This is a genomic window from Roseibium limicola (assembly GCF_017313085.1).
Taxonomy (GTDB): domain Bacteria; phylum Pseudomonadota; class Alphaproteobacteria; order Rhizobiales; family Stappiaceae; genus Roseibium; species Roseibium limicola.
This window is the reverse complement of sequence record NZ_JAFLNF010000004.1, coordinates 343,299-400,969: the sequence shown is the minus strand read 5'-3', so window position 1 is coordinate 400,969 and position 57,671 is coordinate 343,299. Positions and strand designations below refer to the sequence as shown.

The window sequence follows — 57,671 nt, the reverse complement described above, 5'->3', positions numbered from 1 at the left end:
GTCTCTCGCAGACCAGCATACCCGAAAGCGGGGGAGCGGGAACCCCGAACGCAGGGAGAAGCACGATTTCGACAGCGCAAATGGCGCAGCAGGATCACCGAAGCGTAAACAGCGTCAGGTCAATGGGGACATGACGCCCTTGCGATAGGCTTCCCGATCACACAAGTGCTGATACCAGGTTGCCAGATGCGGCAGGTCGGGGCGCTCGATCTCCATCGCAAACCAGGCATAGGCCAGACTTCCGAGGGGAATATCGCCAATTCCCAAAGCCTCGCCCGAGAGATACGGCTGCTTTGCCAGAACCGCATCGGCAACCGCGAACTGAGCGGCGCAATGCTTCAGACCGGCTTCCAGCGCTGCATGATCCCGAGCATCAGGAGTTGTGCGAACCATGTTCCAGAACAGATCCTTGAAGGGGTCGCCAAAGGAGAAGGTCGTCCAATCCATCCAGCGATCTGCCGAAGCCCATTGTTCCAGACTGTCGGGCAGAATGTCGCCAGACCCGTATTTGCGCACCAGATAGCGCACGATCGTATTGGATTCCCAAAGGACGAAGTCACCATCCTGCAGACAGGGAATGCGCCCGTTGGGGTTGAGCGCACGAAATTCCGGGGTGTCGACCAACCCGAAGGCGCCGCCCGCGTCGATCTGCTGATAGGCGAGCCCCAGCTCCTCCGCGCACCACAGAACTTTGCGCACATTCGAAGAATTGATACGTCCCCAGATCTTCAAGTTAAGCCCCTCAGAAGGTCCACAGCCAAATCGCCGATCGCTCTCTCATGCCCGGCTGCTGCCTCGGGCGCAAGCAGACAAGGTAATTTTACATAACTCCCGCGCACTTGCCGTTGATCAGGCAATTATTTCGACATATCGTGAATTATCGAAAAGTTTATGACATTTGTGTAACCGCACGAGGTTCAGATGACCGACAAGGCTTACAATGTGCTGTTTTTATGCACACAAAATTCCGCCCGATCACAAATGGCCGAAGCCATCCTGAACCGTGAGGGTCAGGGACGCTTCAAGGCCTTTTCAGCAGGGTCCCAGAAGGCAGACCAGGTCCATCCCCGGGCGTTGGATCTTTTGAACAAGTCAAACCACCCGACCGCAGGGTTGCGCACGAAGAGCTGGGATGAGTTCGCCGTGGAAGGCGCTCCGAAGCTCGACTTCGTCTTCACGGTTTGCGATCAGGCTGCGGCCGAAGCCTGCCCAGTCTGGCCCGGCCAGCCCATGAGCGCCCATTGGGGCCTGCCCGACCCTGCCGCAGCTGAAGGCAATGAGATCGAGCAACAGCTGGCCTTCGCCGAAACCTACCGGATGCTGGTCAACCGGATTTCCATCTTCGTCAGCTTGCCGATTGCGTCCCTGGACAAGTTGTCCCTGCAGAAGCGCCTGACAGATATCGGAAAATCAACTGTGAACGCAGAGGCTGACTAAGTGTTTTGAAAGAAGGCTGCCCGCTTTTAGATCGAAACTTGGGCAGCCTGTCCGCAGCAAAACCTAGCAAAAAGATCGCTAATCGATGCTTAAGATCTCACGGAAAGATTGGATAACCAACCCGCTGCCAATACAGAACGCAATAAAAGAAAGGACTAACGCTCCGACGCCCAAACGCCGCCACCAAGCGGCTGCAGATCGATTGAAGTCTGCAATACGTTCAGGAATTTCAACTTCACCAGAAAGGAAATTTTCGATTTCCGAGTTGCTTGGATGATTCTTCAGATACTCCCGCTGGTTGAAATATGATGAAATCATCGCGAAAGCGACCAAAGCTACTCCAGCAGTAAAAGAGGCGGCGGCGTTTAAAAGCGGCACGAGATCAAGCGGACGGACGATATCCAGTTCCAAGAGTTTAGGAAAAATCGTCGTAATTATCGCGATTGCCCCCCGTGAATCAGAAATAAAGTTCTCGCGACACCCTGAATGAAAGACACAACACTGGCACGAACATGGCGTTCATTTGCGAAGTATTCTTCCAGAAGACGGAGTAAATACTTCTCGCGATTTCCATTTTCTGCCATTGCCTAATGCCTCGCGTGATCAGACCGCAGTGCCGCCCACCGTCAGGCCGTTGATGCGCAGGGAGGGCTGGCCGACGCCGACAGGAACACCCTGGCCCTGCTTGCCGCAGGTGCCCATGCCGGTGTCCAGCGCCATGTCGTTGCCGATCATCGAAATGCGGGTCAGCGCGTCCGGACCATTGCCGATCAACATCGCGCCCTTCACCGGCTCGCCGATCTTGCCGTCGCGCACCCGGTAACCTTCAGTGCAGGAGAAGACGAACTTGCCGGAGGTGATGTCGACCTGGCCACCGCCGAAGGACACCATGTAGAGGCCGTCCTTAACCGACGAGAGGATCTCATCCGGCGTATGGTTGCCATTCAGCATCAGCGTGTTGGTCATGCGCGGCATCGGAATATGGGCAAAGGACTGACGCCGGCCGTTGCCGGTGGGCTGCATGCCCATCAGCCGGGCGTTCTGCCGGTCCTGCATGTAGCCGGTGAGAATGCCGTCCTCGATCAACACGGTGCGGCCGGAAGGTGTCCCCTCGTCGTCCACCGTGATCGAGCCGCGGCGGTCCGGCAACGTGCCGTCATCGACCACGGTGACGCCCTTGGAGGCCACCTGCTGGCCCATCAGCCCGGCGAAAGCGGAGGTTTTCTTGCGGTTGAAGTCGCCTTCCAGCCCATGGCCGACCGCTTCATGCAACAGGATACCCGGCCAGCCCGGCCCCAGCACCACATCGAAAGTACCGGCAGGAGCCGGCACGGCTTCCAGATTGACGAGGGCTTGCCGCAACGCTTCATCGACGCCGGATTGCCAGACCTCGGAAGTGACGAACCGGGCAAACCCATCGCGGCCACCGCAGGAATAGGATCCGCTCTCCTGTCGGCTGTCATCACCGGCCACAACCGACACGCTGAGGCGCACCATCGGCCGTACATCCCGCACCCGGTGTCCATCGGCGCGCAGAATGTCGACCACCTGCCAGGATCCGGCAATGGTTGCCGTCACCTGGCGTACCCGGGGATCCTTGTCGCGGGCATAGGCATCGATCTGCTGCAGCAGCTTGACCTTTTCCTCGAACGACGGCGAGCCTAGCGGATTGATATCGGTGTATAGCGACTGGTTGGTGCGCGCCGGAGCCGTCGCATAAGTGCCGGAATGGCCCGACTTCACCGCCTTCACCGCGTCGGCGGCACGGGTCAGGGCGCCTTCGGAAATCTCGCCGGCATGGGCATAGCCGGCTGCTTCGCCCACAACGGAGCGCAGGCCGAACCCCTGGGCCGTGTCATAATTGGCACCCTTCAGCCGGCCGTTATCAAACACCAGCCCTTCGGATTGACGATACTCGACGAACAGCTCGCCATCATCAGCCCCTTGCAAAGCATCCGCAGTGATACGGCGCGCGGTTTCAAGGCCAAGGCCGAAGGATTCGATGAGATCGGTGCTGATATCGCTCATAGGTTTTCCTGTTTTGATGGCCTGAGGCGGCGGCACTGTCCCTGCAGAGGATGGAACTGGCCTGCAATACGCCTCCGGGCGCTCGAGCAAATGGTCGCCCCACCATATAGGAAGCCTTCAGAATTTCACCTCGCCAATTTCGGGTTTTTGTTCTGCTCCCCACAAGAGGACGGGATCGGGATCGCAAACATGATCTTCACGCAGCACCGTTCCTGATGGCGGGAAAATCGGCACAAAGCCGCTCTTGCAATCGCAATTCACAGGCTCATAGGCCGCATCGCTGCCGGGCTTGCCCTGCGGCTGCCAAATGCCTAGGATCGCGGCCACTTTTCAGTCCGTCTTCTGCACGTCTGCTGCGGACTGGCAGACGTCTCCAAACTCTCCGGTGAGCCCCCATGTTGAACCGTTTCGAAAAGCCGCAAATGCCCAGCGAAGCCCGACTGCGCTACCTCGACGGCGACTTCCAGATCGAAGTCCAGGGCACCTTCGTGCGTTGCGCCGTTACCTCCGCCGCGATTCCGCTGGATGAGCTGAAATATTGGTCGGTCGAACTGCAGGAAGCCTACGCCGACCCGGAATCATCTCTGAAGCGCTACAAAGACATCAAGGGCATCGCCTGAGCCTCCGGCGCTTTCCCTCCTCCCTCTCTCCCGTCCCCCTCGTGCTAGACCAGTGCTGTTCGGGGTTCCATGCCAATACAGCGCTCCACGCGCAGGCTTCCCGTGTCGAGACGAAACAGCGTGGATGCCATGGTCGAGCCATGGCATGACAGGTGATGGGCGGCGTCGCGGAATATGAAGGCCCAGCTTTCGTCATCCCGCACGCAGCTTCAGCGCAGATGCGGGACCGGTGAGCCGGGGCATCTCTGGGTGCATGCGAGACCAGATGGTTTCCGCCTCACCGATCCCGGCTCAACGCTGCGCTTGGCCGGGATGACGATGGCGGGGCAGCGGCTGTTATGCTGCCGCGGTTGCCGAGTTCGTCTACCTCCTCCCTCTCTCCCGTTATTCTCGGGCTTGACCCACTGCTGTTCGGAGGGCCATGCCAATCCTGCGCCTCGCGCTCAGCCTTCCGATGTCGAGAGGGAACGGCATGGATGCCATGATCAAGTCATGGCATGACGGAGAGAGACGCCGGAGCAAGGGATCAGATGGTTGAGCGGAACAGGCGGGAGCGGCGCATTTCGTTGATCAGTTCGATCAAGCGGTCTTCCTGATCGATCTCCATGCGGACGGGCAGGACCGCTGCGCGGCTGGCGAGCCAGCGGAAGATTTCGCCGTCGGCGCCGGACAGTCGCGCCATGTCCTTGGTCGTCGTCACCAGCTGCAGGTTGTCGCTTTCCGCTTCTGTCAGCAGAGCCTCGGCCTCGCTGCGGCTGAAGGAATGATGGTCCGGGAATGAGCGCTTGCGCGCCACCGACAGGCCCAGACTTTCCAGCGAGGCATAGAACTTCTCGGGTCGTCCAATGCCGGCAAAGGCGAACAGCTGCTTTCCCGTCAGCTCCAGAGCAGCCTCCGGCTGGAGCCGCGCGTGAAAGAACGGCAGACCTTTGCGCGAGGCCTGGTGGATTGCCTCGTCCGCCCCTTTCCCCTCGCCCACCACGACGAGAACATCGGTCTTGACGATCTGGGCGTTGAGCGGCGCGCGCAAGGGGCCGGCAGGAAAACACTGACCATTGCCCAGGCCGGTGTCCGCATCGACCAGAACGAGCGACAGATCCTTGCGCAGCGCCGGGTTCTGAAAGCCATCGTCCATGATCAGAACGTCGATGGCATCGTCGCCGGCTAGAGCGGCGGCAAATCGCCCGCCAGCAACCCGGTCGGCGGAAATCACGGTGGGCGCGGTCTCCGTCAGCAGCAGGGCTTCATCGCCAACATCGTCAGACCCGTGACGCGCCGGATCGACAAGCACTGGTCCACTCAAACGTCCACCATAGCCGCGCAGCAGAAATCCGGGATTGAGGCCTTCATCCTGCAGGCGTTCGGCCAGCCGCAGCGAGAACGGCGTCTTGCCGGCCCCGCCAAGAACGAAGTTGCCAATGCAGATCACCGGAAGCGAGATCTCCCCTGATGGCTTGCCCAGCATGCGGCGACCCGAGATCTGACCGTAGATCAGACCTGGTAGCGACAAGGCAAGCGACTGCCAGCTCATTCCCTTGCGCCACCAGAAGGCCGGTGCCTTGGCGAAGAACCCACTCATGAGGCGGGGTCCTCGTCAGATGTCGGCATCGGATCATACGTGCGACGGGCGTCGCCTGCCAGTGGCAGGAAATCGGCAAGAATGCGCAATGTCCGGCTCAGAGCGCCGGAGGCCTCGGCAATCACCTTCTGACCATTGGTCGCCAAGGCCCTGCGGCGCTCTTCATCGTGCAGAAGCTGCTGCACGGCAGGCCCGATCTCGTCCGGCTTGTCCAGCCGCAAGGCCGCATCAGCCTGCCACAACGCCTTATAGGTGCTGCGCGCATTGGCCACCTTCGGTCCGGTGATCAGCGCCCCGCCAGCCCGCAGGGGCTCAAGCGGATTGTGGCCACCCACGTCAGAAAAAGAACCGGCCAGAAAGATCGTCTGGCAAAGGCTGTAGAAAAGTCCCATCTCGGCGATGGTATCTCCGATATAAACCTGTGTCTCGGAGGAAATCACGCCGTTTTGACTGCGGCGCGAAAAGCTGAGGCCGCGTTCTTCGCAAAGGCGCGCCAGCTCCTCACCGCGGGCCGGATGACGTGGCACCAGCAGCAACAGAAGCTCCGGATTTTCTGTCAGAAGCCGGGCATGGGCGGCTATGGCAATGGCGTCCTCACCCGGGTGTGTCAGGGCAGCAAGCCAGGAGGCACGCCCCTCCATCTGTTCCAACAATTCAGCGCGGGCAGCAGCCTCGACAGGCAGCGGATCTCCGTCGAACTTGAGATTGCCGGGCAGACGCACATCCGGGCAGCCCAGCGCCGTCAGCCGCATGCCATCCGGCTCGCTCTGGGCCAGCGCCACGGACAGGGCGCCGAAGATCCGCGCCGAGGAGGCCGGCACCCGTGACCAGGAATTGAAGGATCTCACCGACATGCGGCCATTGACCAACCCAAGCGGGATGCCTCTGGCCGCGACAGCAAGATAGGTTGCGGGCCAGACTTCGGATTCCACCACGAGTGCAAGATCCGGCTGCCAGTGATCGAGAAAACGGTTCAGATAATCGGGGTGATCATAGCAGGCAAACTGATGCACAGCACCTTCGGGCAAGCGGCCTTGCGCCAACTCGGCAGAGGTCCGGGTGACCGTGGTCAACAGAACCTTGCGGCCATCGGCCGTCAGCGCTTCGATCAACGGCAACACCGAGGTTGTCTCGCCAACGCTCGCGGCGTGGATCCAGACCAGTGGTCCGTCAGGGCGATCGACCGAGGCCCGACCAAATCTCTCCTGCCCGCGTGAGGGATCATCCTTGCCGGACCGCTTTCGCAGCCAGTGGGTCAGTCGGATGAGAGGCCCGGCCCGGCGGGCGAGCCCCAGGTAGACAGCCAGCGGCAGCGGCAGCCGCTCACCCATGGTCTTGGCCGAGAAGCTGATAAGCCCGCCGGGTGGTGCCATTCAATCCCGCTTCCACCTGCAGGCGCGCCTGTTCCAACGCAGCATCATCGGCATCCGAAGCCACGCGGATAAGCGAACCATAGGTCATCGCGCCCTTGCCGAATGGCAAGTTGAAATTGGCCTTGTCCCAGGAGTTGATCGACAGACTGCGGCTGGTCGCCACTGATACGGGCAGAATGGGACAGCCGGAGTGGCGCGCCAGCTGCACAATGCCCAGCCCGGAAATGCGCGCCGGGCCCTTGGGCACGTCAGCTGTCATGGCAATGCTGCAGCCTGACTGAAGCGCCCGCATGGCGGCAATGAAGCCACGCAAGCCGCCGCGCTTCTTGATCTGATGCGCCTTGTGTCCACCAGAGGCCCGGATCAGGCCGATCCCGAGTTTTTCAGCAGCCACCGCATTCATCTCTCCGTCAGCCGAGCGGGAGATCATCACCTTGAACGGCCAACTCGCCGGGCGCATGAACGGCACCAGAAAATGCTGACCATGCCACATGGCAACGATCACCGGCAACTCAGGCTCAAGCGTCTCGTAGATATCCGAAGGTTCGATGATGAAACGATTGGTGCGATAAACCAGCTTGAGATAGGCAGCCAAAGCCGTGCCGATGCTCTTCAGCACAAGAGGGTGGCGTCCAATTTTCTTGAGCATCGGCTATCGTCCGCTACAGCGTTCCGGAATGCCGGTCAGGCGTCGGTAGGTTGCGTCAACAGGCTTTCCAGGTTGACGAGAAAATAGCGCATGTGCGCGTTATCGACGGTGGACTGGGCCTTGGCTTTCCATGCAGCATAGGCATCGTCGTGGGACTGGAACATGCCCACGACGTCCATGGCCTGAACATCGCGGAAGGTCATGCCTTCCGGGCTTTCCAGCTCGCCACCGAACACCAGATAAAGGGGCTGTGCATCACTCATCGTGTGTCTTCCTCGCAGTCAGGGTCAAATTAGCTTGGGAGGCCGATCAGCCGACCTGCTCCGAAAGAACGGCACGGGCGGGATCGACAAGTTGAAGCGGCGCGGCCAGAAGTGCCGGGTGCCGGGTTGAGCGTTGATTGTACATCAAACCTGCCCCGGTAAAGTCTGTCAGTCTCCCGCCTGCTTCCTGCACCAAAAGATCGGCGGCTGCAAGATCCCAGTCGTTGGCGTTGGGGCGGGCTGCGGCAACATCCACACGTCCCACTGCAACCATGGCGATCCGGTAGGCCAGCGAGCGCAGGTTTTCGCTGCGCTCAAAGCCAGCCGCCTGAACACCGGCATTGGCAACAATGGAATGCGGCCCGGTCAGGCTTGCGCCTTGGACGCTCGGCCTGTCGGAGGCCTGAATCGGCGCACCATTCAGGGTGACGCCAAGACCGCGTGCGGCCAGAAACATCTCATCCCGCACAGGACAGAAGACAGCCCCGGTCTGCGGCATGCCGTCTTCCACCACCGCCAGCGCAATGGTCCATTCCTCGCCACCGGCCAGAAAAGCGCGGGTGCCGTCGATCGGGTCGACGATGAAAGCCCGTGACCGCGACAATCGGTCCGGCGTGTCAGCTGTTTCTTCCGACAGCCAGCCATAGTCGGGGCGCGCCCTCAGCAGCACCTCGGCCAACAACTTGTCGACTGCCAGATCGGCCTCGGACACCGGCGACTTGCCTTCCTTTAGCCAATTGCGTGGATCCCGGCCGAAATAGCCCAGCGCCAGCGCACCCGCTTGTCGGGCGGCCCCTTCCAGGAGCGCCAGATCGGCCTTCAGATCCGCAATCTGCGCCTCAGTGCGATCAGCTTCCGGCAAGTGCCATCCCTTCAATCAGGATGGAAGGGGTGGCGACCGCATAGCGGTTGTCCAGATCACTCGCCGGGATCAAACGGCGGAACATGTCTTTCAGATTGCCAGCGATGGTAATCTCGCTGACCGCCTGCACTGGTTCGCCGTTCTCAATCAGATAGCCGGCAGCACCGCGGGAGTAATCGCCCGTGACGCCGTTGACACCATGACCGCTAAGATCAGTGACCAGCAGGCCATTGCCCATCTCGAGCATGATCTCTTCCAGCGACTTCTCCCCCGGTAGCAGGGTCAGGTTGGTCGCGCCGGGTACCGTGCCCGAACCACCGCGATGGGCACGGCCATTTGGTGACAGGCCGAGTTCACGCGCTGTCGCGCCATCGAGGAACCAATGCTGCAGAACGCCGGCCTCGACCATGTTCAGCTTTTCCGCGCGCGCGCCTTCGCCGTCAAAAGGCCGGGTAGCGCCGCCACGCGGCTTGAAAGGGTCATCAACGATGGAGATGTGCTCGCCGAAGATCTGCTCATTCATCTTGTCGCGCAGGAAGCTGGTCTTGCGGGCAATCGACGATCCGTTCACCGCGCCGGCGAAATGCCCCAGCAGGGAGCGGGCAGCGCGCGATTCATAGACAACATCAACGGTGCGCGTGCTGATCTTGACCGGGTTCAGGCGTCGCACGGCGCGTTCGCCTGCGCGGCGGCCGATATCTGCCGGGTCCGCCATGTCTTCAAAGAAGGAGCGGGAATCGAAGTCGTAGTCACGCTCCATGCCCGTGCCCTCGCCGGCGACTGCCATGGCTGACAGTCCGTGGCGCGAGGCCAGGTAGGAGCCAGAGAAGCCGTGACTTGTTGCCAGAACCATGCCGCCGAGACGCCAGGACGCCCCTGCACCGCCGGACTTGCTGACACCGGAGACCGCCAGAGCCGCGGCCTCGGCTTGCCGCGCAAGCTCTGCCAGCTGATCGGCTGAGACGGGCTCCGGGTCCAGAAGGTCAAGCTTGGGGAAGGTGCGCACAAGGCGGCTCTCTTCCGCCAGACCGGAATAGGGATCTTCCGGGGTGACCCGTGCCATGGCAACAGCGCGCTCCGCCATCCCGGCGAAGTCATCCAGGCCATTGGAGGACACAGATGCGGTACGATTGCCGACGAACACCCGCAAGGTCACATCATCGCCTTCAGCACGGTCTGTTTCCTCGACCTTGCCGTCGCGCACATCCACAGACAAGGAAACGCCCGTGGCAGCGACCACATCGCAGGCGTCGGCGCCTGCAGCCTTGGCAGCTGCCACCATGCGCTCGGCGCGGGATTCAAGATCGCTCAGGTCAATCTGCTCGGTCATCGACAAAGGTCTCCTCAGGTTCCGCTCTGTTTAGGACGGCTTGCGGCATGCGGCAAGGGCGGCCGCACCGCAGCAGACAATAACGACAGGCGGGGAAGTGGCCGTCCAGCAGCCATCATCAAGGTAGGGATCCAGCACAGTAAAGGCAAGGTAAAGACCCTAGTTATGATTGGGTAACCCTCTTTAAAATCACAGTTTTTTAACTGTAACTGTTAAGCGTCTACGCACTTTCCCCAGTTAGGTTAAATCCTATTCGCGAGACCTCATCATAAAAACCAAGCAGGTCCGACGGAGAGGCAAATTGGGACGTCAAACAGCAACTGACAGGACCATCGGCATCGGGGCGGGTGTGCAGCGCACACTCGACCCCGGCTGTCTACCGGTCCGATTTGAAAGTCATCTCGCCATGGAAGGCGCACGGGCCGGGCAAGCCAACCGCTGTGAAGTGGTGCTGAGCAACCGGGACGTGACAATCAGCACACATAACGGACCCGCAAACGGTTCCGTTGTCGTGCCGATCCAGTCCTTTGCAGGCGTCATGGTGCAGATCACTCCTGGCATCACTCCGGGCTGCGTCACCGCGCGGCTCGTTCTGAAACATTTCGACCCGGCGTTGTCCGTCGTTCTGATCGAGACCGATCAGCCCGAAGGACTGGCCCTGAGCTGGCCTGCATGGGCTGAATCGCTCAACCTTCCCATGCTGGTGTGCGACACCGGCGGCAGCGTGAAGCCGATTGAGGCCTTCAGCGCCAAGCCCAAATCACCCCCGGCCCCACGACGGAAGATGGCCCTGCTCACCGGCAGGCGTCCACGCTTTCTGGTGCGTCGCCGTTGCGGCTCAAAGGATCGCGCCCAGGTGGTGTATCGCGGCGAGCGGGAATTGATCTCCCGCACCTGATCGGGCACCGGGAAAGGTCATGCCGAACGTTGGTTTTCCATCATGTTCGGACCAAAAAAGCGGCCCCGTGAGGCCGCTTTTTTGTTATCCCAAAGACAATGAAGACAAGTCTTCCGATACGGTTACATCCAGATGATGAAGGCATCCAGCGCAAAGCCGCCGAAGATGATCCAGCCGTAAAGCGTATTGGAGCGGAACAGCTTCAGGCACTGGTCCGGGTCGTCAATGTCGAGCACCAGACCCTGCCATGCCAAATGCAAGGCGCCGAGCAACAGTCCGGCAAAAGCTGCTGGACCGGCATCCGCCAGGCTCGCAGCAAGGCCGAAGAGCAGTGTGGCCAGCAAGTACAGGCCGAAGATCGCAGGCTTTGTGAAGATGCCAAACAAGCGTGCCGTGGATTTGACCCCGACCACTGCGTCGTCTTCCTTGTCCTGATGGGCATAGATGGTGTCATACCCGATGGTCCAGGCGATGCCGCCCAGATACAGCACGACCGGCGCCCAGCTCAAGGAACCGAACACGGCAGCCCAGCCCATCAACGCGCCCCAGGAAAAGGCAAGCCCGAGAAAGAACTGCGGCCAATAGGTAATCCGCTTCATATACGGATAGATCGCCACAGGGATCAGCGAAGCAACGCCCAGGCAGACCGTGAACCAGTTGAACTGCAGCAGCACCAGAAGGCCGATCACCGCCTGCAGCACCAGAAATGCCTTGGCCTGGGTTCGACTGACCTGTCCCGCCGGGATTGGACGAGAGCGAGTGCGCTCGACCTGAGCGTCAATATCCTCGTCAATCAGGTCGTTGTAGGTGCAGCCAGCGCCACGCATGGCAACTGCCCCGATCAGGAACAGTCCCAGATACCAGGGATTGGGGAAAGGTCGCTCGGCTGCGATCGCCGCAAGGGCCACCGACCACCAGCAGGGCCACAGCAGCAGCCACCAGCCGATGGGGCGTTCCCATCGGGCGAGGCGCGCATAGGGTCGCGCCCAGGCGGGCAGATGAGTATCGACCCAGTGGCGTTTGACCGCATCGGCCACGGGTCCGGTGTCTTTGGTGCCGAAAAACATGCATTCGCTTTAACGTGAACCGCGCCCGGATGCGAGGGACTTTTTCAACTTTACGCCGCGGGTAAACGCTGCGCCGGGCTTTCGGCAACTTCGAGACGAGCCCCGCAACACTCACCTGCAGATTGTTTGCTGAGGCTTGCCATGCTAGATGCGCGCCAAGAGACCCGTATCCGCCTTCAAGACGCTGGTTCCCGCACCAGCCGTCCGTCAACTCTGGAAAGACGACGCGTCATGAACATCCTTCTCATCGGTTCCGGTGGCCGCGAGCATGCCCTCGCCTGGGCGATCAGCAATTCTCCTCTGGTCGAAACGCTTTATGCTGCTCCGGGCAACGCCGGTGTTGCTGACGTGGCGCAGCTCGTCGACCTCGATGTAAGCGATCATGCCGCTGTCATCGCCTTTTGCGGCGCGAACAACGTGACCTTTGTGGTCATCGGTCCGGAAGCGCCGCTGGTGGCCGGACTGGCCGACGATCTGGCCGCAGCCGGCATCAAGGCCTTTGGCCCAAGCCAGGCCGGCGCCCAGTTGGAAGGATCCAAGGCCTTCACCAAGGGCGTGTGCGATGAAGCCGGCATTCCGACAGCCGCCTATGGTCGCTTTGCCGACAAGGACGCAGCTCTTGCCTATGTGCGCCAACAGGGCGCGCCGATTGTCGTTAAGGCAGATGGTCTCGCAGCCGGTAAGGGCGTTGTGGTCGCTCTCGCTCTCGAAGAAGCGTTGGAAGCAGTCGAAGCCTGCTTTGAGGGCAGCTTTGGCGCAGCTGGTGCGGAAGTGGTGATCGAAGAGTATCTGGAAGGCGAAGAAGCCAGCTTCTTCGTCCTGTCCGACGGCACACACGGCCTGCCCCTGGCGACTGCGCAGGACCACAAGCGGGCTTTTGATGGCGACGAAGGCCCGAACACCGGTGGAATGGGTGCCTATTCCCCCGCTCCGGTCATGACCGATGCACTGATTGAGCAAACGATCCAGGAGATCATCACTCCGACGATTGCCACGATGGCCAAACGCGGCACCCCGTTCAAGGGCGTTCTCTATGCTGGATTGATGCTGACAAAAGACGGCCCGAAGCTGATCGAATACAACACCCGCTTTGGCGATCCCGAATGTCAGGTCCTGATGCTGCGGCTGAAAGACGATATCGTCACCCTGATGCTGGCGTCCGCCGATGGCACTCTCGACAAGGTTAGTGCGCGCTGGCACGACGATGTGGCTCTCACAGTGGTGATGGCCGCCAATGGCTATCCGGGCTCCTATGACAAGGGCACCGAGATCCGCGGTCTTGCAGACGCGGCCAACGATCCGGACGTCGAGATTTTCCATGCCGGCACCAAAGCAGTCGACGGCAAGGTGGTGGCAAACGGCGGCCGCGTGCTCAATGTGACCGCCCGTGCCAAAACCGTGCGAGAGGCCCAGGCCAAGGCCTATGAAGCAATTGCCAAGATCGACTGGCCGGAAGGCTTCTGCCGGAAAGACATCGGCTGGCGCGCCTTGGAAAAAGAGGCGCAATAACGCCTGCAGACCCCGGGGATGGAAAGCGTAGTTTCTATACCCAGAGACACAGAACCGATGGTGCGGATGTGATTTTCACCCTGCTCCGCCGGTTTTTATGCGTCAGCGGCAGATGAATTATGCGCATTTTGGCCGCGATCACACTCTTCTGCTCCAAATAATTTCACGCCCATAACAAAAAACACGATTTTCAGTGCTTTAATTCATGAAATTCAGAATTAAGGACAAATCGTCGCTCCCAAACGCGATTTAATTTATTCATGACGTAACGTAAGCATCCTTCAAATAACCTCCAAGATCTTTACCTGGCCATCACTCTGGGGCCAATCTTGTCAATTCGCCTATCTCAAAACAGAGTTTTTTATAAAAATACTGAGTTAATACATTCCAACCTGAACGAAGATTGAAAGGAACACTTAGGGGATTACACCTATTTTTCAAGAGAAAACGTTCCAACAATTCAAAACACATTAACTCGACACCCTTAAACTACCTATTATCGATGATTGAAACGTTAGGTCATCTTTCCGGTGGACAATTTTTACAATGAATAAACTTTCATGAACGACGATGGAGACCGGTCGCACCCCAAGCCTGCGCGCGGAGACACTTTTGGCTCAACGAGATTCCTACTCGAATTCGCAGACACCTCCCTCCCGGGAGGGGAAATCGTACGCGCATAAATCCAGGTTGCTACGCTGGAGTGAGGGTGGGCGCGAGATCGCACGCCCGCTGAAGACCGTGTTCATTTCGTTCTTCCTCCTAACCGTCGGCGGGCTTGTCCTGCATTCTGCTGTGGTCAACTACACCCACTTGCGGGAAGACCTTCAGAATCAGAGTGAAAATGCCGAAAAATTCCTGCTGCGCCAGGAAGAACTGGGAACCCGAGGCCTCGAACAGGCACTGACGACGCTGACACAGCAGAATGCCTTATTTGATGCGGCCAACTACCGCCGGCGGGATCTGGTCGCGGCGAAAGTCAACGCCCTCTTCGCAGAAATGAAGGGCGACCAACGGGTGACAGAGTTCACCGTTTACGGCCCCGACCTGATTCCCATCGCCCGCGGACACGATGTCTCCGGATATCCAGCAGTCAACCGCTCCAGCCTGATCGAAACCGCGGTTGCCAGCGGTAAAGTAGCGCGCGGCCTCGAGCTGGGCGAGTTTTACACGCCGGTGGTCGCTGCGGTGCGCCCCTATTTTGATGCCAACGGCAAGCTGGTTGCAGTGATCCGGCTGGCCATGAGCTTCGAAGTTCCGCTCCGGTTCATCGGCGAAACCCTGGCGCTTGATCTGGTCGAAGTACTGCCGGCATCCATTGTGCGGCCTCATATCGCCAAAACCATAGAATCCTGGGACTTGCGAAACACCCTGGCCTCCCGCTCGGCCAGGCCAGAGTTCCATCTCTCCCCGCCCCTGTTGGAATGGGCCAGAACCTCCCGCTATGACAACAGCCGCGGCTCCCTCATCCGCGACGGGAAAAGGCTGCGAATGGTGCGGGCCATCACCCGCCCACTTGCAGACAAGAGCACTTTTCTGGACATCCTGATCATCAAGGATGTCACCCCTCACATCACCAGCTTTGTAAGCCGCATCCTGATCGGATTGGCGCTGGCGACCCTGCTCGCCCTCGTTGCCGGTTTTATTGCCTTTCGGATGATCCAGAAACTGCAGGCCACCGTTGCCGCCGCTCATGATGAGCTGGAGCGCGCGGTCGCAGCCAAGACCAAGGCTCTGAAAGACAGCGAAAGCCGCCTTCTGGAAGCCCAGAGGATTACTTCGCTGGGAAGCTGGGAACGTAATCTGCGCACCAATGAACACCATTGGTCGGAGGAAATGTACCGGATCACCGGACTGCCGCAAAACCTGAGCACCGATGCCGCCTACGCCGCCTTGCGCCGCATGAGCCCCGAAGCCGAGATGCAACGGATCAAACGGGTCCAGGCACAGGCGATCAAGACCTGCGGTACATTCGACTATCGCTACCAGTTCAAGCGCGGCGACGGCCAGACCCGCACCTTGCACGTTCTCGGCTACGTCATGGCAGGCGAAGACAGCCAGCCGGAATGGATCATCGGCACAACGCATGATGTGACCGAGCAATATAACGCCATGGAAGAAGGCCGCTGGCTGTCGGAGATCCTGGAAGCATCTCTGAATGAAATCTATGTGGTCGACGCTGAAACCCTTACGTTCGATCACGCCAATGCCTGCGCTCTGGTCAACCTCCAGTACGGCATGGAGGAACTGATCGGCCTGCGCATGGAAGACATTCTCGCCGACGAGAATGGCGCCACCAGCACCATCGACCTGGCGCCCCTGCTCAATGGCGAAACCCAACTGCACCGGTTCAACGGCCTGCATCGGCGCAAGGACGGGACGGTTTATCCGGTCGAGACCCACATTCAAATCCACAGTGCCGGGGGACGCCGTTTTGTCGTCGCGATCTGTAATGACATCAGCGAACGGGTTGCGCGCGAAAAGGAAACACTGCTTGCCCGCAGCAGAGCAGAGCGGCTGGCTTATTTCGATGCCCTGACCAACCTGCCCAATCGCGCCGCCTGTCAGCGCGATGCCTTGATCCGCTTCAATTCCGATAGCCCCAATTTGCCCGCTTTCCTGCTGCATCTTGATATCGACAACTTCAAGCGCATCAACGACACGCTGGGCCACAGCGCCGGAGACGCCTGCCTGGAGGACACCGGAGAGCGCCTGCGGCTTTGCTGTGCCGGCCTGGGAACAGCCTATCGTTGGGGCGGCGACGAGTTCGTCATCATCGCCCAAGACGATGACAGCGATCTGGAAGAACTTTGCGAGCGACTGAAACTCGTGATGCGCGCGCCGATGGAGTACGACGGCCAGCAGATCTGGCCTTCCGTCAGTATCGGCGCGGCACGCAGCCCGGAAGACGGAACCGATTTTGACCAGCTTCTGGTGAAAGCCGACCTGGCGCTTTACAATTCCAAGGACCTGGGCAAGGACCGCTGGACCTGCTTTACCGGCGATCTGAAAGAAAGCAGTGACCAGGAGGCAACGCTCGAACTCGATCTGCGCCGCGCCATCCGCTCGGACGAGTTTTTCCTCGTGTACCAGCCTCAGGTCAATCTGCGCACACAGGAAGTCACCGGAATCGAAGCCCTGGTGCGGTGGCAACACCCGACCCGTGGCGTGCTGTCACCCGGTGTGTTCCTGCCGGTTATCGAAAAGACCAATCTGGCAGCTCCCCTCGGTCAGATGGTGATCGACAAGGCGGTGAAGGCCGCCAGTGAGCTGGAGAAGATGAACGTCGACTTCTGTCGCATGGCGGTCAATCTGTCGCCCTCGCACCTGAAGTCCGGGCTGCTGATGAACGACTTCATCGACGCCATGACGCGTCACGGCGTAACGCCGGACAAGCTGAAGGCAGAAGTTCTGGAATCGGTGTTCCTGGACGAAACCAGCAATCACAATGCGCTGTTGTTGCAAGAGCTGCATGATCTGGGACTGCATATCGAACTTGACGATTTCGGCACCGGCTTTGCCTCGTTGACCCATGTGGCCGATCTCCCGATCAACGGCTTGAAGATCGACCGGTCATTCACAGCCAAGCTGCTGACTGACCAGAAGAAGGAAATTGTCATCAACCACCTGATCCACCTTGCCCGCTCGCTCGACATCAATGTCGTGTGCGAAGGCGTGGAAACGGATGCGCAGTTCGACCGACTGCGGATGATGGGCAACTTCTCGGTTCAGGGCTATCTGATCGCGCGGCCGATGACCTTCGATCACCTAACCGATTGGCTGGCATCGGTTCAGGGAGACATTGCCTTCAACGGCGTCTGACCCCCTCTTCATCGCGGCAATCGGGCCCAGCTGTCTCATGGTGGGCCCGAGCTGTCTCGAACCCGGCCATAAGTTCTCAAGACACTAGGAAAACCCCTCCAGAAACCTTAGGTGTGGAAGACGACGAGGCAGATGCCTCGAGCGGACGACCCCGGCTGGCTTACAGCGCCTCATGAGGAGGTTCTCGCCAGATCGGCGGTAGCCAAAAGGCATGAGGTGTTTGACAATGACCAGTCCCCGGATCGGCCTGGCGTTGGGAGGCGGTGGCGCACGCGGGCTATCCCACATCCCCGTTCTGCAAGCCTTCGATGAACTCGGGATCAAGCCCCATGCGATTTCCGGAGCTTCCATCGGTGCTATCATGGGAGCAGCCTATGCCAGCGGTCTGAGCGGACTGGAGATTGAGACAGTTGCTCTCGATACTTTCGGTGAGCGCAACAAGGTCCTCTCCTCCCTCTGGCAATTGCGCCCCCGAAAATGGTCACAGATGTTTTCAGGCAGTCTGATCCAGTTCGATCCGATGACCGTTCTCGACCTGTTTGTCTCCAAGCACCTGCCCGACGACTTCGCCGATCTCGGCATTCCACTGGCGGTCATCGCAGCAGATTACTATTCATGCTCAGAAGTGGTTCTGGACACGGGCCCGCTACTGCCGGCAATTGCCGCTTCGATTGCAATTCCTGCAGTCTTCCGCCCCATCGAGCGGGACGGGAAGGTGTTGATCGATGGTGGCGTGGTCAATCCTCTGCCGTTTGATGCCTTGACCAAAACCTGCGACCTGATCGTCGCCGTCGACGTTGTCGGCGCCCCGGTGCCACGCGAAGGCAAGGTTCTGCCCAGCGCCTTCGACAGCCTGTTCGGTGCCTCCCAGATCCTGATGCAGACCATCACTCGGGAGAAATTGAAATCGCGTCACCCCGACCTGCTGCTGCGGCCCGCCGACGACAGCGTGAAGGTTCTCGACTTTTTTCAAACCCGCACGATCCTGGAGAACGCTGCGCCCCTCAAGGAATTGGCAAAGCACGAGATCGAGAAGCTGCTTAAAATGGCCGACACAGGTAGTTTTCACAATTCAAATACACGCCAACAGTGATCTTTTTGTATACTTTCACTTACGCGCATTTAACTCCTTATTAACTACTTACAACTACGTTATACGTAGGTTCAGGGGTATTGTTATGCTACGATCATCACAGTTTTCAGAGCAAGACGAATGTCCGGTAGGCGAAGAATATTTCGCCCGTCTGGTGCGTGAAACCAACGCAGCAGGCCTTGAGATCGCACAGGAACTACCGGAAGACACCCGCGCCCGTCTCGCGGTCTTCTGCTACCGACGAAGCCACCTTCGTCGCCTCGGCTTGATCCTTGCCAAAACCTGCTCCAAGAACGCTCTGGTGCAGGAAAGCGGCCACGCTGGTGAACTCATCCACATGCAGGCGCAAAACCTCGAAGCCACCCTCACGGGTGATCGTTATCTGGCGCCGCGTCATCTTCGCAGACCCGTCAGCCTGGCTGGCTGATTCCGAATTGGGGCTTATTTCCTCCCTCGGCCCCAACGGCAACCGCTCCACCTAACCTTCCTCCCAAGCCTGGAGCGGTTGCCCTTTTCAGCGCAGCATCAACGCTCGTTCTTCCCGACTGAACAGCCCCCTGCCGGACAGCCTCTTCCTGCCTCGCTCCCGGACCGGTCTCCTCCCGCACTTCCTTGACGCTTTTGCCACGTGCGCTTGCGCCTTCACGGCTTCGTGCGGAGCTTGCCTGTTTTTTCGACTTGCCTAACCTTGCCGAGGCCATACCATCTTCCTCTAGGGAAGACAGAGTGAGGACTTCGACCAAGGGAAAGGGCTCCCGATGAAAGCGATTTCAGCTATTTTGCAAAGGTGCTCGGCAGGCACAGATGCGGCCTGCCATAAACACATGCCCCTGAAACCAAGGCATTTCGGCGGACCTGGGTTTCGACGTCTTTGCGCCGTGCTGTGCCTGGCGGTCGCCAGCGGGCTCGCCGGACCAGCCCAAGCTGTCTGCCAACTAGTGGCCCGAAGCCCGCAACCCGAAGCCCGCGTGTGGAAGGCATCGCTTGCGCCAAGTGAAATCCAGATCCGCTACATCGGCCATTCCACCTTCGAACTCACGACGCCGCAGGGCGTGCGGATTGCCACAGATTACAACGACACCTACCGACCCGAGTTCTCGCCGACCATCGCCACAATGAACGGCGCCCATTCCACCCATAACAGCCGCCGACCTGATCCGGAGATCCAGCATCTGCTTTATGGCTGGAACCCACAGGGCGGCCCGATCGACCATGATCTGCTGGTGCAAGACGTGCGGGTGCGCAACATCCAGACCAACATCCGCAGTTGGGATGGGGATGTGCAGCGGCTGGGCAATTCGATCTTCGTGTTTGAAGTAGCAGACCTGTGCATCGCCCATCTGGGGCATTTGCATCACAAGTTGACGGAGGAGGACCTGATGCGGCTGGGACAGATCGATATCGTGTTCGCCGCAATCGACAATTCGTCCACCCTGCGGCAGGAGAGCCTGATGCAGGTGTTGCAAGCCATCCAGCCGTCGCTGGTCGTGCCGATGCACTTCCACTTCCATGGTGCATTGCCGGGCTTTCTGCGCCGGGCCGTGGAAGCGGGCTATCTGGTTCAGCAGGCCGAAGACCCGCGCTTCGTCGTCTCGCGCGCCAGCCTGCCTTTAAAGACCACTGTGCATGTGATGCAGCCCGAAGGCGGCAACGGTATTTTCAATGATCCGTAAACTGGAAGAGGTGCCACTGGTGCGGCGAGCCGCGCCAGTCGCTTTGAGGTCGTGAAGGCACAAGCTAGTCTGAGACCTTGCAGAAGATCACCTGACTGTCGCCAACGCTGCGTTGATCCAGCTCTTCAAAGCCGGACGGCAGTTGAATGATCGCGCTGTCTCGCTCTTCCAGAACACAGATTGTGCCTGGCTTGACCCAGCCGCCGACGAGAGACGATTCCAGCGCCTTTTCACCCAGGCCCTGATCATAGGGCGGGTCCGCAAACACCAGATCGAAAGGTTCTATGTTGCCGGCACTGCCCAAGCGGGTCGCATCGCGGCGGAAAACCTTGGAAACGCCATTCAGGCCCAGCGTTTCCATGTTGCTGCGGATCACACCGCGCGCTTCTGCACCCTCTTCAATGAAGGTGCAATGGCGTGCGCCACGGCTGATCGCCTCAATCCCCAGAGCGCCGGTCCCTGCGAACAGATCCAGCACCCGGAGTCCCTCAAGATCAACCTGAAGCCCATGGGCGAGAATGTTGAAGATCGTCTCGCGCAGACGGTCACTGGTCGGGCGTGTGCCCTGGCTTTTCGGTGTTGCCAGGGCTGTTCCCTTGAAGCGACCTGCGACGACGCGCATTAATCACGCCCCCGACGCGGCCCGCTCTTGCCACGGAACGGGCGACTGGCACCGTCATCGCGGGACGGTCGGCTGTTACCATCGCGAGACGGACGGCTGTCGCCATCACGAGGCGGCCTCTTGCTGTTGTCTCGGCTGGTGCGGCGTTCCTGCTGCTTGTCATCCAAACGGCCTTCTTCACCCCAGATGCGCCGCTGAGGCGGCGGCGGCGCGTCAAAACTCGACTGGGCGCGTTTCGGCTGGTCAGAAGTCACTCGGAAGCTGCTGCGCGGAGACACTTTCTGCTGACGGTCACCCTGGTTCTTGCGTCCACCTGACTTCTGGCCACCAAACGGCTTGTCGCCACGCGTATCAGTGCGGCTGTCGCGACGACTATCAGCGCGTGCGTCACCGCGGCCCTCGCCATCACGGCGTGGCTTGCGACTGTAGGCAGCGGAAGCGCCTTCCTTGGCGCTCATCCACTCACCGCCACCGCGTTTGCCGCCGTCCTTGCGACCACCGCCAGCAGGCGCGCGTGCCGTCGGCTTCTCAGCCTCCTCGGCCGGGGCATTGTTGAAGATCGGCGCGTCGAAATCGGCACCTGCTTCTTCGGCCAGCTTGTCGCCAAGCTGATCCCGCAGAACACGGCCCCGGATCTCGCGCACCTCCCCCTCTGTCAGATCCATCAGCTGGAACGGACCAAAGGAGAGACGGATCAACCGGTTGACGGTCAGACCGAGATGCTCAAGCACCCGCTTCACTTCGCGATTCTTGCCTTCACGCAAATTGACGCTGAGCCAGACGTTGTCGCCCTGCTCCTTGTCAAGCGTCGCTTCGATGGCGCCATAAAGCACGCCATCGATGGCCACGCCTTCGGTCAGCGTATCGAGATCGGGCTGGGTCACCTTGCCATAGGCACGGACCTTGTAGCGCCGCAGCCAGCCAGTGGCCGGTAGCTCCAGCACACGGGCCAGTCCCCCGTCGTTGGTCAGCAGCAGCAGGCCTTCGGTGTTGATGTCCAGACGGCCAACCGCCAGAACGCGCGGCAATTCTGCCGGCAGGCGTTCAAAGACAGTCTTGCGACCTTCCGGATCCTTATTGGTGGTCACCAGACCGCGCGGCTTGTGATAGAGCCAAAGACGGGTGCGCTCCCGGGTCGGCATCGGCTCGCCATCGACAAGAACCTGGTCCTTGCCTGTGACCGTTACCGCCGGCGTTTCCAGCAGCTTGCCGTTCAGCTCAACACGGCCATTGGCAATCCAGACTTCTGCATCGCGACGCGAGCACAGACCGGCGCGCGCCATTACCTTGGCAATGCGTTCGCCCTTTGTCGGATCCAGCGGTGCGTTGTTGTCGTCCTGCTTGATCGCCGCCGAACGTGAATCAGAGCGGGGCTTTCCAGCGCCGCGCTTGGGGCCGTCATTCTTCTTGAAGCCAGCCTTCTTGAAGGGACCTTTGGCGGCATCGTCGCGCGGCTTGAAACCGCCGCCTCTGCCGGCTTCCTTGCCGAAGCGGTTTTCGGAGCGTTCCCCGGAACGACCGCTGGAACGGCCCTCGGAGCGGCCGCCAGACCGGTTATCAGACCGGCTGTCGGAGCGATTGCCTGGCCCCTTGTGTCCCGGACGCGTCGGTTTGCTACCTGGGCGCTTGCGATCGCCAGTCTTCTTGTCTTCACTCATGTGTCGTCTTGCCGCTGTATGAGGTCATATCCACCGGCAATTGCCTTGAATGGCAGTCCCTCCGCCATGCCTGTCTGACGGCTAACGGGAAAACCGGGATTTCGACCTTGTTTTTAAAACGTGTGCCGCGTCATATCAGAGCGCGCGGCTTTGCGGTATAGGCAATTTCAGTCAATCCGTCCTTTCCTGCGCAATTCGGACCAATTGCATGCCAGAAACCGACGATCCAAGCGCTCCCATGGCAAAAACTTCAGATCCTTCTCCCCGCACCAGCTTCATGGATGAAGCCCTGAAGCAGGCCGGTCTGGCGGAAAAACGTGGGGAGGTACCCATCGGCGCCGTGCTGGTCTGCGAAGGAGAAATCATCGCAAGCGCCGGCAACCGGACGCTCGAGCTGAATGACCCGACAGCCCATGCAGAAGTTCTGGTGATCCGCGAGGCCTGCAAGATCCGCGGATCGCAGCGCCTGCCGGAGTGCGACCTCTATGTCACGCTGGAACCCTGCCCGATGTGCGCTACGGCCATTTCCTTCGCCCGCATCCGCCGGCTTTACTATGGCGCCGGAGATGAGAAAGGCGGCGGTGTCGATCATGGCGCGAGGCTTTATGCACAACCCACCTGCCACCATGCCCCGGAGGTCTATTCCGGCATTGCTGAAACGGCGTCTGCCGACATTCTACGGCGTTTCTTTTTGCTGAGGCGCCCTTAAGTCGCTGCAGTTCTTTTATAGACGAATACATGCCCAATCACGCAGGAGTAAAGCTACGTAACGTAAATTCACTTTCATCTACATTACTGAAATGTTAACGAGATTAATTTTTAAGCAAATTTGGAATATAGATGTTCAGCAAATAACCAACTCTCGCTAGGTCATTCTAAAAGCATCTTATTTTTCTGTCGTTTCGCGCCTTTTATATGAGAATAATACCTATGGTTAACCCTTTCCGACAAACCTGAGCGTCTGAAATTCGGGCTGTGGGAAGAAAACCAATGGAATTGCGAACCTGGTTTGGCGTGGGCACCGGTGTGGCGACCACCATCGCCACCGCGGGAATGACACCGGCTTGGGGACAGGACATTGCAGGCGGACACGCCATGCTGCAGTCGTATCTCGACCTGTCCTGGGTGATGATTTCCGCAGCACTCGTGCTGTTGATGCAAGTCGGCTTCATGCTGCTTGAAGCCGGGCTGGTTCGCTCAAAGAATTCCATCAATGTGGCGCAGAAGAACCTGCTCGACTTCGCCTTCTCCGTGATGCTTTTCGCCGCAGTCGGCTTCATGGTGGCCTTTGGCCGCGGCAACGGCTTTCCCATCGGCATCGACGAACGCTTCTTCGTGCTTCAGTCGCTGGAACCCTGGGAATATGCCTTCTTCGGCTTCCAGGTGATGTTCTGTGGAACGGCTGCGACGATCATTTCCGGCGCCGTCGCCGAACGCATGCGGCTTTCGGTCTACATCTGGTGCTCTATCGGCACCGCCGCCCTGATCTATCCGATCTTCACCCATTGGGCCTGGGGCAGCGCGCTTTATCCCAATGACAGCGCCTATCTTGCCAACAAAGGATTTGTCGACTTCGCCGGCTCCACCGTCGTGCATGGCACCGGGGGCTGGATTGCTCTTGCCGCAGTCTTGATGATCGGGCCGCGCATCGGCAAGTTCAATGCAAAAGGCAAACCGGCACGCATCCAGGGACATAGTTCCGTCCTGGCGACAACCGGCGGACTGCTGCTGTTTGTCGGCTGGATCGGCTTCAACGGCGGTTCGACCCTCTCCGTCACACCCGACATTGCGCATATCATCGCCAACACCGTTCTGGCGGCCGCCGCCGGGGGTGTCGGCGGTTATCTCTACTGCCTGGCGGTGGACCGGGTCATTCTGCCGGAACGCACCTTGTCGGGCCTGCTTGGTGGTTTGGTCGCGGTTACTGCCGGTTGTCACATTCTCACGCCTGCCGGGGCCTTTGCCATTGGCATCATTGGCGGCGTCGTGGCTCTGGTGGCGACCAACCTTCTGGAACGCTACCTGAAGGTGGATGATCCGGTTGGCGCCGTCGGCGTTCATGCCTTCGCCGGCATAGTCGGCACTGCCGGACTGGCGCTGCTGGCACCAAATGACCGGCTGCCCCTGGGCAATACGCTCGACCAGCTGCTGGTTCAGCTGGAAGGCATCGGCCTCAATTTCATCTGGTGCTTCTGTTCGGCCATCCTCCTGCTGCGCGTGATCAAGATCTTCATGCCGCTGAGAGTGCGTCCCGCGGAAGAAGAGATGGGCATGAACGAGGCCGAACACGGCACGCGCCTTGGCATTGGACATGTGGAAGATGCCCTCGACAAGGTGATTGCCGGTCGCGCTGATCTCAATCTGCGCCTGCAGGTCACACCAGGCGACGACAGCGAACGCGTAACCCGACTGTTCAACGCCCTGATGGAGACAATCCAGTCGGAGGAGATCGCCCTGCACAAGGCAGAAGATGCCAAGCGCTCACGTGAAGAGGCTGAACGCCTGTCCGCACTGGCCAATGCCACTTTCGATGCAATCGTCATCTCCGTTGACGGCCGGATTCTCGACGGAAATGCTGCTCTGGAAGACCTACTGGGGCACAGCATCGAAGACCTGAAGATGCGCGGGCTTTACGAGTTCGTGCAATCGGATCTGGCCGGAACGCTGGAAAGTCATCTGATCAAGGCGGAGCGCGAGCCCAGGGAAATGGACCTGGTCAACCGCGACGGAGAGAGCATTCCCGTCGAGATCCGTACGCGGGTGATTTCTTATCGCGGTACGCCGACGCGCGTGTCTGCTCTGGTCGATCTGCGCGCCCGCAAGGAAGCGCAAGCCCAGATCCTGCATCTGGCCCAGCATGACCCTCTGACAGACCTGCCAAACCGGGCCGTCTTCAATGCGGAGCTGAACCAGGCGCTGGAGCGCTGTCAGCAGAACGGAGAAACGTCAGCCCTGCTGCTGCTTGATCTGGATCGGTTCAAGGATATCAACGATCTGCACGGCCACCCGATCGGCGACAAGGTGATCCGGACCACAGCAGACCGATTGCGGTCCCATTCACGCCCGAAGGACTTGATTGCCCGGCTGGGTGGCGACGAATTTGCCATCATCCAGCGCAACATAGAGTTCGCCAACCAGGCGGCGGACATGGCGCACCGGTTCCTGCAAATCCTGTCCGAACCCATCGACTGTGGTGACGGTCTTATCCTGCGGCCACATGCCAGCATCGGCGTCGCCATCCTCGACCGCAAGCACGATATGGTCGGCGAGACCCTCGTCGCCAATGCCGACATTGCCCTGTATGAGGCAAAGAGCAACGGTCGGGCGACCTACTGCATGTTCCAGGAGGGAATGGGCGATGCAGTCCGCCAGCGTCGTCTGCTGGAGGAAGACCTGCATGACGCCATTTCCGAACAGCAGTTCGAACTCTACTACCAGCCGCGTCTGGATTTGGCCAGCGGCAGCATCACCTCCTACGAGGCGCTGATCCGCTGGAACCACCCGGAGCGCGGCATCATCAGTCCGGCCGAATTCATCCCAGTGGCGGAAAGCTCCGGCCAGATCATCCCGATTGGCAAATGGGTTTTGCACACCGCCTTGAACGATGCCCGGGAGCATCTTCCAGACGCACGCATCAGCGTCAATGTTTCGCCAGTGCAGTTCCGCGACAACGATTTTGCCGACGAGGTGCGCCGCAGCATCGAGGACAGCGGTGTTCCGGCCAAACGCCTTGAACTGGAAATAACCGAGAACCTGCTGATCGAGGACGACGCGCGGGCGTTGAGCATCCTGACATCGCTGAAGCAGACCGGTGTAAAAATCGCCCTCGACGACTTCGGCGTCGGATATTCCTCTCTGGGATATCTCAGCCGGTTTCCCTTCGACACGATCAAGATCGACCGCTCGTTCATCAAGGACCGGGGTTACAACACCAACACCCACGCGATCATCGACACGGTGGTGCGGCTGGGCAAAGCGTTGAACATGACCATCGTGGCGGAAGGCGTGGAGGACATGGCCAACCTGCTGTTCCTCAAGGCCAGCGGCTGTGACGAATTGCAGGGCTATTTCATCGGAAAACCGAAGCCGATTGCCACCACTGTGCGGCGCGTGGCACCGGACATCGCCCTTGCCTTGGCTGGACACACCCCCGGATCCGATGGCAATGCCAGCCCGCTTCAGGCCCTTAAGGCGGCCCAGAAAGACAGCGTCTGATCGGGCGCATTCCGGAGAGCTCTCAATGCCCTACTTGCGCCCGAAAAGCTTTTCGATGTCTGTCAGCTTGAGCTCCACCCAGGTGGGGCGACCATGATTGCACTGGCCCGACAGGGGGGTGGCTTCCATCTCCCGCAACAGGGCGTCCATCTCCTCCGGACGCATGCGGCGCCCAGCACGAATCGAGCCATGGCAAGCCATCGTGGCAGCGACATGGTCGAGCCGCTCGCGCACGCCGTCGGCGGTTTCCCACTCGGTCAGCTCGTCGGCCAGCTCCAGCACCAGACCACGAATATCCATATCGCCCAGCATCGCCGGAGTTTCGCGCACGGCAATGGCACCGGGACCAAAGGCCTCCAGCGACAGACCGACCTGCTCCAGGTCTTCGGCGCGCTCCGCCAGACGGGCGACATCCTCCTCCGGCAACTCGATTACTTCCGGAATCAGCAGCATCTGACGCGGCACGTCGCGTCGGGCCAACGCATCCTTCAGGCGTTCATAGACAAGGCGTTCATGGGCGGCATGCTGATCGACAATCACCATGCCGTCTTCTGTCTGCGCAATCAGGTAGGTTTCATGCACCTGCGCGCGGGCAGCGCCCAATGGCAGGCGTGTGCGAATCTCATCGACAGGCACTTCATGGGCGCGCGCATCAGCGGAAGGGATCGCAAGACCAGCAAGCCCCGCCTGACCTACAGGGGGCGAAGCCCCAGCAAAGCCGACCGCATCATAGGCTGCAGTCTCTGGCTCGCGCAGATCAAAGGCGGTGGCGTAGCCAGCTGGACCCTCATGCACTTCTCCAGTCCCCGGATCAACCCGCTCAAAGGCTGAGGCAGCAGGACGAAATGCCTGCGCCGCATTGAAGCCGGTCTGACGCTCTGGGTACCAGCCGCCATAGCCTCCAGCGTTCCCGGCTCCAGCGGCGGTGCCTGCGCCGCCAGATCCGCGTAAGGCATCCAACGCGACAGCCGCGTTGGCGGTCGACGACCGATGACCGGACTGGACAAGTGCCTGCTTGATCGAACCGACCAGAAGACCGCGCACCAGCTGACCATCGCGAAAGCGGACATCCGCCTTGGCCGGATGAACGTTGACATCGACCAGTCCCGGCTCGACCTCGATGAACAGCACCACAACCGGATGGCGGTCACGTGCCAGCACGTCGGCATAGGCACCGCGCAGGCCGGAGAGCAGCAGCTTGTCTTTCACCGGACGCCCGTTGACGAAGAAAAACTGATGCTGCGCATTGCCACGATGATAGGTGGGCAGACCGGCAAAGCCGGAGAGACGGACATTCTCACGCGCTGCGTCGATCTCCATCGCGTTGTCGGTAAAATCATTGCCCAGCACCTGGGCGATCCGCGCCAGATGGGCATCCTCGCCACGGGCTGCGGGGAAATTCAGGCTTTGCCGATCGGCGCCCGACAACGAAAACCCGACATGAGGATAGGCCAGCGCGATGCGGCGGACGATTTCGGTGATCGCCGCGGCCTCGGCCCTGTCGGACTTCAGGAACTTCAGCCGGACAGGTGTCGCAAAGAACAAATCCCGGACCTCGACCTGCGTGCCCTTTCTCCGTGCTGCAGGCGCAATGGGGGCCTGCTTTCCCCCCTCCACCGAGATGCTCCAAGCGTGGTCTTCATCGGCATGGCGGGTCTGAATGGAGAGGCGCGAGACAGCGCCGATGGAGGGCAGAGCCTCACCGCGAAAGCCCAGGCTGCGAATGTCGAAGAGGTCCTCTTCGTTCAGCTTGGAAGTGCAATGACGGCGAATGGCGAGTTGCAGATCATCGCGGTTCATGCCCCGGCCATCATCAGAAACGCGCATCAGCGTCTTGCCGCCAGCAGCCGTGACGATCTCGACAGTCGACGCACCGGCGTCGACCGCATTCTCCACCAACTCCTTGATCACACTGGCCGGCCGCTCGATGACCTCACCGGCGGCGATCTGGTTGATGACGTTCTCGCCGAGTTGCCGCACCCGCATCAGGCTTCCTTTTTGTCTCTTCCAGTTTCGAAACGACAGGGCTTCCTATATGGTCCAGCTCGGCGGGCCAATCGATTCCGTCCCATCTTATCAGATCCTCATGCCACCGAGTGACCTATGACGACCGCTTCTTCACCGCTTCTTGTGTCCGGCCTACGTGATATCGCTTCAGAATACGACGGTATTTTGAGTGATGTGTGGGGCGTCCTTCACAACGGCGTCTCCGCTTTCGAGAAGGCTCATGAAGCCTTGAGTGCTTATCGGGCGGAAACCGGCGGAGCTGTGGTCCTGATTACCAACGCACCGCGCCCCAACCCGCCGATTCGCGAGCAGCTGGCCAACCTCGGCGTTCCGCTGTCGGCTTATGATGACATCGTCACCTCGGGGGATGTGACACGTGAGCTTCTGGCCAAGCACCCCGGCTCCAAGCTGTTCCACCTCGGCCCCGACCGGGATCTGGCGCTTTACGAAGGTCTGGATGTCACGCTGACGTCAGAAGACGATGCCGATCTGATCGGATGCACCGGCCTGTTCCACGACGAAACAGAAACCCCGGACGACTACCGCGATCAGCTGGCCCGACTGGCCAAGCGCAAACTTCCGTTCGTTTGTGCCAATCCGGACATCGTGGTGGAACGCGGTGATCGTCTGATCTGGTGCGCCGGTGCTCTGGGGCGTTTGTATGAAGACCTCGGTGGTCCGCTAAGCATCGTCGGGAAGCCGCACAAGCCGATCTACGACAGTGCGCGCTCCCACCTGGCCAAGATTCGTGGCCGCACCGTTGAAGACGCCAAGATTCTGGCCGTTGGTGACGGCTTGCCCACTGATATTCGCGGCGCCGACAGCCAGGGGCTCGACGTTCTGTTCGTCACCGCCGGCATCCACGCAGCCGACTTCGGCCCCGCCGACACGCCAGACGAGGGTCTGATCCGCAGGCGTCTTTCGGAAGAAGGCCTCAGCGCCCGCGCCGCCATCCCGCGCCTGGCCTGGTAAGTCAGAACAAAAAAGGCCACCCAAGCGAGTGGCCTTTTGAATTCCAGACAGATGCTCACGCCGATCAGGCGGTCAGTCGAACAGCTTGTCGATATCGTCCTGGGAGCCGCTGCCATTCATCATGGCATCGATATCATCCTGGGAAACGCCTTCGCCGGCATGCTGCGGACCGTGAAGGATCTGCTCACGCTGACGGCGTTCTTCTTCAGTCTCTTCCGCCTGCACTTCCAAGCCTTCGGGAATGCGCAGCTGCTCGACAAAAGCGGAGACGCGCTCATCGATGTAATTGAGGGTCGCCACGACCTTGGAAATCCGCTGGCCTGTGATGTCCTGAAACGTACAGGCCTCGAAAATCCCGATCATCTTGTTGGAAACGAACTCCTGATAAGCGACCGGATCGCTGGTATCGGCGCTCATGATCTCTTCAGCCGCCTGCATGATCGTATCGGTAGCCGATTCGGTGGCCTCGACAATGGCATCCAGCTCGCGCCCCGCATCTGGGATCTTGCTGGTTTTCATGTCATTCGCCCGAAGCGACGTGATCTCGTTCTTCATCCGGCTGATTTCGCCCGCGATGAGCTGAAGCTCATGCGTCACACCCGGTTGAACGGCCGAGAGAACTTCATGCATCGAGCCGGACATGACTTCCGCAAGATGCATCACATCATTCAGCGATACATCGTCCGCGCCACGGTTCTTGTTTTCCTGCAGGAACTCAATCACGCGGGCCATGTTTTCGTTTGTCATTGCAGCCATGCCGACTACCCTTTTCTGGCAGTGAGATGGGGTCACAAGCCGTCGTCCCTACCAACGGCTACCATCCGGATATGCGTCCGGATCGACCGCACACGAGGTGCAGTGCTCTCCATCCTCTCGAAGATCAAAAGGCCAGGCCGCACTGGTGTTTTCCAGTGCGCTCTTAAACTGGCCGATTAATCAGCGAAGACCGCTTCGATCTTACCCTTGAGGGTCTGAGCATTGAACGGCTTCACGATGTAGTTGTTCACACCCGCCTTTTTCGCTGCAATCACGTTTTCGGTCTTGGACTCCGCCGTCACCATAATGAATGGCGTCTTGCTCAAACCGCTGTCCGCCCGAACCTGCTTCAGCAGTTCGTAGCCTGTCATCGGTTCCATGTTCCAATCGGAAATGACCAGGCCATAGCGGCGCTGTTTCATTTTTTCCAAAGCTTCCGTGCCATCAGCGGCATCGTCGATGTCTTCGAAACCGAGCTGCTTCAGCAGGTTACGAATGATACGGATCATCGTCTTGTAATCGTCGACGACCAGGACCGCCATCTGAAGATCAAGGGCCATTGTCTACTCCATACTGTCAAATCCGCGCGGCCCCGGCCGTGGGCCTTGGTAGCGCTTAATGACTTCAAAGGAGAGAGACACATAACGTGTCCTCGCCTCCCCACACTTTCGCCAAATTATCCCAAGCCCCTGAAAAGACCGTTAATGCGGAGATCTTTTGCTTCGTTTGGCCAATTGCCGCATTTCCTTCCCGGACCTAGCCTGCAGTCGGCGTCTGAACAGGAGAAAATCGGGACCATGCTTGAACTACAGAGCCTCTATTTCGAAGACTTGAAAGTTGGCATGCAAGAGACGCTGACGAAGGAAGTTCTCTCCAGTGATGTCATTGGTTTCGCTGAAGTATCAGGCGATCGAAACCCCATTCATCTGTCGGAGCACTTTGCCGCCAAGACCCCTTTCAAGACGCGAATCGCCCACGGCCTTTACACCGGCAGCCTGATCTCTGCAGTTCTGGGCACCCGGCTGCCCGGCCCCGGTGCCATCTATTTGTCCCAGACACTAAAATTTCTCGCGCCCGTGCATATTGGTGACAAGGTGGAAGTCAGCGTCGAAGTTCTGGAGCTGATCGACAAAGGCCATCGCGCCCGTTTGGGATGCCTGTGTCAGGTGGCAGGGCAGAACGTCCTGACCGGAGAGGCTCTGGTCAAGGTTCCCAGTCGCCGGGAAGCCGACAAGGCAAGAGACTGACCAAAGCCCGCTCCGACTGGATCTGAAGGAGGCTATAGAGAAATCCAACAGGATCGCTCAGGCAGCCATAGGCTGTGCCGAGCCTGAGTTTCGGGGATGGCAGTCTGCAAGAACACCATGCCTGCTTGACCTTTTCCCGCCAAGGCGGCAGTTTCGCCGCGACTTCCGGGGGCCGGAAGCACGGGAAACATGCCCCATGCTTCACTCTCCCGTTCCGACTGCCTGCTCTTCAGGGACCTCCATGCGCGCTTCGCCAAGCCCTTTCTTTTCTGTCATTCAGAACCTGTCTGCCTTTCCCGAAGCCCTGCAACGCGGCATCGTGGCCATCGGCAACTTCGATGGTGTACATCGTGGGCATAGGGCTGTGCTGGAAGCGGCTCTGGAACTGGGTCATACCCATGACCGTCCGGTCTATGCGATGACCTTCGAGCCGCATCCGCGCACGCTGTTCGTTCCAGAGGCCCCGGTGTTTCGACTGAGCCCTTCGGCCCAGAGAGCCGACCTGCTGCAGGCCGCCGGTCTGGACGGGGTGCTGGAACTGCCTTTCACGCGGGAGTTCGCCGGGATCGAAGCAGAAGACTTTGTCCGTTCGATCCTCATCGACACGCTGGGCATCACCCACGCGGTCACTGGATATGACTTCCACTTCGGCAAGGCGCGCAAGGGTACCCCGGCCTTTCTCTCCGAAGCAGGCGAGAGCCAGGGCTTCGGCGTGACACTCATCGAACCGCAGGGCGATGAAGGCGGACAGGTGATTTCATCCTCGCGCATCCGGACAGCTTTGGCCGAGGGAGATCTGGCGCTTGCCAATGGTTTGCTTGGCTACCGCTGGTTTGTCGACGCGCAGGTTCAGCACGGTGACAAGCGGGGCCGCGATCTCGGATATCCGACGGCCAACCTGCGACTGAGTGATGGGTGTCCGCTGAAGCAGGGTATCTATGCCGTTCGGGTCCGCGTTGACGACGTCTGGCACGATGGGGTCGCCAGCTTCGGCAGTCGCCCGACTTTCGACAATGGTGCGCCGCTTCTGGAAGTGCATCTGTTCGATATGAAGGCCGACCTCTACGGTAAGAGCTTACGGGTTCATCTGATCAGCTATTTACGCGGTGAACAGAAGTTCGACAGCGTCGACGCGCTGATTGCCCAGATGGATCAGGACAGCGCCGAGGCCCGAGCGGCACTTGCCTCGCTTCAGCCGTTGAGCGATCTGGACCTCGAGCTGATGCCTCCGGTGATCGACGGCGACTGATTTTTCCCGACCCCGGACCCCAGAACAATTCGCCGCAGCGGTATGGCGAGGAACACCAGGCAGGCAAGCGGTCCGAGCGGAATGCTGTACATTTCCCCCACGACACGTGAGATGGTTGCCAGCAACACTGTCAAGAACATCAGACCGTCTTCCCAATCGGCGGCCCCTTGTCGCTTTCTGCGTGCCATGAAAAACGCTATCGGAACGCAGAGAATGGCGAAGTCGTAACACAGCGCGAAAGGCGTCGCGAGCAAGCTGCCTGCCGTCAGAACGGCCACCTTGTCGGCAAAATCTACGCTACGCCTGTTCCATGTCCAGACCACCAGCGCCAAGACACTCAGACTGACGATCGCCTGCAGGCCATAGGCCAACCAGGTTGGCGCCCCCAGCATCCCAGCCCCGGCAGAGATCGAAATGAACTTGTGCAGGTCCACCAGCCCCTCGGCGACCACACCGCTGGCGAACTCGCGCTGTTCCCAGAAGGCCAGCCAAGCGTCGCCCCCCAGCACCAGGACCGACAGGCCAATGAGCAGCAGCGCACAGACCGAAGCGGAGGCAAATATGCGCCAGTGCCCTCCGGCAATCAGGGCGAAGGGGATCAGGATGCCGAGCTGCGGCTTGTAAATCAGCAGAGCAATGAAGAAGCCCGCCAAAATCTCTCGCCTGACAGCGAGCGCCGCCAAAGCAGCGCCGAGGAAGGCCGCACTCAACATACCGTTCTGACCGTAAACTGCGTTGGTCATGGTCAGCGGCAAGGCAGCAGCCAGAAGAAAACCGTAGCGGCTGCCCAGAATAGCGCTGAGGGAGGCGCCGGTGGCAATAATCGTGACGATCTGGAACGCGAAATAGGCTGCAACCCCACTCAGAACTCCAAGCGGCAGCAGATAAAGCAGAAAGACCGGCGGATAGAAGAATGAGTAGAACCGCCCTTCCCCGAGAGATTCCTGCTGCAGAAACGCAAAGTCCTTGATGACATAGGGAGTGACCGGATCTCCCTGCACGGCGGACTTGGCCGCGACCCAGAAACTCAGAAAATCATTGGTTGTCGCGCTCAGATCGGGCGTTGAAAGCTTCCCCGGGGCCAAGAACAAAAACACCAGCAGAAAGCAATAGGTGACGAGGGCCATGATGGCGGCCGGCAGAACGCGATCCCGCGTTGCCCAGGTTCCTCGTCGCGCATGTTGAATCCAGGACATTCCACCCTCTTCGTCTCATCCGCCGGTATCCTTGGCACAGAGAAGTTTCCGCTCTCTCAACTGTCACTTTTATCAGGCAGCAGGTATCGCAGGGACTGCGGCAGAATTCTCCACCGCACGGCTTGCACGGCAGAGGTGTCCGTGCGACCGAATTGAGACTGCCTTTTTCTTGCGGCCAGACACGGCCCAATCGCCGGATGCGCTCATGTCGGACCTGCCCAACACACCGATCACCACACCTCAGGCCACGCCACCGGCAACCCCGGTTCCGCCATTGCCGGGCAGCGCGCCCGGAAACGATGGCAATGACGGTGTTGCCGCCGTCGGCCTGATGGCGGCGGCCATGCTGATCCTGCCGATGATGGATATCGCAGCGAAGTATCTTTCGAGTTATATGCCGCCGCTGCAGGTGACCTTTGGGCGGTTTTTCTTTCAGCTTGTCGTTTGCGTCGTTTTCGCGGCTGTCACCGGGCAGTTCGCGCTGATCAAAAGCAAGCGGCCGGGTATCAACTTTCTGCGCGGCACGCTGCTGGCCATGGCATCGCTGATCTTTTTCACGGCGGTGAAGTTCATGCCGGTAACCACGGCGATGGCGATCTTCTTCGTCGAGCCGATGATCCTGACGATCCTCGCTGCAGTGGTGTTAAAAGAAAAATTCGGCATACGGCGGCTTGGTGCCATCCTGATCGGCCTCGTCGGCGCGATGATGATCCTGCGCCCAAGCTTCGCCGAGGTGGGGCTGGTGGCGCTTCTGCCGCTGGCAACCGCTTCTTGCTTTGCCTGTTATCTGCTGCTCAACCGCAAATATGCCGGGACGGACAACCTCCTGGCGATTCAGTTCAGCGCAGGGCTGGCCGGAACATTGATCCTGGGTACCCTGCTGCTGATCGGTTCTGTGAGCGGTGCCGAGGATTTCAGCTTTGTCGTTCCCTCCCTGCCCCACCTGGGGTTGGTCGCAGCGATCGGGGCGATTTCCTTCGTCGGGCATGGGCTCGTCGTGACGGCGTTCCAGAAGGGCGAGGCCGGCGTGCTGGCTCCCTTGCAATATCTGGAGATCGTCAGTGCGACGATCCTCGGCTACCTGATCTTCAGCGACTTCCCCGATGCGATGACCTGGGCGGGAATTGCCCTGATCATCACCGGCGGCGTCTACATAGCCCACCGGGAGCGCAAGCTGCAGCACAGTGGCTGACCGAGTTTGCCGCGCCACAGCCGCGTTAGCACTTTATTCGCGCGCCAAGGCCTGCTATGTGCAAACCCCATGACCCTTAGCTCTCAGGATCTGCGAGACCGCTTTGTGCTGATGTCCTTGCACCTTCTTCGCCGAATTATCGGCCCGGCCTTCGGCTGACGCGATCACCTCGCGGCGCCAAAGGACCGGGAGCCTTCCAGCTTTCACGAGGGCCATTTCCTAACAAACGGCCCGTTACAGTTTGACTGTCAGGACGCGCCCGAATAGCGCCGCGCGTCCTTCAAGCGGATCTACCGAACGATGACCGAATCCAAAGATACCCGTGACTATTCGCTCACGCTGAACCTACCCAAAACCGACTACCCGATGCGCGCCGGCTTGCCGAAAAAAGAGCCGGAGCTAATCAAGCGTTGGGAAGAAATGGAGCTTTACAAGAAGCTTCGCGAGCAGGGCAAAGGCCGCAAGAAATTCGTCCTGCACGATGGCCCTCCCTATGCCAACGGCAACATCCATATCGGCCACGCGCTGAACAAAACGCTGAAGGACATGGTCACTCGCTCGATGCAGATGACCGGTTGGGAAAGCAACTATGTTCCGGGCTGGGATTGCCACGGTCTGCCGATCGAATGGAAGATCGAGGAACAGTACCGCGCCAAGGGCAAGAACAAGGACGAAGTGCCGATCAACGAATTCCGTCAGGAATGCCGCGACTTCGCCGAGCATTGGATCGGGGTCCAGAAGTCAGAGTTCAAACGGCTCGGCATCGAGGGCGACTGGGATAGTCCTTATCTGACGATGCGCTTTGAAAGCGAAGCGGTCATCGCCAACGAGCTGATGAAGTTCGCCACCTCCGGCCAGCTTTATCGCGGTTCCAAGCCGGTGATGTGGTCCGTCGTGGAAAAGACCGCGCTGGCCGAAGCCGAGATCGAGTATCACGAGCATCAGTCCGACCAGATCTGGGTGAAGTTCCCGGTGACCGGTGCCGGTGGCTCAGACGCGACAGCCGTCGAACAACTGATGGACGCTTCCGTCGTCATCTGGACGACCACCCCCTGGACCATGCCGGGCAACCGCGCCGTCTGTTTCTCGCCGCGCATTTCCTATGGCCTGTATGAAGTCACTCAGGAAGGTCTGCCGGATGATAACTGGGTGCAGACCGGCGACACACTGTTGCTGGCCGATGCTCTCGTCGCCGACGTTTTCAAGAATGCCCGCATCGAGGATTTCAAGCTGGTCCGTGCCGTGACGGCCGACGAACTGGCTTCGCTGACCCTGGCCCATCCGTTTGCCGAACTGGATCTCGGCGGCTACCAGTTCGAGGTGCCGCTGCTGGCCGGCGATCATGTGACCGATGAAGCCGGTACGGGGTTCGTGCACACGGCACCGGGCCACGGCGTCGATGACTTTGAAGTCTGGATGTCCAACGCCAAGGAACTGGAAGCCCGCGGCATCAACACCGCGATCCCCTTTACCGTTGCCGATGACGGTTTTTACACCAAGGATGCTCCCGGGTTCGACGGCGCCCAGGTGATCACCCACAAGGGTGAAAAAGGCAAGGCCAACAAGGTCTCCATCGAATATCTGAAGCAGGCAGGCAATTTGATCGGTCTGGGGCGCCTGAAGCACCAGTATCCGCATTCCTGGCGTTCCAAGAAGCCGATCATCTTCCGCAACACGCCGCAATGGTTCGTTTACATGGACCGCGATCTCGGTGCGGAAGGCGACACACTGCGGGGCCGCGCGCTGAAAGCCATCGACGACACGCGTTTCGTGCCGGGGTCCGGCCAGAAGCGTCTGCGCTCAATGATCGAGAACCGCCCGGACTGGGTGCTGTCGCGACAACGAGCCTGGGGCGTGCCGATCAGCGTCTTCATCAACAAGGACACCTCCGAGGTGTTGAAAGATGAAGGCGTCAACGCCCGTATCTTTGAAGCCTTCAAGGCAGAGGGCGCCGACGCCTGGTATGCGGAAGGCGCGAAAGAGCGTTTCCTCGGTACGGACTACAACCCGGACGAATGGGATATGGTCCGTGACATCCTGGATGTCTGGTTCGACAGCGGCTCCACCCATGCCTTCTGCCTGGAGCAGCGTGACGACCTGAACCCGAAACGTCAGGGCGTCGGCGGCGGCGACTATGTGCTTTATCTGGAAGGCTCCGATCAGCACCGCGGCTGGTTCCACTCCTCCCTGCTGGAGAGCTGTGGCACCCGTGGCCATGCACCATATGACGCGGTGTTGACCCACGGCTTCACCATGGCCGAGGATGGACGCAAGATGTCCAAGTCCCTCGGCAACCAAACGTTCCCGCAGGACATCATCAAGCAATATGGCGCCGATATCCTGCGTCTCTGGGTAGCCTCTGGCGATTATTCTGAAGACCAGCGCATCGGTCCGGAAATCATCAAGACCTCCGTCGACAGCTACCGCAAGCTGCGCAACACCCTGCGCTGGATGCTGGGTTCGCTCGCCCACGCGACCGGCGAGGAAGTCGCGCTGGCGGACATGCCGGAGCTGGAACGTCTGATGCTGCACCGGTTGGTGGAGCTGGACGATCTGGTGCGCAAGGCCTATTGGGACTTCGACTACAAGCGGGTGTTCCATCACCTCTTCACGTTCCTGACCGTGGATCTGTCGGCCTTCTACTTCGACATCCGCAAGGACGCGCTTTATTGCGATGGCAAGTCCTCGGTGCGCCGCAAGGCATCGCTCTACGTGATCGAACAGCTGTTCAAGTGCCTGGTCACCTGGATGGCTCCGCTGTTGCCCTTCACCATGGAAGAGACCTGGGTATCGCGCTTCGGCGAAGACACCTCTGTGCATCTGCAGCAGTTCCCGGATGTTCCGGCAGCCTGGAAGGATGCGGCTCTCGCCACCAAGTGGGAGAAGATCCGTGCGGTCCGTCGTGTGGTGACCGGGGCCCTGGAAATCGAGCGCCGGGAAAAGCGCATCGGCTCCTCCCTGGAAGCGCACCCGGTGGTGCATGTGACGGACGTAGACCTGCTGGAAGCGATTTCCGGCAAGGACATGGCCGACATCGCCATCACCAGCCAGATCACCATCACCGATGCACCAGCACCGGAAGGGGCCTTTACCCTGGAAGATACGCCGGGTGTGGCCGTGGTGCCGGGTCTGGCCGAAGGTCAGAAGTGCGCACGCTCCTGGAAAATCCTGCCGGACGTCGGCTCTGACCCAGACTATCCGGATGTCACCCCACGCGATGCAGAAGCCCTGCGTGAATGGGATGCGGATGATCAGGCAGCCTGAGCCATCGATGGGCTCCGGACACAGGGACGGATAACGAATGAGTGAAACAGGCGTGCCGATTACCGGTGGAAGCTTTTCCCGACGCTGGCTCTGGGGCTCCCAGAGCCAGCTGGTCGCCTGGATCACGCTGGTGGGACTGGTCCTCGATCAGGCCAGCAAGCTCTGGGTGCTGTTCGGAGCGCAGATGACCGTGATGGACCGGGTGCCCGTGCTACCGGTTCTCGACATGGTTCTGGTGTGGAACCGTGGTATTTCCTATGGTCTTCTGCAGCAGGACAGTGATCTCGGGCGTTGGCTTCTGGCCGGCTTCACCCTTGTGGTGGCCGTCGGCCTTTGGGTCTGGAGCGTCCGCAGCGTGCAAAAGCTTGTGGTGATCAGCCTGGCACTGATCCTTGGGGGGGCGCTGGGCAACGGCATCGACCGGCTGGCCTATGGCGCGGTTGTCGACTTCGTTCACTTCCATATCGGCGACTTCTCCTGGTACGTCTTCAATCTTGCTGACGTCTGGATCGTTGCCGGGGTGGCGGGTCTCCTGTATGACAGTTTCAGGGGCGGTCCTAATTCAGCCGCAAAATGAAGTTTTATAACTGCTTTCTCCCGTCAGGCCCTTAGCGCTTGGACAGGTGAGACGGCCAACGTAGGGTCGACGCAGTGACACAAAGGGATTTTGGGGTGCAGCGGACTATGGCGCAGCGGACGACGACGGGTTTCCTTCGACAGGCTGGACTGATTGTGGCAGCGGCCTTTCTGCTGGCTGCATGCCAAGCCGCCGATGGAACGTCTCAGGCCCCGGATACGGCCCTGATGAACAGCATCATGAGCGGTATGGGGGCTGTTGACCCGCGCGCAAAGCAAATCGAATACAAGCCGCGTGCTCCGCTGGCCATGCCGGCCAACGCAACCAACCTGCCGCAACCAGAAACGGCCGTCGCCGGCACGGCGTCGCCGGAATGGCCCCAGGGCCAGCAGAATGAATCGCTCGAACGCGTGCGCGCCGTCTATGCTGAGAACGATCCGATGCAACGTGAGCGGCTGGGCAAGAAGCTGACCCCGGCTCAGATGCGTGGCATCAACGTGCGCAGCAACCGCGAGCGCGACATCGCCGCCGAGAACCGCGACGAAGAAATCATCTCCGGTGGCCTACTGACAACGACCGAGCAGAAGGCCATCAATGCCAACGCCATCGACAGCGCGGAAAGCCTGCGCCGGGGCGAGCCGGACACAACCCGCAGCAAGCTGGCCACTCGCCGCTTTCTGACCGAACCGCCGAGCTCCTACTCCACTCCAGCTGCCGGGGCGGCCCTGCCTGAAGCAGTGAAGGAAGAGAAGAAGCCGACAAACTACGACCCCTACAGCTCGGCTCCGCTCGACATGCGTTGTCTGGAAGGTGGCGGAAGCGGCAACGATCGCGACTGCCGTCGCAACTGATCGGCCTGACATCACGACAGTCCCAAACCCGGCCCCAGTGGCCGGGTTTTTTGTTGGTCACCACGCTTTGAGAAAGTCCGTTCAAGCTCTTGTCGGACGGCAAACATGACCGATCTTTAACGGGTATTCACTGCTCGGCCCCTATAGCTTGTCGCCACCCGGTTCGAACCTCGGCTGCCTTGCGCATCACCGGGTAAAGACCAACAAAAGATGGAGATCGATGTGTTGCCCACCCCTTTGAGGAACCTCCGGCCGACCTGGACGCATCTGGCCTGCGCCGCGATGATCACCGGCCTGATGGCAACAACCGCCGTCGTCCCGACCGCCCGCGCCGAGAGTGTGGCCCCACCGGCCCCGGCTGCCGAGCTTTTCGCCCCAAATCTCACCGATTTCACTCTCGACAATGGCCTCGAGGTCGTCGTCATTCCCGATCATCGCGCGCCGGTCGTCACCCATATGATCTGGTACAAGGCCGGCAGTGCCGATGAGCCGGAAGGTCAGTCGGGTGTTGCACACTTTCTCGAACATCTGATGTTCAAGGGCACCAAGGACCATCCGGACGGCGAGTTTTCGAAGACGGTCGCCGAGTTGGGTGGTCAGGAGAATGCCTTCACCACCTCCGACTACACCGGTTATTTCCAACGCGTCGCCAAGGAGCATCTGCCCCTGATGATGGAACTGGAAGCGGACCGGATGGAAAATCTGGTGCTCACCGACGAAGTCGTGAAACCCGAGCAGCAGGTGGTTCTGGAAGAACGCAGGATGCGCGTCGACAGCGAGCCTTCGTCGCGCCTGCGCGAGGCCCTGACAGCCATGCTATACGTCAACCATCCTTATGGCTCACCGGTCATCGGCTGGCAGAGCGAAATCGAGGCCCTGAACAAGGACTCGGCCATCTCCTTCTATGACCGGTTCTACACGCCCAACAACGCGGTCGTCGTCATCGCTGGTGACGTTGAGCCGGAGGACGTCAAGGCCCTGGCGGAAAAGACCTATGGCAAGGTGGAACGTCGGGCTGAGCCGGGGGCACGGATGCGCCCGCAAGAGCCAACGCTTCCCGGCGAGCGCCGGATCAGCATGTCTGACCCCCGCGTCACGCAGGAATCCATCAGCATGAACTACATCGTGCCCAGCGACGGCACAGGCGAAGCCCTGGAGCCCGAAGCACTGGACCTGCTGTCCTACATTCTGGGCGACGGTCCGACCAGCCGACTGCACAAGAGCGCCGTCCTCGACAAGAAGATTGCCATCGGAGCCGGTGCCTACTACCAGAGCGGCAGCCTGGATGACGGGCGTTTCGGTCTTTATGCCAGCCCAGCCCCCGGTCACGATCTGGCCGAGATGGAAGCCCTGCTGAAGAGCGAACTTCAGTCGATACTGGACAACGGCGTGACTGAGGAAGAGCTGGCCAAGGCCAAGCAGAGCCTTGTTGCCCAGGCCATCTTCGCACAGGACAGCCAGCAATCCCTGGCCCGCATCTTCGGCGCTGCCCTGACCACCGGACAGACCGTCAAGGACGTTCAGACCTGGCCACAGCGGATTTCGGAAGTCGATGCCGGGATGCTGCAGGATGTGGCGCGCAAGTATCTTTCGGGCCCAGCCGTCACAGGGCTTCTGACCAAACCTGAGGCTCCCACGGCCACCTCTGAGGACAAGCAGGGATAGCGCAACGCGCAAACCGAACGCCTACCTGAGCCACATTTTACAATTCGGCAGCCTGAGGAGCACTCCATGTCTGTCACTGCATTTTTGAAACCCCTGGTCACCGCCACCGCCTTTCTCGGCGCGGCCCTGAGCACTGCGCAAGCGGTGGAGATCCAGAAAGTCACAAGCCCCGGCGGCATCGAAGCCTGGCTGGTGGAAGATCACACCATTCCTCTGATCGCCATGAACTTCTCCTTCGAGGGAGGGGCAGCACAAGACCCGGAAGACAAGCAGGGCCTTACACGCTTGCTTGCCGCCACCCTGGATGAGGGCGCTGGCGACCTGTCTTCGCAGGCGTTTCAGGCGCGGCTGGAAGAGCTTTCCGTCACCCTGCGCTACGACACCGGCAAGGACTATTTCTACGGTACATTGCGGACGCTAACCGCGAACCGGGACGAGGCCTTCAATCTGGCCGAAATGTCGCTCAACAAGCCGCGCTTTGACGAAGAGCCCGTACAGCGGATGAAGACACAGTTCATCGCCGGCATTCGCCAATCAGAGCAAGACCCGAGCGAAAAGGCCTCTGATCTGCTGTACTCCAGCCTGCTGGGAGACCACCCCTACACCTGGAAGACGGAAGGCACGGTGGAGAGCCAAGGCTCTCTGACGCCGGATGATCTGCGCACTCAATATCAGAAGCTTCTGGCCAAGGACGGAGTGACCATTGGCGTCGTGGGCGACATTGACGCCGCAACGTTGGCCCCGGCGCTCGACAAGATCTTTGGCGGACTGCCAGAGAAAGCCGATCTGACGCCGGTTGCGGATCTGATTGTCAGCTCCGGCAAGACGGTTTCGGCAGAGATGAACGTGCCGCAGACGCAGATCCTCTTCGGTCTGCCGGGCATCATGCGCGACGACCCGGACTATCAGGCAGCCTATGTAATGAACCACATTCTCGGCGGCGGCTCGTTTACCTCGTGGCTGTATGAAGAGGTGCGCGAGAAACGCGGCCTGACCTACGGCGTCGGCACCTCGCTGGCACCTTATAATGCCGGAGGCCTGATGATCGGCTCTGCAGCAACGCGCGCCGACAAGGCGGACGAGAGCGTTCAGGTGATCCAGGAACAATTCAAGCGCATGACCGAGCAAGGGCCGACCCAAGCCGAGCTGGACAGCGCCAAGAAGTACCTCACCGGCTCCTATGCCCTGCGCTTCGACAGTTCGGCCAAGATTGCCCGACAGCTCGTCGCCTTGCAAAATGCAGACCTCGGCATCGACTACTTCGAGCGACGCAATGCGGAAATCGAAGCGGTGACCCTGGACGACGTCAAGAAGGCCGCTCAACGCCTGCTGGGTGACAAGACACCAACCATCGCACTGGTGGGCCCGAAGATGACGAAGAAAGACGCTTCCGGCGGCTGAGAGCGCTGCCAGAACGCCCTGCCCCAAGACTGAAGAAGCCGCCCTTTCCTGATGCGAAAGGGCGGCTTCTTGTTTGTTTATACGCGTTTCGGATTTCTGAAGATCTTACAGGCCGGCCAAGCCAGCACTTATCAGCTGGCGGCTGCGCGTGGACGATTGGCGGCGACACGGCCATCGCGGCGCCCCTCCTGGGCGGCGGCGGGTGCCGGTGCGCCCTGCAGAACCTCAGCTCGCACCGGACGTGGCGGCGAGAAGAGATTGCCCTGCGCCAGGCTGACATCCAGGTCGAGCAGCTCCAGCACCTGGGACTCGGTTTCCACATGATCAGGGATCAACACGATGCCGTAGCGATGCAGAAGATCGCCGAAATCGGACGGATGTATATGGCCATGGCTGGCCTGACGTCGGCCAATCAGAAAATCACAGTGCAACTTGGCATATTTGAAGCCGCGTTGTGCCAGAGACTTGAAGTCCATCTTCATGTCCGTGATGCCGTCGATGGAGAATTTGAAGCCGAGTTCGGCCAGAGCACTGAGGCTCTCCAGTTCCATCACCCCCATCTGGGCCACATCTTCCTGAGTGAATTCGAACACCAGAACGTCGGCAAAAGTCCGATTGGCCTTCACGAAATCCAGAAAGCCCGGGAAGAAGGTCTCGTCGACCAACGACAGAGACGACAGATTACAGAACATCGCCGTGCTGCGACTGCGCGACGTCAAACGCCGGATGACCTGAACCGAGCGGAACAGCAGCATGTTGTCGATGCGCGCAATACGGCCCGAACGAATGGCCTCCGGCAGGAACACCTTGGCTTCCAGAAGCTCACCCTGACTGTCGCGAAGGCGGGTGTAGGCCTCATAATATTTCACCTGACGTTGAGGCAGGCTAACGATCGGCTGCAAGTGCAGTTCAACCCGATTGTTGTTCAACGCCGCGTTGATGATTTCGCGCATTGCCGGATCGCCGTTCGACTGCTGCGTCTGGTCCCATTCAGCCGCTTGTGCCGGAAGCTGGTCATATCGACTTTTCTGAGCGCTGCCCGATGGCGGCACTGGCCGTTCATCCGCATAAACATGCGGCTGCTGAAGCGGCTGATGTTGAGGTGCCGCCGGGACTGGCTCCGACCCAGGCTGCATGCCATGAGAAGCAGGGGAATACGCAGGCACGTCCTGCTCACCATAATGCGGCAGGCCATGCTGCTGTGGCGGCGGCATGATGGCGTGCTGGTCCTCCACGCGAGCTTCAAGATCGGACATGGCCTCGGCCATCTGCTTGACCAGCGAGCCAAGCACTTCGACCTCTGCGAACAGCGGGTCGATCTCCATTCGGGTCCGATGAGGAATGTTGCTTTCCATTCCCGTCAACCGACCTTCCAGGTTCCCGACATCTTCATCGATATCAGAAATCCGGTCTTCCAGGCGGTCGACCACATCGCTCAGAGCGCCACGATCCCGCGCACGGGTGAAAAGCACATGCAGAAGGATCATGGTGCACATGAACGCCAGCGACAAGGACACAGCCTCTCCCACCGGCCGCCCCAACTGGAACACCAGAACGGCGGCAGCCGACGCGGAAATGACGGCCATGCAAATCGCTATGAAAATGGTCGCGGTGCGCCCCATGTTCGCGGTGTGCTCTCTACTCGAATCACAAATTGAGCGTTAATCATGCCTTAATCTTTTGGCGCTTCCGACCCCCAGTACCCGACAGGATTGTGAATCCGTCGTTTGTCCCCCGTAAAGAAAGCATGGAAGAGCGACCTGATCTTCAAAGATGGGGCAAAACCTGGCGAAAAAACTTAAGTGCTTTCCCGTATTTATTGAGAAAACTTCCATATTCAGACAAATACCGTTGCGTGAAAGTCCCGTTTTTGTCTAGTTCTTGACCCAGGAGATGTGGATCTTTGCTCAAGCGAAGAATGTAAACGGGAGACTTCAGAGTTTGGTGCCGAGCGGAGAAACTATCGAGGCTGACCATGACCAGGTCGCCCCTCATCTGGAGACACCAGCGCCTCCCCCGCCTGCCAGTGCAGCTGCGATTGGCAAGCCTCCGAGCGATTGGGATATCAAGAACGCGCTGATCAGCGTCTTGCAGAGCGACGAGTTTTCCGGCGTCCCCCAGTTGCGCACTCTCCTGTCCTACATCGTCAAGGCGACCCTCGAAGAGCGCACCCACGACTTGAAAGGCTACACGATTGCCGTGGAAGCGTTGGGACGGAACGAGGATTTCGATCCTGTCACAAATCCCATCGTCCGGGTTGAAGCGTCTCGCCTGCGTCGGCGACTGGCGGCCTATTATAGCGGCCCAGGTTCAACCGACCCTGTTCGCATTACCATCCCCAAGGGGACATATGTGCCCAGGTTCGAAGTGCTGTCTCTCGCGTCGCCTGAGCTTGAGATGCCTGAGCCAGAGGCTCCAGAAACCCTCGATGCCTCACAGACAGCAGACTCACGCCCCGCTTCCGAACCGGTAATTGCAGCTCTAGACGCACCTTCGACACTCAAGCTGACAGACCCCGCCAGGACCGAGACCTCCGCTCTCGACGCCGCAACTGCATCCGTTGAACAGGATGGCGCCAGCTCTTTTTTCACTCGCAATGCCAGGTACTTGAAGATTATCAGCTACGGCGGCGCGCTTTGCCTCGCCTATCTGGCAGGTTTTTTCACCGCCTCTTTCTGACTGCAAAAACTCGAGTCGATCACAGATTGTGCGAGCATTTGCCTCGACAATCGCCTGATTGACCTGTCGGACTTGCCCGCATCAGGTCCACTAATCCCCTGAAGGGCCTCGCAAGTTTCAACAAGTACAACGCTTTGTTTACCCTGTTCCGCGATTGTGGGTTTGCCGGCGTATACCGCCAAGGCGACGAGCAGTTCACGAGAAGGGGACGCCCAGCAATGGGAAGTAATGAGGGCAACACCAAGCCCGTAGCAGTACGTGTTCTTGATTCTTCCGCTTCCGAGGCAGCCAGGACGGCAGCAGTCTGCGCCAAACTTGCAGCCTCCTGCGAAGATCCGGCGCTTTACACGGATGCCACCGTCTGTCTCAACGAACTTTCCAAGATCAACACCGACGTTCTGGTTGTCGATCTGGAGACCGTTGGTGGAGACGATGGACTGGAAGCATTCGCAGTGCGCTGCCCAACCTCCGTCATCATCGCCGTTTCGTCGCAGGGCTCGGTATCGCGAGCCGTCAATGCGATGCGATGCGGCGCACATGATTTCCTGACCAAGCCATTCTCGCTGGATGCACTTGCATCCAAGATCTCCTTCCAGCTGGATCAGCGCCGACCGATCGTCGTGCGCGCTCCCGAAAAGCCGTTTGCCAACGAAGGCACCAACTGCATCACCTCACCCCGTGATGTGAGTGCGCAATCTGCCGCGCAGCAGCCGGTTCATTCGAGCCGTGGCCTTGACCAGCTGATCGGCACATCCAGCGCCATGCGCGATGTCTATGACAAGATCCGCCGCATGGCCCCCTCCCAGGCTCCGGTGTTCATCACCGGAGAATCCGGGACTGGCAAGGAGCTGTGCGCAACCGCCATTCATTCCTTGTCCGACCGCAAGGATGCGCCTTTCATCGCCCTGAACTGCGCCGCGATTCCACGTGACCTGATCGAGAGCGAGATTTTCGGTCATGTCCGCGGTGCCTTTACCGGCGCAACGGACTCGCGCATCGGTGCAGCCGATCAGGCAGATGGCGGAACGCTGTTTCTCGACGAAATCGGCGAGATGGATCTGCTGTTGCAAAGCAAGCTGCTGCGCTTCCTGCAGACAGGCACTTTCCAGCGGCTCGGCGACAATGTCACCCGCAAGGTCGATGCGCGCATCATCTGCGCGACCAACCGGAACCCGCTCGAGGAAATCGCTGCCGGACGCTTCCGGGAGGACCTCTATTACCGGCTGCATGTGTTGCCGGTGCAGCTTCCTTCCCTGCGCGAACGCCGCGAGGACATCCTGATCCTCGCCGAGAGCTTCCTGCACCGATATGCCCGTGAAGAAGGCCGCTCATTCAAGGGGTTCGATGCGGATGCCGAAGCTGCCATGGCAAGCTATCCATGGCCCGGCAACGTCCGTCAGCTGGAAAACACCATACGCCAGATCGTGGTCATGAACGATGGGCAGGCCATCACCCATTCCATGCTGCCGCTGCTGATCCGCGACCCTTCGCGACGCCAGACCCCAACGTCCGTGGTGGATTTCTCCCGCGAGCGGGCTCGAAACATCGCGCCGGCACGGCCCTTTGGCAGCATCGAGCCGCTTTGGGCCCAGGAACGCCGGATCATCGAGGATGCCCTCGACGCTTTCGACGGCAACATCTCCATGGCGGCGGCGGCGCTGGAAATCAGTCCATCGACGATTTACCGCAAGCGACAGACCTGGAGCGAGAAAGGCTGTTAACCGGCTGAACGTTTACCAGGAATCGCCGCTTTTTCGCCATGTTTCTTGTGCCGCGCACAAACTCGGTCTATATCCTCCTTGAAACTAAAGGAAATTTACCGTTTTCAGGTGACGGTTGGAGGTACTGGAAAATGCGAGCTAGAGCACAGAGAAGTGCCTTGCGAGTGGCTGCAATGATTGGCGCTGCCGTGGTTTGCCTTGGTACGCAAGTGCCGGCATCGGCCCAGGATACGTCGTCAGCACCTTCTGCAACCTATTCCCAAGCGCTCACTGCATTTGATCAGGCCTGGGATGCCGCACCACTGGGTTTTGCCGTCCGGACATTCGTCGACGTGCCTGCCAAGGGCTTCGGCATCTATACCCCGCGCACCAACCAGACGTTCGCTGCAGGCGAGACCCTTCATGTCTATGCCGAGCCAATTGCCTATGGCTTTGAGACTGACAGCGAGGGCACACGCTATTCGCTGAATGCCGGTTTCAAGCTGCTCAATCCGTCCGGTCAGGTTCTGGCCGAAGAAGCGCAATTCGCTGCTTTTACTGGCACCACACGGTCGCGCAAGCGCGAGCTCTCAACTCAGCTTTCTTTCGGCTTTGAAGGGCTACCTGCCGGCTCTTATACGCTCGCGATCGACCTGAGCGATGTGGTGAGCGGCCAGACGGCAACCTTCTCCCTGCCTTTCAGTGTCGTCGCGGGCGAGTAATCCGGCAAATACTTTAAGGGTTTATTCACCCTGTCTACAGCCCGCGGCATGTGGGGTGCAGAGGGAAGTTGCCTGTCGTGTCCACAGCCGGTTGAACCTATGGAACCAAGTTCCTGGTTTGATTGCGGTCGGAATCCGCAGACCCGCAACGGAGGACGGCTTTTCAAGCCCCCCGGTCGGCATTTTTTTCCCGTGCTGATCATTGACAAAACCCTCCGTCAATCATATTTCACAGCCGTGGCTGGCACTCGCCAAGTGGGAGTGCTAACACACCGAGGAAGGTCCGCCTTCCCGGACATAAAGAAACCCTGATCATCATGCCCGCACGCTGCCTGAGGATGGGGGCGTGCTCCATGAAGAGGAAACACAACATGGCATTTCGTCCGCTGCACGATCGTGTCGTAGTCCGTCGCGTCGACTCTGAAGAGAAGACCGCTGGCGGCATCATCATTCCAGACTCCGCCAAGGAAAAGCCGCAGGAAGGCGAAATTGTCGCTGTCGGCACTGGCGCTCGCAAGGACAGCGGTGAGCTGATCCCGCTCGACGTCAAGGAAGGTGACCGCGTTCTGTTCGGTAAATGGTCCGGCACCGAAGTCAAGATCAACGGTGAAGACCTCCTGATCATGAAGGAATCCGACATCATGGGCGTGATCGCGTAATCATCCGCGAACCGCTTATCGATATCTCCTGCATTCCAGATAGAAGTGAGACGACCACATGTCCGCTAAAGAAGTAAAATTCTCAACCGAAGCACGGAACAAGATGCTCAAGGGTGTCGACACCCTGGCAAACGCCGTTAAGGTTACACTCGGCCCCAAGGGTCGTAACGTCATTCTCGACAAGTCCTTCGGCGCTCCGCGCATCACCAAGGACGGTGTTTCTGTTGCCAAGGAAATCGAACTCGAAGACAAGTTCGAAAACATGGGCGCACAGATGGTCAAGGAAGTTGCTTCCAAGACCAACGACATTGCTGGTGACGGTACAACGACTGCGACCGTTCTGGCTCAGTCCATCGTCAAGGAAGGTGCCAAGGCTGTTGCTGCCGGCATGAACCCGATGGATCTGAAGCGCGGCGTCGACATGGCTGCTGCTGAAGCCGTCAAGGCTCTTATGGCTGCTTCCAAGACCATCACAACTTCTGCAGAAGTTGCACAGGTCGGCACCATCTCTGCCAATGGCGACGAGCAGGTTGGCAAGGACATTGCCGAAGCCATGCAGCGCGTTGGCAACGAAGGTGTTATCACCGTTGAGGAAGCCAAGTCGCTCGAAACAGAGCTGGAAGTCGTCGAAGGCATGCAGTTCGACCGCGGCTACCTGTCTCCTTACTTCGTGACAAACGCAGAAAAGATGCTGGCTGATCTCGAAAAGCCTTACATCCTGCTTTTCGAAAAGAAGCTCTCCAACCTCCAGGCAATGCTGCCGATCCTGGAGGCTGTTGTTCAGTCCTCCCGTCCGCTGCTCATCATCGCAGAAGACGTTGAAGGCGAAGCCCTGGCAACTCTGGTCGTCAACAAGCTGCGTGGCGGCCTGAAGATTGCTGCCGTCAAGGCTCCTGGCTTCGGCGACCGTCGTAAGGCCATGCTGGAAGATATCGCTATCCTGACCGGTGGCACAGTTATCTCCGAAGACCTCGGCATCAAGCTGGAAAACGTTACCCTCGACATGCTCGGCACGGCCGACAAGGTCTCCATCACCAAGGAAACCACCACAATTGTGGACGGCGCCGGTGAGAAGTCCGACATCGAAGGTCGCGTTGGTCAGATCAAGGCCCAGATCGAAGAAACCACTTCCGACTACGACCGTGAGAAGCTGCAGGAACGTCTTGCCAAGCTCGCTGGCGGTGTTGCCGTGATCCGCGTTGGCGGTGCTACGGAAATCGAAGTGAAGGAAAAGAAGGACCGCATCGACGATGCCCTGAACGCAACCCGTGCTGCGGTTGAAGAAGGTATCGTACCAGGTGGTGGTACTGCTCTCCTGCGCGCCAAGAAGTCCGTTGAAGGTCTTACCTCCGACAACGCCGACATCATGGCTGGCATCAAGATCGTTCTGCGTGCCCTGGAAGCTCCGATCCGTCAGATCGTCGAAAACGCTGGTGTTGAAGGCTCCATCGTTGTTGGCAAGATCCTTGAAAACAACGACGACACATTCGGCTTCAACGCGCAGACCGAAGAGTATGTCAACATGATCGAAGCAGGCATCATCGACCCGACCAAGGTTGTTCGTACCGCTCTGCAGGACGCAGCATCGGTTGCCGGTCTGCTGATCACCACCGAAGCCATGGTCGGCGAACTGCCGAAAAAAGAAGGCGCTGCTCCGGCAATGCCGGGTGGCGACATGGGCGGCATGGGCGGCATGGGCTTCTAAGCCAACCAACCATAAGTCTTTACGGAAAGGGCGGTCTTCGGACCGCCCTTTTTTATGTCCGGGTTGTTCAGGAGTCTGTCTTTGCGGTTCTCACCGCATCAATGGCCTGATAAAATTCCGAACCATCCTTTGCCAAGAACCGGCGCCCTGTCCGGCGGGAGTCCCACGAGAATGAGTGATCACGAAGAGCGCATCGAAAAACTGGAAATCGATCTTGCTCACGCCGTCAGGATCATCGATGAACTGAACGAAGTTGTCGCCGAGCAGGACAAGCAGATCCTGCGCCTGACCCGCAAAATGAACCTGATGACCGATCAGGTGGAAGAATTGATCGATGGCTCCATGCCCGGCCATCAGGTGGAAAAGCCCCCCCACTACTGAGGCTGTCATCCAAAGCCTTAAACCCTACCGGAAGACACCGCCCCGGCGTCTGCAACGGCGACTTGAACAAGTTCCCGGTTCATGGCATAAGCGCGCCCACATCAAGAGAAGGGCTGGCGCCCTCGCCAACCTGCCTTAACCGGGCAAGGTGGTTCCTGCCGGGGATGCGGCTGCGAGATCTGCGACAAGCAGTGACGTGGCAACCAAGCGGTCAGACTTCATCAATGCGCCAGTCCTCCTCGGGAAACCGATGGAGGATTTTTTGTCAAAGCACCCGTTTTACAGGCCCAATCTGCCACTGGACCACGCCCCTGCCGGCCAACCGCCCAGTCTGGTGCTCACGAACAGCAGTGAAGAACAACTGGCGGCCTTCGAGAAGGCAGCGGAAGCTTATGTACTGGCGCGTTACAAGACGCTCCGGTTCTTCGGTGGATTGCCAAACCACATGCCGACGCTTGAGCGCCAGGACCGGATCGCCCGCTTGCAGGACCAGATCGCATTTTGGCAGACCGGTTGCAGCTATGCGATCGACGAGCGTCTGCTCGCCGACCTGCTGCGCCGACGCAAAGCCGCTAAAGCCTGAGACTGGCGCGGACTTCGTCTTCCGTCGGCACGACGCGTGGCTTGCCGTCGTCATCAACGGCTACCATGGTGAAGGTTGCCTGAGTGACCTTCTCGCGCAGGCCGTAGCGATGCCGCAAGGCCCAGGCTTCCAGATGCACTTCCATCGACGAGCGGCCAATGCGGCCGATGCGGCTGTAGATGCACATCACATCGCCCACATGCACCGGCCGGATGAACTTCATCTTGTCGACGGCAATGGTCACCACCCGCCCGCCGGCGCGCTGACCCGAAGCGATGCCGCCTGCCAAATCCATCTGGGACAGCACCCACCCGCCAAAGATATCACCGGAGGCATTGGTGTCGGCCGGCATGGCCATCGTGCGCAGTGTCAGGTCACCTGACGGTGATTCTTCCGCTGTGATTTCCGGGGTTTGATCTGCGCCTGGCATGTCGTTGCTTCCTATTTTCTTGTAAAATCGTAGGCTCAAAGCGTCGCAGCCCGGGTTAGAAAGTCTGGCTTCTCAAGACAATAATAGCCCGAAATCCGCGAGATCGTTCCGGACCTCTTCCAGTCATTCAACACCCGGCTGACGTTTTCACGCGCGGCGCCCGCCATATTGGCAATATCCGCCTGACTGAGCTTGTAATGAATGAGAATGCGGCCATCTTCCAGCGGTTTGCCGAAGGTCTCGGCCAACTGCAGCAAGGTCTGAGCGACCCGACCTGGCAGTGGCAGAAACGACCGCGCGGCAAGGACGTCGTTGGAATGGCGTAATCGCTGACCGACAATCGACAGCATATGGCGATAGACAGCGGGGTTCTCATCGGCGAAACGCTCGAAACCTGCCTTGTCGATGAACGACAGCTGAGCTGCCTTCAAGGCTGTTACCGTTGCGGATCGGGGGCGACCATCCAGCAAGGCCAGCTCGCCCACAAGATGCCCGGGGCCGAGCACTGCAAGCAATTGTTCATCGCCTTCTACTGACAGCATCGAGACCTTGAGCGAGCCTTCGGTGACGGCATAACATCCGTTGCCCGGATCGCCTGCCTCAAAAAGGATGGCACCAGCCTTCAGCGTCATAGGTCTTGCCAATCGGGCCAGACCGACTGCCAGTTCCGCCGACAGACCTTCCAGCGAAAAGCTGTTTTGAAGGAAGTCTTCTATTTCTGCCACGTGGTGCCCCCCCCCCCCCACAACTTTGCCCCTGGCCCCAGGTGCCGTGTCAAATTGTGTCCATCTGATACCCGAACACGGATCGTAGCAAACTTCCGACCATCTGTGACAGGTATCACAGAGCCTATCCAAGATTAGTCCTAGGGTTGGTCTCAAGGAAGCGGTCTCCCCGCCTGCTTCCGGCTCCCAGAGGCTGACCTCCTAAAAAACGCTTCTTAGAAAAAAGACGGTTCCGTCCCCATCGGAGCCGTCTTTTCTAATTTGGCAGCACAGATCAGCATCAATTCAGAAAGATGTCGCGCTCATCAAGCAGTCGGAAGAACCGATCGCTGCCCAGAACCTCACCCTGACACTCCCGGATAGCGACCTTCTGCAAGGGCTCCTGACGACGCAACCGATCATCGGCTTCGCCCGCCAGCGTGGCGACAAAGACGTCCTCATCCATGAAGTCGAAGTGATGCCGGAGTCGTGCAAAAAGCTCTTCCCTGTCAGCAATCTCAGGCACAGGGGGGCCCCAGCGCAAAGCCGGGTAGCCAGCTTTCCTGGCCATCCGCAGAAAACGTTTCTCGGCACTTTCGAAAACCGAAGGCGCCACCAGCCACGGCTTTTGCTTCAAATCCAGACTGTCGAGCGCCGTCAGCACCAGCCGCACCATCTCGCTGCGGTCCAGAAGCCCCTCGCGCAGCGCGACGATACGCGGCAGGCGATCCATGCGACTGGTGAAGGCAGAGACCTGCTGGCAGATTTCCTCGATCAACATCTCGTCCGGCAGCAAGCGCATCATGGCCAGACGCTCCAGCTTGGAACGGGCGGGAAACTGATCGCCATAGACCTCGCGCATGCGCTGGCTAACCGGAGTGACATGGTCACCGCTCAAGGCCAGCGTCAGGCCTATTTCGGCGCGCTCGCCCAGCTCATCGGCCAGATCCTTGAGGGGTTTGAATTCGCGCGGCCAGAGCTCTGATGCAACCAGGCACCCAACGGCGCTAAGACGCCCTTCCTGCAAGAGCGAACGCAGTGTTCGGTCCACGCCGAAGGCGAGGCCGTAGTCGAGGGCGCCCAGTGTTATTTTTTTCATTGCTCTGGCGGTTGCGGAGATGACGTTCGGTTACTATCCCTGCGACATCCGACCGGTAAATGCAAGATTAAGCGCCTTGTTTCTGCCATCTAGCCTGTCGGTTGTCGCGTTTCGACCGGGTCCAGAACCGAACCTGTCGGATCACTCATTCGGTAGACCCGCATCTGCTCCAACTCAACGCCCCGCACTTGCCTCGGGAACTCGGCAATCAGACGCACGTCGGCAAAGCGATCTAGCAACAAGGCGGAGCGGTCACGGCGGTTAGTGGTGACGTAAAGCCCGGTGCCGCCAAAACTTTCCGACGACGTCTGCGGCGCCATTATGTAGCGGATCCGCTCATTGACCTGGCTAACCGGCGCCTGACTGACCGCCGTGTGGCCCTTGAGCAGAAAATCCAGATGCCCGGTGAGCCCATAAGACGAGGTCAGCACGAAATGCGCGTCTTCAGCCTCTGCGATCTGCTCAATCTGTCTGCCAACCTCAGGCCAGCCGCGTAGCTGGAATGTCGGATCCTTGCGGGCCAGCACGCCAGTCAGTGGCGCAACCGCATGGATCTGCACCACCACGGCGATCACCAGGCCACTAACAACCGCCCCCGTCGCCCAAATCCGCCAAAAGCGGGAGGCGGTCGACGCTCTTGCGACAAACATCCCGGCCATCAGCGCAAACGCCGGGAACAGAGGTGCCGGCCAGTTGGCCTGAACGCGGGCATGCAGCGAATGAAAGATCAGATAGGCCAGGAACGGCAGCACAGTGACTATCACCAAAGCCGAACCAGCTTGTTTGCCCCAGGTCCCCCGGCTGAGCAGGGCGGCTCCCAGACAGGCAGGGAGCGCCACCAACGGGTTCATCAGACCGAAAACGGCACCGATGAACTCGAAGATGTATTTGCTCGTTAGGGCACCGCTGCCCGCCCGCCCGAACTGCTTGTAGAAGCTGACCCAGTCATGCAGTTGGTTCCAGTAGAGCACCGGGGCGAAGATATACACGGCCAGAAGCCCCCCGGCCCAGAGCTGCCACGTGCCAAACCATTTACGTGCTGTGGGCACCCAGACGAGCCAGAGCAGAATGCCCGTGCCCAGAAACAGGCAAGAGTATTTGGAGACCAGTCCCAGCCCGGCGAACAGCCCGACCGCCAGCCACCAGTTGGCATTTTCAGAGGTTTGCAGCTCGACCAAGGCCCAGAACGCCAGACCCCAGAACAGCACCGAGGGTGCATCTGGCGTGGCGAGAATGCCGCCAATGCCAATCAGCAGGCTGGCGTTGAAGAACAGCACCGCCCACCCGGCCGCCCTTGCGCCGAAGAGCAACAGGCCAGTGCGCCATAGAACCAGAGATCCAAGGACGGACGACAGGATAACGGCCGCACGCACCGCCAGAACCGTGTCACCCAAAAGCTGCTGCCCGGCCCAGATCCACCAGGCGATCATCGGTGGGTGATCATAATACCCCAGAGCCGGATGCAGGCCCCACAGGCGATAGTAGGCTTCATCCTCGACCAGATGCGAGTTGGCAGCTGCCCAGACCTTCAGCACGGCAAGCGCCAGAACGAGAGCGACGAGCCCCCCTGGACGCAAGAAGAGCGGCAGGTCCGGCAAACTGGCCGGCTCCCGCTGCTCCCTCAGATCTTTTGGTTGCTGTCCCAAATCAGTCATCACTCAGGCTGGCGACGTTCAGGCTGCGAGGGCCTCATCCCTTTTTCCATGTCAGGGCCGAACTGGCGGCATAGTTCCACACGGCGCCCATGATGGCCCCGGCAGTGCCAGCAAGCCACCAGTATTCCGGCTTGGCATAGACCAGATCCGCAACACCGACATTAGCCAGAACACCAACGCTGCAGACCGCGTAGAAGGTAAAGAGGCCAATGACCGTCTTGATGCCGGTCAGGCGACGGTCACGGTAGGTCAGCTGGTTGTTGAGGAAGAAGTTAGAGGTCATCGCCACGAAGGAAGCTGCCGTCTGAGCCCAGTTGAACTCCATCGCCCCGGCGACCAAAAAGATGCGCAGGGCAATCAAGTGGACGACAAGACCACTGGCGCCGACCAGGCCGAACATCAGAAAGCGGACGGAGATCATGTCGCCGAAGTATTTGGCGAGCAGCAGGCCGAAGTAGTCCAGCGTCACGAGAGTATCGAGCTTGCTCTCGCCATGCTGGCGCTGACGAAACGTGAAAGGCAGTTCCTTGATCCGCAAGGCCCCCTTGGCTGTGGAGACGATGTCCAGCAGGATCTTGAAGCCTTGCGCGGAAAGTTGCGGTGTCAGCTCTTCGACCTTGTCGCGACGGATCATGAAGAAGCCGCTCATCGGGTCGCTCAAGGTGACGTTCAGCAGCTTCTGGGCCATGCTGTTGGCCAGGTTGGAACCCCAGGCGCGCACCTTTGAAAGGCCCTCGCCGATGGTGCCGCCTTCCACCTTGCGGCTGGCGACGACCAGATCAGCCTCACCGCTGCGCAATTCATTCAGCATCTCTGGCAACAGACTCTCATCATGCTGCAGATCCGCATCCATGACAGCAACATAGCTCGCCGAGCTGGCCAGAATGCCCTCCACACAAGCGCCCGACAGACCGCGCCGGCCGATGCGACGGATCACGCGAACGCGCGGGTCGAGCCGGGCGATCCGACGCCCGGCTTCAGACGTGCCGTCAGGAGAGTTGTCATCAACGACGATAACCTCCCAATCAACGCCTTCCAGGGTCTTGTGCAGCAGGTCGACCATGATCGGGACATTCTGCACTTCATTGAAGGTCGGCAGCACAATGCTGAGTTCTGCCCCGGATTTGACAGCCGCACGCGCCGGAGTGGCGTTCACATCGTCTGCTGACTGCAGAGTTTCACTGGACATGCCGTGACCTTTGCCCTCTACCGCTTTATCCATAAGTCGATCTACGTCCGAATTTCAGCGGCCCCCATGCCTGGCGCTTTTGCAGACCGGGCAGCTGTCTTGAAAATTTGCGCGGACCATACCCCGGCGCAGAACGAAAGCAAGCGAAACACCGTAACCAGATGTTTCCAGCCAAGCGAAACGGGAAGAATGGTTACCCGATGCAGAGCCCGTCAGATTGGCAGGTGTGAAGATGAAAGAAGTGCGCCGGTGCACCCTCTGTCGCGTTGCAACACTCGTAGAACATCACTTCTTACTTTTCCGTATGACGGCAGAAACAGACAAGAGGTCTGGACGGCCAGCTTGCCCTGAAATGGCGTTTCGTCTAGGACAGCCGGAACACCCCGGTGCAAGGCGGCACGGTTTTCGGACTGCCTCGACGCCGGGTCCCCTTTCTTCCGCCGGGACCACACGCTTATGGCCAAAAAGCCGAATAAACTCAAAGCACGCCTGCCCCGTGGGTTTGTCGACCGCTCTTCCGCCGACATCCGTGCCACGGACGCGATGATCGCCAAGATCCGTGAAGTCTACGAGCGCTATGGTTTCGACCCGGTCGAGACCCCGGCTTTCGAATATACAGACTGTCTGGGCAAGTTCCTGCCCGACACGGACCGGCCGAATACGGGTGTCTTCTCGGTTCAGGACGATGACGAACAGTGGATGAGCCTGCGCTATGATCTGACGGCGCCGCTGGCCCGCCACGTCTCGGAAAATATCAACGAGATCCAGCTGCCCTACCGCACCTACCGCGCCGGTTGGGTGTTCCGCAATGAAAAGCCGGGACCGGGCCGTTTCCGCCAATTCATGCAGTTCGACGCCGACACCGTCGGCGCGCCGGGCGTCCAGTCCGATGCGGAAATGTGCATGATGATGGCCGATGCGATGGAAGCCCTCGGCATTCCGCGCGGCCAGTATGTGATCCGGGTCAACAACCGCAAGGTTCTCGACGGTGTTATGGAAGCCATCGGCCTCGGCGGTGAAGAGCACGCGGAACGCCGCCTGACGGTTCTGCGCGCCATCGACAAGCTCGACAAGTTCGGCTCCGAAGATG

General features: G+C 59.6%; 50 protein-coding genes and 1 riboswitch (1 of these 51 only partly in view). Of the genes, 27 read left to right on the top strand and 23 right to left on the bottom strand.

Translation table 11 applies throughout. The annotated features are described in order from the left end of the window. Window positions 1-114: 114 nt before the first annotated feature. Window positions 115-732, bottom strand: a complete 618-nt coding sequence (locus J0X15_RS11695; RefSeq protein ID WP_206940851.1) for a glutathione S-transferase family protein — start codon at window positions 730-732, stop codon at window positions 115-117. Window positions 733-921: 189 nt separating this feature from the next. Between J0X15_RS11695 and J0X15_RS11690 the strand changes: the two genes are divergently transcribed. Beyond that, the gene (locus tag J0X15_RS11690; protein WP_206940849.1) at window positions 922-1,437 is read left to right on the top strand and encodes an arsenate reductase ArsC; all 516 of its coding nucleotides are present in this window, start codon (window positions 922-924) and stop codon (window positions 1,435-1,437) included. A 78-nt stretch (window positions 1,438-1,515) separates the two neighbouring features. Here the strand turns inward: J0X15_RS11690 and J0X15_RS11685 are convergent, their stop codons facing one another. The 3 genes from J0X15_RS11685 to J0X15_RS11675 all read right to left on the bottom strand — a co-directional run bounded on the left by J0X15_RS11685 (window position 1,516) and on the right by J0X15_RS11675 (window position 3,792). Then, window positions 1,516-1,848 (bottom strand): hypothetical protein, encoded by a 333-nt coding sequence (locus J0X15_RS11685; protein WP_206940847.1) that lies wholly within the window; start codon window positions 1,846-1,848, stop codon window positions 1,516-1,518. A 192-nt stretch (window positions 1,849-2,040) separates the two neighbouring features. Further along, window positions 2,041-3,465, bottom strand: a complete 1,425-nt coding sequence (tldD, locus tag J0X15_RS11680) for a metalloprotease TldD (RefSeq protein ID WP_206940845.1) — start codon at window positions 3,463-3,465, stop codon at window positions 2,041-2,043. A gap of 117 nt (window positions 3,466-3,582) precedes the next feature. Beyond that, window positions 3,583-3,792 (bottom strand): hypothetical protein, encoded by a 210-nt coding sequence (locus tag J0X15_RS11675; RefSeq protein WP_206940843.1) that lies wholly within the window; start codon window positions 3,790-3,792, stop codon window positions 3,583-3,585. A gap of 71 nt (window positions 3,793-3,863) precedes the next feature. Here J0X15_RS11675 and J0X15_RS11670 point away from each other — a divergent pair, with 71 nt between their 5' ends. Further along, on the top strand, window positions 3,864-4,085 hold the full coding sequence (locus tag J0X15_RS11670) for a DUF2093 domain-containing protein (protein WP_408015343.1): 222 nt from the start codon (window positions 3,864-3,866) through the stop codon (window positions 4,083-4,085). Between the two features lie 526 nt (window positions 4,086-4,611). Here J0X15_RS11670 and lpxK read toward each other — a convergent pair. Genes lpxK through J0X15_RS11640 form a run of 6 tightly spaced genes read right to left on the bottom strand, consistent with a single transcriptional unit; the run spans window position 4,612 to window position 10,141 of the window. Next, entirely contained in the window at window positions 4,612-5,664 is a 1,053-nt protein-coding gene (gene lpxK, locus J0X15_RS11665; protein ID WP_206940839.1) for a tetraacyldisaccharide 4'-kinase, read from the bottom strand. After that, a complete protein-coding gene (locus tag J0X15_RS11660; RefSeq protein ID WP_209015268.1) occupies window positions 5,661-7,037 on the bottom strand; it encodes a 3-deoxy-D-manno-octulosonic acid transferase in 1,377 nt (458 codons plus the stop codon). Before J0X15_RS11660 ends, lpxK begins: the two co-directional genes overlap by 4 nt. Next, entirely contained in the window at window positions 6,988-7,686 is a 699-nt protein-coding gene (locus J0X15_RS11655; protein ID WP_206940837.1) for a lysophospholipid acyltransferase family protein, read from the bottom strand. Before J0X15_RS11655 ends, J0X15_RS11660 begins: the two co-directional genes overlap by 50 nt. A 35-nt stretch (window positions 7,687-7,721) precedes the next feature. Further along, the gene (locus J0X15_RS11650) at window positions 7,722-7,949 is read right to left on the bottom strand and encodes a DUF4170 domain-containing protein (RefSeq protein WP_206940836.1); all 228 of its coding nucleotides are present in this window, start codon (window positions 7,947-7,949) and stop codon (window positions 7,722-7,724) included. A 46-nt stretch (window positions 7,950-7,995) separates the two neighbouring features. Then, window positions 7,996-8,811, bottom strand: coding sequence for a 3'(2'),5'-bisphosphate nucleotidase CysQ (locus J0X15_RS11645; protein WP_206940834.1), 816 nt, complete (start codon window positions 8,809-8,811; stop codon window positions 7,996-7,998). After that, a complete protein-coding gene (locus J0X15_RS11640) occupies window positions 8,798-10,141 on the bottom strand; it encodes a TldD/PmbA family protein (RefSeq protein WP_206940832.1) in 1,344 nt (447 codons plus the stop codon). Before J0X15_RS11640 ends, J0X15_RS11645 begins: the two co-directional genes overlap by 14 nt. Before the next feature lie 301 nt (window positions 10,142-10,442). Between J0X15_RS11640 and J0X15_RS11635 the strand changes: the two genes are divergently transcribed. Beyond that, window positions 10,443-11,039 carry a DUF6101 family protein gene (locus tag J0X15_RS11635; RefSeq protein WP_206940830.1) on the top strand — a complete coding sequence of 199 codons (597 nt, stop codon included), beginning with the start codon at window positions 10,443-10,445 and terminating at the stop codon, window positions 11,037-11,039. 122 nt (window positions 11,040-11,161) lie between these two features. Here the strand turns inward: J0X15_RS11635 and ubiA are convergent, their stop codons facing one another. Then, the gene (gene ubiA, locus J0X15_RS11630; RefSeq protein WP_206940828.1) at window positions 11,162-12,106 is read right to left on the bottom strand and encodes a 4-hydroxybenzoate octaprenyltransferase; all 945 of its coding nucleotides are present in this window, start codon (window positions 12,104-12,106) and stop codon (window positions 11,162-11,164) included. 231 nt (window positions 12,107-12,337) lie between these two features. On the opposite strand from ubiA, the gene purD reads away from it, so the two are divergent. From purD to J0X15_RS11605, 5 genes are all read left to right on the top strand, one after another. Next, window positions 12,338-13,615, top strand: a complete 1,278-nt coding sequence (gene purD / locus J0X15_RS11625; protein WP_206940826.1) for a phosphoribosylamine--glycine ligase — start codon at window positions 12,338-12,340, stop codon at window positions 13,613-13,615. Between the two features lie 690 nt (window positions 13,616-14,305). Beyond that, window positions 14,306-17,437 carry a bifunctional diguanylate cyclase/phosphodiesterase gene (locus tag J0X15_RS11620; RefSeq protein WP_206940824.1) on the top strand — a complete coding sequence of 1,044 codons (3,132 nt, stop codon included), beginning with the start codon at window positions 14,306-14,308 and terminating at the stop codon, window positions 17,435-17,437. A gap of 226 nt (window positions 17,438-17,663) precedes the next feature. Beyond that, window positions 17,664-18,530 carry a patatin-like phospholipase family protein gene (locus J0X15_RS11615; RefSeq protein WP_206940822.1) on the top strand — a complete coding sequence of 289 codons (867 nt, stop codon included), beginning with the start codon at window positions 17,664-17,666 and terminating at the stop codon, window positions 18,528-18,530. 85 nt (window positions 18,531-18,615) lie between these two features. After that, on the top strand, window positions 18,616-18,957 hold the full coding sequence (locus J0X15_RS11610; RefSeq protein WP_209015267.1) for a hypothetical protein: 342 nt from the start codon (window positions 18,616-18,618) through the stop codon (window positions 18,955-18,957). A 541-nt stretch (window positions 18,958-19,498) separates the two neighbouring features. Beyond that, window positions 19,499-20,203, top strand: coding sequence for an MBL fold metallo-hydrolase (locus J0X15_RS11605; protein ID WP_209015266.1), 705 nt, complete (start codon window positions 19,499-19,501; stop codon window positions 20,201-20,203). A gap of 64 nt (window positions 20,204-20,267) precedes the next feature. Here J0X15_RS11605 and rsmD read toward each other — a convergent pair whose 3' ends face one another. Together rsmD and J0X15_RS11595 are read right to left on the bottom strand one after the other, a co-directional pair. Continuing rightward, window positions 20,268-20,825, bottom strand: coding sequence for a 16S rRNA (guanine(966)-N(2))-methyltransferase RsmD (gene rsmD / locus J0X15_RS11600; RefSeq protein WP_206940817.1), 558 nt, complete (start codon window positions 20,823-20,825; stop codon window positions 20,268-20,270). Next, a complete protein-coding gene (locus J0X15_RS11595) occupies window positions 20,825-22,483 on the bottom strand; it encodes a pseudouridine synthase (protein ID WP_206940816.1) in 1,659 nt (552 codons plus the stop codon). Before J0X15_RS11595 ends, rsmD begins: the two co-directional genes overlap by 1 nt. Window positions 22,484-22,721: 238 nt before the next feature. Between J0X15_RS11595 and J0X15_RS11590 the strand changes: the two genes are divergently transcribed. Continuing rightward, on the top strand, window positions 22,722-23,192 hold the full coding sequence (locus J0X15_RS11590; RefSeq protein WP_231710379.1) for a nucleoside deaminase: 471 nt from the start codon (window positions 22,722-22,724) through the stop codon (window positions 23,190-23,192). A 281-nt stretch (window positions 23,193-23,473) separates the two neighbouring features. Next, on the top strand, window positions 23,474-26,698 hold the full coding sequence (amt, locus tag J0X15_RS11585; protein ID WP_209015265.1) for an ammonium transporter: 3,225 nt from the start codon (window positions 23,474-23,476) through the stop codon (window positions 26,696-26,698). Window positions 26,699-26,728: 30 nt separating this feature from the next. Here the strand turns inward: amt and mutL are convergent, their stop codons facing one another. Next, window positions 26,729-28,684, bottom strand: a complete 1,956-nt coding sequence (mutL, locus tag J0X15_RS11580; protein WP_206940813.1) for a DNA mismatch repair endonuclease MutL — start codon at window positions 28,682-28,684, stop codon at window positions 26,729-26,731. A 117-nt stretch (window positions 28,685-28,801) separates the two neighbouring features. Here mutL and J0X15_RS11575 point away from each other — a divergent pair, with 117 nt between their 5' ends. Next, complete coding sequence (locus J0X15_RS11575; RefSeq protein ID WP_206940811.1) at window positions 28,802-29,677, top strand: TIGR01459 family HAD-type hydrolase; 876 nt, start codon at window positions 28,802-28,804, stop codon at window positions 29,675-29,677. Window positions 29,678-29,749: 72 nt separating this feature from the next. Here J0X15_RS11575 and J0X15_RS11570 read toward each other — a convergent pair whose 3' ends face one another. Continuing rightward, window positions 29,750-30,433, bottom strand: coding sequence for a chemotaxis protein (locus J0X15_RS11570; RefSeq protein WP_206940809.1), 684 nt, complete (start codon window positions 30,431-30,433; stop codon window positions 29,750-29,752). Between the two features lie 176 nt (window positions 30,434-30,609). After that, window positions 30,610-30,993, bottom strand: coding sequence for a response regulator (locus tag J0X15_RS11565; protein ID WP_206940807.1), 384 nt, complete (start codon window positions 30,991-30,993; stop codon window positions 30,610-30,612). Between the two features lie 237 nt (window positions 30,994-31,230). On the opposite strand from J0X15_RS11565, the gene J0X15_RS11560 reads away from it, so the two are divergent. Both J0X15_RS11560 and J0X15_RS11555 read left to right on the top strand, forming a co-directional pair. Next, the gene (locus J0X15_RS11560) at window positions 31,231-31,680 is read left to right on the top strand and encodes a MaoC family dehydratase (protein ID WP_206940805.1); all 450 of its coding nucleotides are present in this window, start codon (window positions 31,231-31,233) and stop codon (window positions 31,678-31,680) included. A gap of 241 nt (window positions 31,681-31,921) precedes the next feature. Further along, window positions 31,922-32,929 carry a bifunctional riboflavin kinase/FAD synthetase gene (locus tag J0X15_RS11555; RefSeq protein WP_206941040.1) on the top strand — a complete coding sequence of 336 codons (1,008 nt, stop codon included), beginning with the start codon at window positions 31,922-31,924 and terminating at the stop codon, window positions 32,927-32,929. Here the strand turns inward: J0X15_RS11555 and J0X15_RS11550 are convergent. Beyond that, window positions 32,872-34,125: a glycosyltransferase family 87 protein gene (locus J0X15_RS11550; protein ID WP_206940802.1), complete on the bottom strand. Its 1,254-nt coding sequence runs from the start codon at window positions 34,123-34,125 to the stop codon at window positions 32,872-32,874. The two genes, J0X15_RS11555 and J0X15_RS11550, sit on opposite strands and share 58 nt — an antisense overlap. Window positions 34,126-34,330: 205 nt before the next feature. On the opposite strand from J0X15_RS11550, the gene J0X15_RS11545 reads away from it, so the two are divergent. From J0X15_RS11545 to J0X15_RS11520, 6 genes are all read left to right on the top strand, one after another. Further along, window positions 34,331-35,317 carry a DMT family transporter gene (locus tag J0X15_RS11545; protein WP_231710378.1) on the top strand — a complete coding sequence of 329 codons (987 nt, stop codon included), beginning with the start codon at window positions 34,331-34,333 and terminating at the stop codon, window positions 35,315-35,317. A 300-nt stretch (window positions 35,318-35,617) separates the two neighbouring features. Then, window positions 35,618-38,581, top strand: coding sequence for an isoleucine--tRNA ligase (ileS, locus tag J0X15_RS11540; RefSeq protein ID WP_206940799.1), 2,964 nt, complete (start codon window positions 35,618-35,620; stop codon window positions 38,579-38,581). 37 nt (window positions 38,582-38,618) lie between these two features. Further along, window positions 38,619-39,158 carry a signal peptidase II gene (lspA, locus tag J0X15_RS11535; RefSeq protein WP_206940797.1) on the top strand — a complete coding sequence of 180 codons (540 nt, stop codon included), beginning with the start codon at window positions 38,619-38,621 and terminating at the stop codon, window positions 39,156-39,158. A gap of 107 nt (window positions 39,159-39,265) precedes the next feature. Next, window positions 39,266-40,009 carry a hypothetical protein gene (locus tag J0X15_RS11530; RefSeq protein WP_206940794.1) on the top strand — a complete coding sequence of 248 codons (744 nt, stop codon included), beginning with the start codon at window positions 39,266-39,268 and terminating at the stop codon, window positions 40,007-40,009. Between the two features lie 297 nt (window positions 40,010-40,306). After that, complete coding sequence (locus tag J0X15_RS11525) at window positions 40,307-41,674, top strand: M16 family metallopeptidase (RefSeq protein ID WP_408015342.1); 1,368 nt, start codon at window positions 40,307-40,309, stop codon at window positions 41,672-41,674. 66 nt (window positions 41,675-41,740) lie between these two features. After that, entirely contained in the window at window positions 41,741-43,075 is a 1,335-nt protein-coding gene (locus tag J0X15_RS11520; RefSeq protein ID WP_206940793.1) for a M16 family metallopeptidase, read from the top strand. Window positions 43,076-43,206: 131 nt separating this feature from the next. Here J0X15_RS11520 and J0X15_RS11515 read toward each other — a convergent pair whose 3' ends face one another. After that, window positions 43,207-44,661, bottom strand: a complete 1,455-nt coding sequence (locus J0X15_RS11515) for an EAL domain-containing protein (RefSeq protein ID WP_209015264.1) — start codon at window positions 44,659-44,661, stop codon at window positions 43,207-43,209. A gap of 358 nt (window positions 44,662-45,019) precedes the next feature. Here J0X15_RS11515 and J0X15_RS11510 point away from each other — a divergent pair, with 358 nt between their 5' ends. The 7 genes from J0X15_RS11510 to J0X15_RS11480 all read left to right on the top strand — a co-directional run bounded on the left by J0X15_RS11510 (window position 45,020) and on the right by J0X15_RS11480 (window position 51,504). After that, window positions 45,020-45,754: a hypothetical protein gene (locus tag J0X15_RS11510; RefSeq protein WP_206940789.1), complete on the top strand. Its 735-nt coding sequence runs from the start codon at window positions 45,020-45,022 to the stop codon at window positions 45,752-45,754. 218 nt (window positions 45,755-45,972) lie between these two features. Next, window positions 45,973-47,475 (top strand): sigma-54 dependent transcriptional regulator, encoded by a 1,503-nt coding sequence (locus tag J0X15_RS11505; protein ID WP_206940787.1) that lies wholly within the window; start codon window positions 45,973-45,975, stop codon window positions 47,473-47,475. A 164-nt stretch (window positions 47,476-47,639) separates the two neighbouring features. Continuing rightward, window positions 47,640-48,176 (top strand): hypothetical protein, encoded by a 537-nt coding sequence (locus tag J0X15_RS11500; RefSeq protein WP_206940785.1) that lies wholly within the window; start codon window positions 47,640-47,642, stop codon window positions 48,174-48,176. A gap of 371 nt (window positions 48,177-48,547) precedes the next feature. Then, window positions 48,548-48,835 (top strand): co-chaperone GroES, encoded by a 288-nt coding sequence (gene groES, locus J0X15_RS11495; protein WP_206940783.1) that lies wholly within the window; start codon window positions 48,548-48,550, stop codon window positions 48,833-48,835. Between the two features lie 58 nt (window positions 48,836-48,893). Next, window positions 48,894-50,540 carry a chaperonin GroEL gene (groL, locus tag J0X15_RS11490; protein WP_206940782.1) on the top strand — a complete coding sequence of 549 codons (1,647 nt, stop codon included), beginning with the start codon at window positions 48,894-48,896 and terminating at the stop codon, window positions 50,538-50,540. A gap of 171 nt (window positions 50,541-50,711) precedes the next feature. Beyond that, complete coding sequence (locus J0X15_RS11485; RefSeq protein WP_206940780.1) at window positions 50,712-50,921, top strand: SlyX family protein; 210 nt, start codon at window positions 50,712-50,714, stop codon at window positions 50,919-50,921. Window positions 50,922-51,014: 93 nt separating this feature from the next. Then, window positions 51,015-51,138: riboswitch (SAM-I-IV-variant riboswitch) on the top strand. 33 nt (window positions 51,139-51,171) lie between these two features. Then, window positions 51,172-51,504 carry a hypothetical protein gene (locus tag J0X15_RS11480; protein WP_206940778.1) on the top strand — a complete coding sequence of 111 codons (333 nt, stop codon included), beginning with the start codon at window positions 51,172-51,174 and terminating at the stop codon, window positions 51,502-51,504. On the opposite strand, the gene J0X15_RS11475 is transcribed toward J0X15_RS11480, so the two are convergent. The 5 genes from J0X15_RS11475 to J0X15_RS11455 form a co-directional block, all read right to left on the bottom strand. Continuing rightward, window positions 51,494-51,934: an acyl-CoA thioesterase gene (locus J0X15_RS11475; protein WP_209015263.1), complete on the bottom strand. Its 441-nt coding sequence runs from the start codon at window positions 51,932-51,934 to the stop codon at window positions 51,494-51,496. The two genes, J0X15_RS11480 and J0X15_RS11475, sit on opposite strands and share 11 nt — an antisense overlap. Before the next feature lie 35 nt (window positions 51,935-51,969). Then, window positions 51,970-52,659: a Crp/Fnr family transcriptional regulator gene (locus tag J0X15_RS11470; protein ID WP_206940776.1), complete on the bottom strand. Its 690-nt coding sequence runs from the start codon at window positions 52,657-52,659 to the stop codon at window positions 51,970-51,972. 280 nt (window positions 52,660-52,939) lie between these two features. After that, window positions 52,940-53,737 (bottom strand): ChbG/HpnK family deacetylase, encoded by a 798-nt coding sequence (locus J0X15_RS11465; protein ID WP_206940774.1) that lies wholly within the window; start codon window positions 53,735-53,737, stop codon window positions 52,940-52,942. Between the two features lie 89 nt (window positions 53,738-53,826). Continuing rightward, the gene (locus J0X15_RS11460) at window positions 53,827-55,335 is read right to left on the bottom strand and encodes an ArnT family glycosyltransferase (RefSeq protein ID WP_209015262.1); all 1,509 of its coding nucleotides are present in this window, start codon (window positions 55,333-55,335) and stop codon (window positions 53,827-53,829) included. A gap of 91 nt (window positions 55,336-55,426) precedes the next feature. Continuing rightward, window positions 55,427-56,581 (bottom strand): glycosyltransferase family 2 protein, encoded by a 1,155-nt coding sequence (locus J0X15_RS11455; RefSeq protein ID WP_206941032.1) that lies wholly within the window; start codon window positions 56,579-56,581, stop codon window positions 55,427-55,429. Window positions 56,582-57,037: 456 nt separating this feature from the next. Here J0X15_RS11455 and hisS point away from each other — a divergent pair, with 456 nt between their 5' ends. Further along, window positions 57,038-57,671: the start of a histidine--tRNA ligase gene (hisS, locus tag J0X15_RS11450; RefSeq protein ID WP_206940770.1), read on the top strand. 986 nt of this gene lie beyond the right edge of the window; only the first 634 of its 1,620 coding nucleotides appear in the window; it begins with the start codon at window positions 57,038-57,040; its stop codon lies beyond the right edge, outside the window.

Bases quoted from the DNA above. Each gene is read 5' to 3' on its own strand.
- J0X15_RS11690 (WP_206940849.1), top strand. From the start codon at position 922: ATGACCGACAAGGCTTACAATGTGCTGTTTTTATGCACACAAAATTCC.
- tldD (WP_206940845.1), bottom strand. From the start codon at position 3,465: ATGAGCGATATCAGCACCGATCTCATCGAATCCTTCGGCCTTGGCCTT.
- lpxK (WP_206940839.1), bottom strand. From the start codon at position 5,664: ATGAGTGGGTTCTTCGCCAAGGCACCGGCCTTCTGGTGGCGCAAGGGA.
- J0X15_RS11660 (WP_209015268.1), bottom strand. From the start codon at position 7,037: ATGGCACCACCCGGCGGGCTTATCAGCTTCTCGGCCAAGACCATGGGT.
- J0X15_RS11655 (WP_206940837.1), bottom strand. From the start codon at position 7,686: ATGCTCAAGAAAATTGGACGCCACCCTCTTGTGCTGAAGAGCATCGGC.
- J0X15_RS11650 (WP_206940836.1), bottom strand. From the start codon at position 7,949: ATGAGTGATGCACAGCCCCTTTATCTGGTGTTCGGTGGCGAGCTGGAA.
- J0X15_RS11640 (WP_206940832.1), bottom strand. From the start codon at position 10,141: ATGACCGAGCAGATTGACCTGAGCGATCTTGAATCCCGCGCCGAGCGC.
- ubiA (WP_206940828.1), bottom strand. From the start codon at position 12,106: ATGTTTTTCGGCACCAAAGACACCGGACCCGTGGCCGATGCGGTCAAA.
- purD (WP_206940826.1), top strand. From the start codon at position 12,338: ATGAACATCCTTCTCATCGGTTCCGGTGGCCGCGAGCATGCCCTCGCC.
- J0X15_RS11615 (WP_206940822.1), top strand. From the start codon at position 17,664: ATGACCAGTCCCCGGATCGGCCTGGCGTTGGGAGGCGGTGGCGCACGC.
- J0X15_RS11610 (WP_209015267.1), top strand. From the start codon at position 18,616: ATGCTACGATCATCACAGTTTTCAGAGCAAGACGAATGTCCGGTAGGC.
- rsmD (WP_206940817.1), bottom strand. From the start codon at position 20,825: ATGCGCGTCGTCGCAGGTCGCTTCAAGGGAACAGCCCTGGCAACACCG.
- J0X15_RS11595 (WP_206940816.1), bottom strand. From the start codon at position 22,483: ATGAGTGAAGACAAGAAGACTGGCGATCGCAAGCGCCCAGGTAGCAAA.
- J0X15_RS11590 (WP_231710379.1), top strand. From the start codon at position 22,722: ATGGCAAAAACTTCAGATCCTTCTCCCCGCACCAGCTTCATGGATGAA.
- amt (WP_209015265.1), top strand. From the start codon at position 23,474: ATGGAATTGCGAACCTGGTTTGGCGTGGGCACCGGTGTGGCGACCACC.
- mutL (WP_206940813.1), bottom strand. From the start codon at position 28,684: ATGCGGGTGCGGCAACTCGGCGAGAACGTCATCAACCAGATCGCCGCC.
- J0X15_RS11575 (WP_206940811.1), top strand. From the start codon at position 28,802: ATGACGACCGCTTCTTCACCGCTTCTTGTGTCCGGCCTACGTGATATC.
- J0X15_RS11570 (WP_206940809.1), bottom strand. From the start codon at position 30,433: ATGGCTGCAATGACAAACGAAAACATGGCCCGCGTGATTGAGTTCCTG.
- J0X15_RS11565 (WP_206940807.1), bottom strand. From the start codon at position 30,993: ATGGCCCTTGATCTTCAGATGGCGGTCCTGGTCGTCGACGATTACAAG.
- J0X15_RS11560 (WP_206940805.1), top strand. From the start codon at position 31,231: ATGCTTGAACTACAGAGCCTCTATTTCGAAGACTTGAAAGTTGGCATG.
- J0X15_RS11555 (WP_206941040.1), top strand. From the start codon at position 31,922: ATGCGCGCTTCGCCAAGCCCTTTCTTTTCTGTCATTCAGAACCTGTCT.
- J0X15_RS11550 (WP_206940802.1), bottom strand. From the start codon at position 34,125: ATGTCCTGGATTCAACATGCGCGACGAGGAACCTGGGCAACGCGGGAT.
- J0X15_RS11545 (WP_231710378.1), top strand. From the start codon at position 34,331: ATGTCGGACCTGCCCAACACACCGATCACCACACCTCAGGCCACGCCA.
- ileS (WP_206940799.1), top strand. From the start codon at position 35,618: ATGACCGAATCCAAAGATACCCGTGACTATTCGCTCACGCTGAACCTA.
- lspA (WP_206940797.1), top strand. From the start codon at position 38,619: ATGAGTGAAACAGGCGTGCCGATTACCGGTGGAAGCTTTTCCCGACGC.
- J0X15_RS11530 (WP_206940794.1), top strand. From the start codon at position 39,266: ATGGCGCAGCGGACGACGACGGGTTTCCTTCGACAGGCTGGACTGATT.
- J0X15_RS11525 (WP_408015342.1), top strand. From the start codon at position 40,307: ATGGCAACAACCGCCGTCGTCCCGACCGCCCGCGCCGAGAGTGTGGCC.
- J0X15_RS11520 (WP_206940793.1), top strand. From the start codon at position 41,741: ATGTCTGTCACTGCATTTTTGAAACCCCTGGTCACCGCCACCGCCTTT.
- J0X15_RS11515 (WP_209015264.1), bottom strand. From the start codon at position 44,661: ATGGCCGTCATTTCCGCGTCGGCTGCCGCCGTTCTGGTGTTCCAGTTG.
- J0X15_RS11505 (WP_206940787.1), top strand. From the start codon at position 45,973: ATGGGAAGTAATGAGGGCAACACCAAGCCCGTAGCAGTACGTGTTCTT.
- groES (WP_206940783.1), top strand. From the start codon at position 48,548: ATGGCATTTCGTCCGCTGCACGATCGTGTCGTAGTCCGTCGCGTCGAC.
- groL (WP_206940782.1), top strand. From the start codon at position 48,894: ATGTCCGCTAAAGAAGTAAAATTCTCAACCGAAGCACGGAACAAGATG.
- J0X15_RS11485 (WP_206940780.1), top strand. From the start codon at position 50,712: ATGAGTGATCACGAAGAGCGCATCGAAAAACTGGAAATCGATCTTGCT.
- J0X15_RS11480 (WP_206940778.1), top strand. From the start codon at position 51,172: ATGGAGGATTTTTTGTCAAAGCACCCGTTTTACAGGCCCAATCTGCCA.
- J0X15_RS11475 (WP_209015263.1), bottom strand. From the start codon at position 51,934: ATGCCAGGCGCAGATCAAACCCCGGAAATCACAGCGGAAGAATCACCG.
- J0X15_RS11465 (WP_206940774.1), bottom strand. From the start codon at position 53,737: ATGAAAAAAATAACACTGGGCGCCCTCGACTACGGCCTCGCCTTCGGC.
- J0X15_RS11455 (WP_206941032.1), bottom strand. From the start codon at position 56,581: ATGTCCAGTGAAACTCTGCAGTCAGCAGACGATGTGAACGCCACTCCG.